Annotated in this window: 50 protein-coding genes (1 of these 50 running past the window's edge); 23 read left to right on the forward strand and 27 right to left on the reverse strand. The window is 63.9% G+C overall.

From position 1 onward, the window contains the following. Window positions 1-131 precede the first annotated feature (131 nt). From QP140_RS06340 to QP140_RS06350, 3 genes are all read left to right on the forward strand, one after another. The gene (locus tag QP140_RS06340; RefSeq protein WP_284758704.1) at window positions 132-1,649 is read left to right on the forward strand and encodes an LGFP repeat-containing protein; all 1,518 of its coding nucleotides are present in this window, start codon (window positions 132-134) and stop codon (window positions 1,647-1,649) included. A 349-nt stretch (window positions 1,650-1,998) separates the two neighbouring features. Continuing rightward, window positions 1,999-2,331, forward strand: coding sequence for a hypothetical protein (locus tag QP140_RS06345; RefSeq protein WP_148812679.1), 333 nt, complete (start codon window positions 1,999-2,001; stop codon window positions 2,329-2,331). 201 nt (window positions 2,332-2,532) lie between these two features. Beyond that, window positions 2,533-3,767 (forward strand): IS3 family transposase gene (locus QP140_RS06350; protein ID WP_141759450.1). Its coding sequence is split into 2 segments (ribosomal slippage): window positions 2,533-2,809 and window positions 2,809-3,767, totalling 1,236 coding nucleotides; the frame shifts between segments, so codons are not numbered across the junction. An 806-nt stretch (window positions 3,768-4,573) separates the two neighbouring features. Here the strand turns inward: QP140_RS06350 and QP140_RS06355 are convergent. Beyond that, the gene (locus QP140_RS06355) at window positions 4,574-4,936 is read right to left on the reverse strand and encodes a DoxX family protein (protein ID WP_083317352.1); all 363 of its coding nucleotides are present in this window, start codon (window positions 4,934-4,936) and stop codon (window positions 4,574-4,576) included. After that, window positions 4,936-5,508 carry a TetR/AcrR family transcriptional regulator gene (locus QP140_RS06360; protein ID WP_070759088.1) on the reverse strand — a complete coding sequence of 191 codons (573 nt, stop codon included), beginning with the start codon at window positions 5,506-5,508 and terminating at the stop codon, window positions 4,936-4,938. Before QP140_RS06360 ends, QP140_RS06355 begins: the two co-directional genes overlap by 1 nt. Window positions 5,509-6,187: 679 nt before the next feature. Between QP140_RS06360 and mobF (QP140_RS06365) the strand changes: the two genes are divergently transcribed. Then, window positions 6,188-8,737 (forward strand): MobF family relaxase, encoded by a 2,550-nt coding sequence (gene mobF, locus QP140_RS06365; protein ID WP_070759187.1) that lies wholly within the window; start codon window positions 6,188-6,190, stop codon window positions 8,735-8,737. Window positions 8,738-9,356: 619 nt separating this feature from the next. Here mobF (QP140_RS06365) and QP140_RS06370 read toward each other — a convergent pair. The 7 genes from QP140_RS06370 to QP140_RS06400 form a co-directional block, all read right to left on the reverse strand. Then, the gene (locus QP140_RS06370) at window positions 9,357-10,445 is read right to left on the reverse strand and encodes an ABC transporter substrate-binding protein (protein WP_083317367.1); all 1,089 of its coding nucleotides are present in this window, start codon (window positions 10,443-10,445) and stop codon (window positions 9,357-9,359) included. After that, a complete protein-coding gene (locus QP140_RS06375; RefSeq protein WP_070759186.1) occupies window positions 10,442-11,494 on the reverse strand; it encodes an ABC transporter substrate-binding protein in 1,053 nt (350 codons plus the stop codon). Before QP140_RS06375 ends, QP140_RS06370 begins: the two co-directional genes overlap by 4 nt. Window positions 11,495-11,688: 194 nt before the next feature. Further along, complete coding sequence (locus QP140_RS06380) at window positions 11,689-12,525, reverse strand: ABC transporter ATP-binding protein (RefSeq protein ID WP_070759185.1); 837 nt, start codon at window positions 12,523-12,525, stop codon at window positions 11,689-11,691. Then, window positions 12,522-13,595, reverse strand: a complete 1,074-nt coding sequence (locus QP140_RS06385) for a FecCD family ABC transporter permease (RefSeq protein WP_246818117.1) — start codon at window positions 13,593-13,595, stop codon at window positions 12,522-12,524. Before QP140_RS06385 ends, QP140_RS06380 begins: the two co-directional genes overlap by 4 nt. Next, window positions 13,592-14,641: a FecCD family ABC transporter permease gene (locus QP140_RS06390; protein WP_284758705.1), complete on the reverse strand. Its 1,050-nt coding sequence runs from the start codon at window positions 14,639-14,641 to the stop codon at window positions 13,592-13,594. The genes QP140_RS06385 and QP140_RS06390 overlap by 4 nt, the downstream gene beginning before the upstream one ends. A 58-nt stretch (window positions 14,642-14,699) precedes the next feature. Further along, window positions 14,700-15,764, reverse strand: coding sequence for an iron-siderophore ABC transporter substrate-binding protein (locus QP140_RS06395; protein WP_070759184.1), 1,065 nt, complete (start codon window positions 15,762-15,764; stop codon window positions 14,700-14,702). A 239-nt stretch (window positions 15,765-16,003) separates the two neighbouring features. Continuing rightward, window positions 16,004-16,837, reverse strand: coding sequence for a helix-turn-helix transcriptional regulator (locus QP140_RS06400; protein WP_052127050.1), 834 nt, complete (start codon window positions 16,835-16,837; stop codon window positions 16,004-16,006). A gap of 121 nt (window positions 16,838-16,958) precedes the next feature. On the opposite strand from QP140_RS06400, the gene QP140_RS06405 reads away from it, so the two are divergent. The 3 genes from QP140_RS06405 to QP140_RS06415 are packed head-to-tail and all read left to right on the forward strand — an operon-like array spanning window position 16,959 to window position 21,164. Then, window positions 16,959-18,593 carry an ABC transporter transmembrane domain-containing protein gene (locus QP140_RS06405; RefSeq protein WP_052127051.1) on the forward strand — a complete coding sequence of 545 codons (1,635 nt, stop codon included), beginning with the start codon at window positions 16,959-16,961 and terminating at the stop codon, window positions 18,591-18,593. Next, window positions 18,590-20,368 (forward strand): ABC transporter ATP-binding protein, encoded by a 1,779-nt coding sequence (locus QP140_RS06410; protein ID WP_070759183.1) that lies wholly within the window; start codon window positions 18,590-18,592, stop codon window positions 20,366-20,368. The genes QP140_RS06405 and QP140_RS06410 overlap by 4 nt, the downstream gene beginning before the upstream one ends. A gap of 4 nt (window positions 20,369-20,372) precedes the next feature. Then, window positions 20,373-21,164, forward strand: coding sequence for a siderophore-interacting protein (locus QP140_RS06415; RefSeq protein WP_070759182.1), 792 nt, complete (start codon window positions 20,373-20,375; stop codon window positions 21,162-21,164). Window positions 21,165-21,330: 166 nt separating this feature from the next. On the opposite strand, the gene mobF (QP140_RS06420) is transcribed toward QP140_RS06415, so the two are convergent. The 5 genes from mobF (QP140_RS06420) to QP140_RS06440 form a co-directional block, all read right to left on the reverse strand. Continuing rightward, window positions 21,331-24,786, reverse strand: coding sequence for a MobF family relaxase (gene mobF, locus QP140_RS06420; protein ID WP_246818115.1), 3,456 nt, complete (start codon window positions 24,784-24,786; stop codon window positions 21,331-21,333). A gap of 187 nt (window positions 24,787-24,973) precedes the next feature. Then, on the reverse strand, window positions 24,974-25,981 hold the full coding sequence (locus tag QP140_RS06425) for a FecCD family ABC transporter permease (RefSeq protein WP_034375273.1): 1,008 nt from the start codon (window positions 25,979-25,981) through the stop codon (window positions 24,974-24,976). After that, window positions 25,978-26,988 (reverse strand): FecCD family ABC transporter permease, encoded by a 1,011-nt coding sequence (locus QP140_RS06430; protein ID WP_070759181.1) that lies wholly within the window; start codon window positions 26,986-26,988, stop codon window positions 25,978-25,980. Before QP140_RS06430 ends, QP140_RS06425 begins: the two co-directional genes overlap by 4 nt. After that, window positions 26,985-28,004 carry an ABC transporter substrate-binding protein gene (locus QP140_RS06435; protein WP_284758706.1) on the reverse strand — a complete coding sequence of 340 codons (1,020 nt, stop codon included), beginning with the start codon at window positions 28,002-28,004 and terminating at the stop codon, window positions 26,985-26,987. Before QP140_RS06435 ends, QP140_RS06430 begins: the two co-directional genes overlap by 4 nt. A 33-nt stretch (window positions 28,005-28,037) precedes the next feature. Further along, window positions 28,038-28,637: a TetR/AcrR family transcriptional regulator gene (locus tag QP140_RS06440; protein ID WP_070759195.1), complete on the reverse strand. Its 600-nt coding sequence runs from the start codon at window positions 28,635-28,637 to the stop codon at window positions 28,038-28,040. Between the two features lie 54 nt (window positions 28,638-28,691). Here QP140_RS06440 and QP140_RS06445 point away from each other — a divergent pair, with 54 nt between their 5' ends. Genes QP140_RS06445 through QP140_RS06455 form a run of 3 tightly spaced genes read left to right on the forward strand, consistent with a single transcriptional unit; the run spans window position 28,692 to window position 32,766 of the window. Next, window positions 28,692-30,299 carry an ATP-binding cassette domain-containing protein gene (locus QP140_RS06445; protein ID WP_034375285.1) on the forward strand — a complete coding sequence of 536 codons (1,608 nt, stop codon included), beginning with the start codon at window positions 28,692-28,694 and terminating at the stop codon, window positions 30,297-30,299. Continuing rightward, window positions 30,296-31,891 (forward strand): ATP-binding cassette domain-containing protein, encoded by a 1,596-nt coding sequence (locus tag QP140_RS06450; protein ID WP_034375287.1) that lies wholly within the window; start codon window positions 30,296-30,298, stop codon window positions 31,889-31,891. The genes QP140_RS06445 and QP140_RS06450 overlap by 4 nt, the downstream gene beginning before the upstream one ends. After that, complete coding sequence (locus QP140_RS06455; protein WP_034375290.1) at window positions 31,888-32,766, forward strand: siderophore-interacting protein; 879 nt, start codon at window positions 31,888-31,890, stop codon at window positions 32,764-32,766. The genes QP140_RS06450 and QP140_RS06455 overlap by 4 nt, the downstream gene beginning before the upstream one ends. On the opposite strand, the gene QP140_RS06460 is transcribed toward QP140_RS06455, so the two are convergent. After that, entirely contained in the window at window positions 32,763-34,196 is a 1,434-nt protein-coding gene (locus QP140_RS06460; protein WP_218079000.1) for an MFS transporter, read from the reverse strand. The two genes, QP140_RS06455 and QP140_RS06460, sit on opposite strands and share 4 nt — an antisense overlap. A 50-nt stretch (window positions 34,197-34,246) precedes the next feature. Here QP140_RS06460 and soxR point away from each other — a divergent pair, with 50 nt between their 5' ends. After that, window positions 34,247-34,708, forward strand: a complete 462-nt coding sequence (gene soxR / locus QP140_RS06465; protein WP_034375295.1) for a redox-sensitive transcriptional activator SoxR — start codon at window positions 34,247-34,249, stop codon at window positions 34,706-34,708. A gap of 131 nt (window positions 34,709-34,839) precedes the next feature. Here soxR and QP140_RS06470 read toward each other — a convergent pair whose 3' ends face one another. Further along, window positions 34,840-36,198 (reverse strand): aminotransferase-like domain-containing protein, encoded by a 1,359-nt coding sequence (locus QP140_RS06470; RefSeq protein ID WP_034375297.1) that lies wholly within the window; start codon window positions 36,196-36,198, stop codon window positions 34,840-34,842. Window positions 36,199-36,308: 110 nt separating this feature from the next. Between QP140_RS06470 and QP140_RS06475 the strand changes: the two genes are divergently transcribed. From QP140_RS06475 to QP140_RS06485, 3 genes are all read left to right on the forward strand, one after another. Continuing rightward, window positions 36,309-36,914: a LysE family translocator gene (locus QP140_RS06475; protein ID WP_034375299.1), complete on the forward strand. Its 606-nt coding sequence runs from the start codon at window positions 36,309-36,311 to the stop codon at window positions 36,912-36,914. Between the two features lie 141 nt (window positions 36,915-37,055). Further along, window positions 37,056-37,688, forward strand: a complete 633-nt coding sequence (locus tag QP140_RS06480) for a ClpP family protease (RefSeq protein WP_034375303.1) — start codon at window positions 37,056-37,058, stop codon at window positions 37,686-37,688. Then, on the forward strand, window positions 37,685-38,272 hold the full coding sequence (locus tag QP140_RS06485) for a ClpP family protease (RefSeq protein ID WP_034375306.1): 588 nt from the start codon (window positions 37,685-37,687) through the stop codon (window positions 38,270-38,272). Before QP140_RS06480 ends, QP140_RS06485 begins: the two co-directional genes overlap by 4 nt. Before the next feature lie 30 nt (window positions 38,273-38,302). On the opposite strand, the gene QP140_RS06490 is transcribed toward QP140_RS06485, so the two are convergent. Continuing rightward, a complete protein-coding gene (locus tag QP140_RS06490) occupies window positions 38,303-38,674 on the reverse strand; it encodes a helix-turn-helix domain-containing protein (protein ID WP_081976562.1) in 372 nt (123 codons plus the stop codon). A 418-nt stretch (window positions 38,675-39,092) separates the two neighbouring features. Between QP140_RS06490 and QP140_RS06495 the strand changes: the two genes are divergently transcribed. Both QP140_RS06495 and QP140_RS06500 read left to right on the forward strand, forming a co-directional pair. Further along, window positions 39,093-39,794 carry an exopolyphosphatase gene (locus tag QP140_RS06495; protein WP_227909757.1) on the forward strand — a complete coding sequence of 234 codons (702 nt, stop codon included), beginning with the start codon at window positions 39,093-39,095 and terminating at the stop codon, window positions 39,792-39,794. Between the two features lie 30 nt (window positions 39,795-39,824). Further along, window positions 39,825-40,037 carry a hypothetical protein gene (locus QP140_RS06500; protein WP_034375397.1) on the forward strand — a complete coding sequence of 71 codons (213 nt, stop codon included), beginning with the start codon at window positions 39,825-39,827 and terminating at the stop codon, window positions 40,035-40,037. 44 nt (window positions 40,038-40,081) lie between these two features. On the opposite strand, the gene QP140_RS06505 is transcribed toward QP140_RS06500, so the two are convergent. Further along, the gene (locus QP140_RS06505; protein WP_034375400.1) at window positions 40,082-41,653 is read right to left on the reverse strand and encodes a recombinase family protein; all 1,572 of its coding nucleotides are present in this window, start codon (window positions 41,651-41,653) and stop codon (window positions 40,082-40,084) included. Between the two features lie 128 nt (window positions 41,654-41,781). Here QP140_RS06505 and QP140_RS06510 point away from each other — a divergent pair, with 128 nt between their 5' ends. The 6 genes from QP140_RS06510 to QP140_RS06535 all read left to right on the forward strand — a co-directional run bounded on the left by QP140_RS06510 (window position 41,782) and on the right by QP140_RS06535 (window position 48,609). After that, window positions 41,782-42,675, forward strand: coding sequence for a hypothetical protein (locus tag QP140_RS06510; protein ID WP_141759454.1), 894 nt, complete (start codon window positions 41,782-41,784; stop codon window positions 42,673-42,675). Window positions 42,676-42,868: 193 nt separating this feature from the next. Then, window positions 42,869-43,207: a sulfate permease gene (locus tag QP140_RS06515; protein ID WP_070759177.1), complete on the forward strand. Its 339-nt coding sequence runs from the start codon at window positions 42,869-42,871 to the stop codon at window positions 43,205-43,207. 231 nt (window positions 43,208-43,438) lie between these two features. Beyond that, window positions 43,439-44,404: a HamA C-terminal domain-containing protein gene (locus QP140_RS06520; protein ID WP_070759176.1), complete on the forward strand. Its 966-nt coding sequence runs from the start codon at window positions 43,439-43,441 to the stop codon at window positions 44,402-44,404. After that, window positions 44,401-46,965 carry a DEAD/DEAH box helicase gene (locus QP140_RS06525; RefSeq protein WP_070759175.1) on the forward strand — a complete coding sequence of 855 codons (2,565 nt, stop codon included), beginning with the start codon at window positions 44,401-44,403 and terminating at the stop codon, window positions 46,963-46,965. Before QP140_RS06520 ends, QP140_RS06525 begins: the two co-directional genes overlap by 4 nt. Window positions 46,966-47,730: 765 nt before the next feature. After that, window positions 47,731-48,174, forward strand: a complete 444-nt coding sequence (locus tag QP140_RS06530) for a hypothetical protein (protein ID WP_148812688.1) — start codon at window positions 47,731-47,733, stop codon at window positions 48,172-48,174. 54 nt (window positions 48,175-48,228) lie between these two features. Then, complete coding sequence (locus tag QP140_RS06535) at window positions 48,229-48,609, forward strand: DUF3817 domain-containing protein (protein ID WP_015381840.1); 381 nt, start codon at window positions 48,229-48,231, stop codon at window positions 48,607-48,609. Between the two features lie 30 nt (window positions 48,610-48,639). Here QP140_RS06535 and QP140_RS06540 read toward each other — a convergent pair whose 3' ends face one another. The 9 genes from QP140_RS06540 to clpS form a co-directional block, all read right to left on the reverse strand. After that, window positions 48,640-49,995 carry an amidohydrolase gene (locus QP140_RS06540; RefSeq protein WP_015381841.1) on the reverse strand — a complete coding sequence of 452 codons (1,356 nt, stop codon included), beginning with the start codon at window positions 49,993-49,995 and terminating at the stop codon, window positions 48,640-48,642. A gap of 82 nt (window positions 49,996-50,077) precedes the next feature. Next, window positions 50,078-50,716, reverse strand: a complete 639-nt coding sequence (locus QP140_RS06545; protein ID WP_148820118.1) for a non-canonical purine NTP pyrophosphatase — start codon at window positions 50,714-50,716, stop codon at window positions 50,078-50,080. A 33-nt stretch (window positions 50,717-50,749) separates the two neighbouring features. Then, a complete protein-coding gene (gene rph / locus QP140_RS06550) occupies window positions 50,750-51,523 on the reverse strand; it encodes a ribonuclease PH (protein WP_148820116.1) in 774 nt (257 codons plus the stop codon). Window positions 51,524-51,544: 21 nt separating this feature from the next. Then, complete coding sequence (locus tag QP140_RS06555) at window positions 51,545-52,351, reverse strand: MBL fold metallo-hydrolase (protein WP_232620156.1); 807 nt, start codon at window positions 52,349-52,351, stop codon at window positions 51,545-51,547. Window positions 52,352-52,402: 51 nt separating this feature from the next. Beyond that, a complete protein-coding gene (gene murI, locus QP140_RS06560; protein ID WP_284758713.1) occupies window positions 52,403-53,374 on the reverse strand; it encodes a glutamate racemase in 972 nt (323 codons plus the stop codon). 110 nt (window positions 53,375-53,484) lie between these two features. Beyond that, window positions 53,485-54,069, reverse strand: a complete 585-nt coding sequence (locus QP140_RS06565) for a rhomboid family intramembrane serine protease (protein ID WP_012360715.1) — start codon at window positions 54,067-54,069, stop codon at window positions 53,485-53,487. A gap of 69 nt (window positions 54,070-54,138) precedes the next feature. Continuing rightward, complete coding sequence (locus tag QP140_RS06570; protein ID WP_284758714.1) at window positions 54,139-55,308, reverse strand: P1 family peptidase; 1,170 nt, start codon at window positions 55,306-55,308, stop codon at window positions 54,139-54,141. Between the two features lies 1 nt (window position 55,309). Further along, entirely contained in the window at window positions 55,310-55,984 is a 675-nt protein-coding gene (locus QP140_RS06575; RefSeq protein WP_284758715.1) for a DUF2017 domain-containing protein, read from the reverse strand. A gap of 35 nt (window positions 55,985-56,019) precedes the next feature. After that, on the reverse strand, window positions 56,020-56,325 hold the full coding sequence (clpS, locus tag QP140_RS06580; RefSeq protein WP_284758717.1) for an ATP-dependent Clp protease adapter ClpS: 306 nt from the start codon (window positions 56,323-56,325) through the stop codon (window positions 56,020-56,022). 202 nt (window positions 56,326-56,527) lie between these two features. Here clpS and QP140_RS06585 point away from each other — a divergent pair, with 202 nt between their 5' ends. Further along, on the forward strand, window positions 56,528-57,671 hold the 5' portion of the coding sequence (locus tag QP140_RS06585) for a nicotinate phosphoribosyltransferase (protein ID WP_148813094.1). The gene runs 194 nt beyond the window's last position; the window shows 1,144 of its 1,338 coding nt (coding positions 1-1,144); the start codon lies at window positions 56,528-56,530; its stop codon lies beyond the right edge, outside the window.

The raw sequence follows: 57,671 nt of genomic DNA on the forward strand, positions 1-57,671 counted from the left end.
ATCAGCTTCTCGCTGATCTCGTTGACCCTCGCCGGGTCATGGCCTTTCTTCGGTGACACAGTAGTCATTATCGGTGACACTCCTTCTCGATCAGAGCCTCACACACAAACTTCCTGACACCCTCCCCCACCATGGCCAGACCATCTCGCATTATCACCACTTTCCTATTCGCCATCACCCTCGGCATGGGGTTCACCCCTGCCGTGCAGGCTCACCCCACACAACCACCAACAACTACCAGTACACCAGCAGACAACCACGCTGATCAGGTCGCACCCGGACGAGAAAACCTAGAACCAACAGAACCGGGGTTCGACGACAACAACGTTGATAACCAAACAGGTAAGAACTGGCATCCCACCACCAACCCCAAAAGCAAAATCACTCCAGGGAAGATGCGTTCCGATAAAGAACAAATTCCCGGTGGATTCACGAAAGAACAAGCTAACCAAGCCGAAATCCAAGAGGCTAAAGAACAAGCCACGCAGACACGCTCTGGAGTACAGACGTTTGCCGCCGTTGATAACTGTCGGACGTATTGGCCTAGCCCTTTTAAAGTGTGCGGAAAAATCCGGGAAAAGTACGATTCCCTCGGTGGACCAAAGAGTTTCCTCACTTGGCCGAAGTCCAATGAACTCGGCGTTCCTGATGGTGTCGGACGTCGCAATGAGTTCGTCAACGGGTTCATCTACTGGCACCCCCAAACCGGCGCTCATCCGATTACCACGCACTTTTCTGTTGTTTGGGCCCGCAATGGCTGGGAGCGAGGTGAGCTGGGATACCCCACCACCGATGAATTCGCTTTGCCAGACGGAACCGGCCGGAAACAGTCTTTCTCAAAGGGACACATCTATGGATCCCTTGCTGGTCTAGCAGCTATCAAGGGTGCAATCTACGATAAGTGGCTGGAGACAGGTGCCGAACAAGGACAAATGCTCAGCTACCCAATCGAGGATGAGACATCAACTCCAGATGGAGTTGGAAAATTCAGCAGGTTTGTCTGGGGTTTTATCTACTGGTCTCCAGCAACCGGAGCCCATCCTATCTATGGTCCAGTTCTGTATGAATGGGCAAATAGCGGTTTCGAAAAAGGAAAATACGGGTATCCGACCGCAGACATCAAACCGACTAAAGACGGAGGGGATTTGCAGTATTTTCAGCGAGGGCTTATCCGGTCTCCTAATTTTCCTCTTCCGGCATACCAAGAAATATCAGCCTTCGGAGCCAGCCGGCCAGCCAGTAGATCAACTGATTCAGAGGAAGTTATCGGAGACAATTTTGATAGAATGCATGAGTGTATTGGCGGATATGACAACGGAAAACTTACCGTTTTTCACCACTCTGGCGTGAGTCTATACTGCAGGGATCTTTGGCATATTGCCGATAACCACATGCCCCCTCAAGAGGAGATAACGAGACAGGTTTGGGAAGACTTTCAAACCTGCGTAGCACATACGCTCCTATCACAAGAGTTCACCAATAAAACAAGCAGGCCTGGGACATACCTTAAAACAAGGTATAACACTTACTCTAAAGTCAGAAGCTACGCCATTGTATGGAGTAGCTCTTCTACCCTGCACAATGCCTACACGAATGACGACCGAAGCGGAAGGGATTGGGGAGGATGCCGAAAGTACCTACCACGATAATCACACTGTTTCCTGAAGAAGGGATGGATTGGGGACTATGGTCAGAAAGGGATGACATACAGCGCGAACGTGAAGACGATTTCCTTCAGCCATCTGACCTACACCTCAGCATTGGCCTAATCGAAATCTTAAAACGGTGGAACCGCACTTGGATCGAAAACTATGGATATGGTGTTGGAACGTCGTTTGTTTCTTGGTGGAGAGAGGGCTTTGACCTCAACAGCTGGCTACAAGAAGGGCTGTGGATTGCAAGACAGATAGAAGCAGAGGCTGATGTAACTGTCGATAGAAGATTCGCACACTATCTACACCGCCCCATCCCCCTAGTCCCTGCAAATAAAACATTGTCATGAAACACACCTACGTAATCATCTACCCCGACAATGCAAGACCCTCAGCAGTCTGGGGAGTAGATGAAGCAGAAGAAAACGCATTCTGTTCTGCAGCCCACCAAGCTTTAAAAAGTTCACCCCATACCTTCGATGGATGGATCAGAGAATGGCGGAAAAATTTTCAAAGCGACGGCAGAGTTGGTGTCGCTCAGCGATGGAACAGCAGTTTTGATCCTCTCCAATGGATTGCTGACGGAGAAAGAATTTCCTCTGTAATTGAAGCCAATACGAACTACCGCATAGTGCGAGCTTTTAAGGCCTACGCCCGTAATCCTAAAACGGTTGGATAAGAATAAAACTAAGAAAACTCTCGCTTCAAGCCCTGTTTCCCTATCACCCCTATCAACTAGGCAGGGCTAATAGGCGAAAGTGTCCCAGTGTTTTTACTGCTTGCAGCAGTTGCGCTGCTTGTGTCAGTGCTGGCTAGGACGATCGGTGCTTTGAAGTGTCCCAGGTTTTGTTCCGTTTGAGTAGATGGGAAAATCTGGAACATGCCGAAGAAATTTGACCAGGATGCCAAGGATCGGGTGGTCCGCCTTGTTGAGGACCGCATCCTGGCGGAGGGGATCTCCATGCAGGAAGCGTGCAAGATCGTGGCCCCGAAACTGGGTGTCTCATGGCATACTGCCCGGCAGTGGGCTCAGGCGGCCCGTCGCGAAGGCAGGGCAATTGATCCTTTACCTGAAGATCTCGTTGCAGAGGTGGCCAAGCTGCGTCGTGAGAATCAGGAGCTTCGCGACACTAACGAGTTATTGAAGGCCGCGTCAGCTTCTTTCGTGTCGGAACTCGACCCCAAACGTCGGAAATGATCCAGTTCATCGATGAACACCGGGATCGTTTCACAGTCGAGTTCATCTGTCAGACGTTGAAGAGCAATCGGCAAGGTGGCTTCATTTCCTCACGCGGATACCGTCAGTCAAAAGCCCGGGGATTAAGTGCCCGCAGCCTTCGTGACGCCGCACTGACAAGGCATATTGCCGAGGTCCATGAAGAAAACTACGCAGTCTATGGTATCCGCAAGATGTGGCATGCTCTACGCCGTGAAGGAATCGACATCGGCCGTGAGCAAACCGCTCGCCTGATGCGCCTTGCTGGAGTCAGTGGAAAAGGTAAAGGCCGGTTGCCTGTGACAACTCGCAGGTCCAAGGGCTCGGATAATCGCCCTGACTTGGTGGGCCGTGATTTTCGTGCCGCTGGACCGAATCGGTTATGGGTGGCTGACATTACCTACGTCCGTACCGGTAATGGGTTCGTCTACACCGCTTTTGTCACCGATGTGTACTCCCGCAAAATTGTCGGATGGGCATTATCAGATACGATGCGCACGGAAGCGTTGCCACTACAAGCACTCAACCAGGCGATTGTATGCGCAAAGGAAACAACGGGACTGATTCACCATTCAGACCACGGCTCGCAGTATGTGAGCATTGTCTACAATGAGCGCCTTGCTGAGCATGGAATCACTGCCTCTACTGGGACAGTCGGTGACTCCTACGACAATGCTTTGGCCGAGAACGTCAACGGTTCTTACAAAAATGAGCTCATTCATAGGCGGTCGTGGACTGACGTGGTTGATGTTGAGATCGCGACGTTTGAGTGGGTCTCGTGGTGGAACGAATCACGGCTTCACCAAAGTCTCGGCTACCGTACGCCGACAGAGGTAGAAGCAGAGTTTTGGACTGGCAATCCAAATCACGAGAAAATAGAAATCAAGGCAAATGCCTAGGAACAAAACCCGGAGCACTTCACATCGCACGCTCTACCGACGGTGTCAATGACATAACAGGCCCAAAGACTCAGCCGCACCGAAGGTTCTCACCGAGGAAGACAAGCTGCGCCGTCAGGTAGCGCGACTGGAAGCGGACAGCGCTTATCTAAAAAAATTGCGGGACTTGAGGAGCCAGGGACGCGCCTGAAGGTCCAGGCGATTGTCATCCTCACGTCGCAACACCGCTGGTAGTACCTCCTCGAAGCAGCAGGTATGCGCCATACGACATTCTTCTACCGCCAAAACGACTCAGCAAGCCGGACACGCACGCGGCACTCAAGCAGGCGATCCAGGACGGGTTCAAGCGAAACAAACATCGCTACGACCACACGAGGGTCCTGCCTGACCTACGTAGCCAGGCTGGGTGGTCAACCACAAACTGATTGACAAACTCATGCACCAGATGGATCTACGGGCCAAGCTCCACCAGCGCAGGCCCTATGTTTCCTACACCGGCACTGTAAGTCACCTGGACCTGACCCCGATGCAATATCGGAAGCAGGCCCTTAAACCCCTCACCGCCTAGAATTAAACCAGTCCAACTGTCGGGACCAGTTCACAATCGGCTGGGGCTTTCTCATACTGTCGGCACACGAAGTGCGGTCGCCGCAGCCGCTTCCTGCTCCCCGGTAGGCTACCCATACCCGTTGAGCAGACCGGCGAGGCGGTAGGCGGCCAGCGGGTCACCAACACCCCGCGGTAGGTTGCTCTGCGCGGGCAATGACGCTCCCCAATGGGCGGACGCAATCTGTTAATTGGCGGTCTCAGGCTATCAGTAGTGTTGCAATGAGAGCGCCTAGCGAGATCGTGAGCATACCTAAGCAATTCACCCAAAACTCGCTACCTAGAAAATGGGCTCGGATATGTGCGATTGCGGCAGCGCAGAAGTAGGCGATGACTCCAACCATCGTCCCTATTCCAATGCCTGGTATCCAGAGCCCAATAATGAGCCCGCTTGCGGCTAGGAGCTTGATAACGATAAGCGTCCACCACCACTCTGCAGGGAGTCGTACTCCTCTGAGGCAGACCTCGATGAATGCTGGGGGTTTGAGTGAGAGTGCCGCGTCTCCGAACAAAATGGCTGCAAGAATGATGGAGGGCCAAGCAGGTGAAGATTCGAGAATCATTAGTTTACTTCGTACGCGATTTTAAGACGGGAGATGGAACTGTTGGCGTGAGTGGATAGTTCGTCGGTGTCGTATGCACCGGCAGCCCAGCCAAGAAGTAAGCCAAGATAGATGTTGTAAAGGATTGTCGCGAACTCTTGAGCATCATCTTTAGGGAGCATGTTGCCCAGGCGCAAAACGATTTCATCTACCAAGAGAGTTCGAAGCTCCTTGAGTGTCTCTCCGTTGCTTCCTTGGGTAATTAGTGCGGCGCCATACGCTTTTGATAGTTCTTCCTGACCAGTAAACATTTTCAGGAACGGAGCGAGAACGTCGATAAGGTTGTCTGATTGTCCGCGGAGCTCATCGTGCATCATGGTGATTCGATGTCCGATGGTTTGAATTAATAACGACTGCTTGCTCCCGACATTCATAACGGTTCCAACGCTGACGTTGGCCTTCTGTGCGATGGCGCGCACATTTGTATCTGCGTACCCAGCTGACGCAAAAAGGGCATAGGCGGCATCTAAAACCTTATTGCGTGTCGTCTGCTTCTGAGTGGCACGATCTGATTGAACCTGTTCACTGAACACGTTCAAAGCGTATCGCTGCATCAATCTATGGTCAAGTAGTGACGTGGGTATCCGAAAACATGACTGTTACGGGGGCGGATATCCTGCTTGCAACGAGGGGAGTTATGGTTACATGCTTCTGCTAGATGGGCCTCCCTAGTCAATGGATTCAGGAATTGACGAGGCTTGGCCGATAGTCCTGCGAGCTCATCCTGCGAGCTCATTCGCGGCAGGAACGCCGATCACGTGGGTACTGCCTATGTGTGATGACCCAACCCGGCACATGATCCGTTCCGGCAAAACGGTCACCGCGACCCTGCCGTGGGTGCACCTACAATACAGCCCCGGCGATGGCGTGGCACATGCGGGCAGAGAATCTCTCCCGCCGGCTATCTCGTACCATGACCTTCGCCATACTGCCGCGTCACTGCTTGTCGCCTTGGTGGCCAATGTCATGCGGGTGCGGCGGCAGCGGGGGTACGCGGACCAGTCCATCATTCTCTACAACGAGTCGCATCTTTTCGACACGGGGTTAGGTGAAACTGGGCGGAAAATGGGCGAAATTTTGACCACGTGGGGGTTAAGTAAAGAAAAGTGGGGTCTGTCCGATTCTTTGTGTGCGGGGCTTCGGCTTAGTTGATGCCTAGGCGGTCGCCGTAGGTCTGGTGAGGTGGAGGGGCGCTCGGCGCACCTTTCAACTATGACGGTCTCGATCCGGGTGATGACTGCCGGTGACGGGTACCGGTACCTGCTGAACTCTGTCGTTACTGGGGGCGGTGACCGAGACACCACGTCTGCGCTGACGAGGTATTACCTGGAGTCTGGAACCCCGCCAGGCTCGTGGATCGGGTCGGGCCTTTCAGGGCTCTCCGGCGATCTCACTAACGGGGACTCTTTGTCTGAGGAGCAGTTGCGGCGACTCATGGGGTACGGGCAGGACCCGAACACGGGTGAGCAGCTTGGTCGCCCCTACCGAAAGTTCGCCACTGCGACGGAGCGGGTGCAGCGTCGCCTTGAGAAACTCCCCGAGACACTCACTGCTGACGAGCGCGCTTCCCAGGTCGAGTTGATCGAGGCTGAGGAAGCAGCGAAGCCGACTGGAGCGCCTGTCGCTGGTTTCGATCTCACCTTCTCCGTCCCGAAGTCCGTCTCAACCCTCTGGGCCGTCGCCGACGGAGGAACCCAAGCACTGATCGCGCAAGCACACCACACCGCAATCCAGGACGTGATCGAACTACTGGAACGAGACGTGGCCGCGACGAGGGTGGGCGCCAAGGGTCCGCGGGGTGCGGTCGCGCAAGTGCCGGTGCGGGGTGTGATCGCGACGGTATATGACCATTACGATTCACGGGCGTCCGATCCTCAGCTGCATACCCATGTGGTCGTCGCGAACCGGGTGCAAGCAGCACGGGATGGGAAATGGCGCACCCTTGATTCCCGTGCCCTGCATGCCGCAGTGACCGGGCTATCGGAGCACTACAACGCCGTTCTCGCTGACAGGATCACCCAGGTGCTCGGTGTCGGGTGGGAAGCGCGTGAACGTGGTGTGGGTCGGTCGACGGCGTGGGAGATCACCGGGGTATCACAGGGGTTGATGGACGAGTTCTCTTCCCGTACCCGCGATATCGAGCAGGTCAAAGACCGTCTCGTTGCTGACTATGTGGAAAAGCATGGCAGGCAGCCGTCACCGAAGCTGCTGTGGCAGTTCCGGCAACAGGCAACCCTCGAGACCCGGCCACCGAAGCAACAGCACTCCCTGAGCTACCTCACCGCCCAGTGGCGTGAACGAGCCACCGAGGTACTCGGAGAGGACGCACCGACCTGGGCCGCAGCACTCCTCACAAGTAGCGCAGCCGATCCCTTGCTGCGAGCTGACGACATCGCGCTCGATGACCTCGATGCGGTAGCTGCGGTCGTGGTGGAGCGGGTAGGTGATCGGCGTGCGACGTGGAAGCGATGGAACCTCCACGCCGAAGCCGTCCGCCAAACGATGGGGCTCCGGTTCGCCACCGCGCAGGACCGTGACGTCATCACGCAGCAGATTGTCGACGCGGCCGAACAAGCTTCCCTCCGGTTGACGCCGCCGGAGCTTGCGTCGAGCCCGCCCGTGTTCCAACAGCCTGACGGTGCGAGTGTGTTCCGCCCGAGAGCTTCCACGGTCTTCTCCTCGGAACGCGTGCTCGCGGCAGAAGATCGACTCCTCGCCGCTGCCGAGAACCGCACAGCACCCACGGTGCCGCTCGCTTGGATCGAACAGGCCGCAAGGACGAAGAACAAGGACGGGTACGCGTTGTCGCCTGATCAGGAGCAGGCGATCGCGAAGATCGGGATCTCCGCCCGCACTCTCGATGTGCTCGTTGGCCCCGCAGGGACCGGGAAGACCACCACCATGCGAGCCCTCCACCAGGCATGGGAGAGACGCCACGGCCAAGGCTCAGTCATCGGGCTCGCACCATCAGCCGCAGCAGCCGAAGTACTAGCCGAGGATCTGAGTGTGGCTACGGAGAACACAGCGAAGTGGCTCCACGAACACCGCCACGGCAACTGGAACCTTACCGCCGGTCAACTCGTCATCATTGATGAGGCATCGCTCGCAGGAACCCTCGCCCTCGACACCATCACCGTCCACGCAAAAGCGGTCGGCGCGAAAGTGCTCCTTGTCGGTGACTGGGCACAACTCGCTGCCGTCGACGCAGGTGGGGCGTTCGGGATGCTGGTGCGTGAACGCGACGATACTCCGGATCTCACTGATGTGCGCCGGTTCCGAAACGAGTGGGAGAAACACGCCTCTCTGGGTTTGCGGATCGGTGACACGGACGTCATCGACACCTACCTCGATCACGACCGCATCACCCCTGGCGGATACGAAGAGATCATCGAGCAGGCCTATCAAGCCTGGCAAACAGATCAGGCAGCAGGAAAAGCCTCCGTGCTGATCGCCGAGACCCTCGACACCGTCTCCCAACTCAATACCCGAGCTCGCACCGACCGGATTCTCGCAGGCGAAGTCGCCCTCGACGGCGTCGGCCTGCACGACGGGAACGAAGCCTCACGGGGTGATCTCATCATCACGCGTAAGAACGATCGTCGACTCTCGCTCGGGCGTGGATGGGTGAAAAATGGCGACCGGTGGACCGTGACCAGGGCCCATGATGATGGATCACTCACAGTCCGTCGATCTCATTCGAAATGGCGAACCACGATCACCTTGCCCGCCGCATATGTCGCTGAGAACGTGGAGCTCGGGTAGCCGAGGTGCCCCAAACACACTCACCTGTGATTGTGTGCGTTTGCGCGGCTCCAGTCTACGGGCGGCGAGATATAGCGCCGAAGCCCTGGCGGCGAGCTTGTCGGCTCGACCGGCTTTGTATCCGATGGTGTATACGCGTGCGTGAAGCGTGAGCGCACATCGACTTCTCGTGGCGGCTTCGCCTCCGGGAGATAGACGCTGACGGGAGCCGATAGATCGCGTGTGCCTGCGCGGTGAGGTTGTTCGACGATCCGGGCGGTCACGGTCTTTATGACCGATCCCCATTCGAGCATCGAGGCACCTTGGTCCAGCGCTCCCGACTGTTCGGCCGTGATTTGTCGCCGTCACGGATGTCACATGGAATCTCTGACGTCAGTAGTTGCCGGCAGCTGTCAGTCGTGGCGGCGCTTTCGGGTTCGCACCGATCCGTCCGCCACAGAATCTGGTCTGCGGGTCTGTATCGGCCGCCCCGGGGCCCGACAGCTGGAGCGGGGCCTGCGGCGGCTGCGAAACATCATCGTGAGCCAAACCACACCGCCCGCTTCCACCCATTCGCGATGACGTCATCTCTGCCATCTACGTGCCGGCAGACGGCGCCGTTCACTGCTCAGGGCGACGGCTATTCGTCGCCGGTGCGTATAACCGCATCGGCCCCGAGCGCGGACGTGATGTCATCCAGGAATCCGTGCTGGACGGCCCAGGGGACGCTCAACACGGAGGGAGTGGTGACTGCCATCAGAAGCTCTGGGTCTTCCAAGTAGTAGTAGCGGCCTTCGGCAATCGGAGCCCACCGCGACATCAGTGGATGGGCGAGAGTCTGCGCGATCTTGTCTGGGGAGTTCGACCATCCGATGAACACGTCGGTGGTGAGCGCATCCAGTCTCTCGAGGCTGACGGAGCCGTAGTAGTCGTCCCCAAATGAGCCGACTTCCTGAACGACGGACGGGTCGTCAGTCATCCCGAACTCACGAAGCAGTGTAGGTCGGGGGTCATCCGGCGAGTAGACGGCAAGGTCCGTGAAACCGTCTTCCAGCCACTCGCCGAAGATGAAGGTCTTCCCTTCGAGCTGAGGGTGCGCATCGCGCGCTGAATCGATCGCTGCCTGCGTTCGTGAGATCAGTTCCGCAGCCTGCTCAGGGCGTCCCAGCGCGGTGCCTGCGAGCTCGACGATGTCTGACCACGAACCGTAAGTCCACGGTGTGCGCGCATAGGCGATCGTCGGGGCGATTTCACTGAGCCGCTGATAGTCGGATTCGGTGATCCCGGAGTATGGCGCGAAAATCAGATCCGGGGCGTAACTGAGGATCTCCTCTGGGTCGTAGGCACCGTCCTTTCCTGGCGAGAGAATCGGCGGCAGTTCGGCACCGAGTTCGACAGTCACATGCTCGCGGAACCAATCGCTATAGCCGTCCGGTGTGCCGTATTCTTTGGGGACCGCGACGGGAACGACGCCCAGCGCGGCGACCGCGTCTTCGGCGCTGGCCCCGAGGACAACCACTCGTTCTGGGGTTGACTGGATAATCGTCTCGCCGTGCGCATGTGTTACGGATATCGGGAAGGCGCCCGACTGCTGCTCTGAGGTCGGGCGGTCGCCTGGCGATGATCCGCACGCCGTCAAAGACAGCGCGAGAGCCAGAACGACGAACGGAGCCAGAACGCGGCGACGCCCGGCCCGACGCGGCGCTTCCCGAGTCATCTCGGAGGTCACGATGCGCCTCCTTCCCCGCGGGTCTCGGTGACGACGCGGCTAATCCTGTCGGCGATGGCGTCGATGCCCCAGTCGATGCCGAGCGGGGTGGCGGTAGCGAGGGCAAGCCCGGTGGCGGGGTCGTCGATCAGTGCGACCCGGTTCTCCGACACAGGCGTCCAACTCTGGAATGCGGCGTTCGCGGCAACGGCTTCGCGCCAGGTGTCCTCATCGGAGATGACGACGTGGACATCGGGGTTCAGCTGGAGGAACTGCTCCATGCTGACGGTGAAGCTGGCGGGGTCGCCTGCCTTGCGCTGCAGTTCGAGCGTTCCGGCGAGGGGCTCAAGCCCGAGAGCTTCGAGAATCTGGGCTCGGGGGTCGACGGAGCCGAAGACGACGACCTGTCCGTCGTCGGAAGGCAGGAAGCTGTGCAGGTAAGTGACTCCCGACAATTCGGGGTGCGCTGCCGCGACATCGGCGATGCGCTGCGTGGTGTCTTTCTCGATCTGGGTGGCATATGCCGGGCGCCCGAGCGCGGCACCCATCATCTGAATATGCTCATCGACCGTGGTCGCCCAGGGCTCCGAGGGGAAGGCGATCGTCGGTGCGATTTCTGACAGCGCCTTATACTCGGCCTCGGTGATTCCGGAGTTGATGGCGACGATGAGATCGGGCTGCTGCATCAGGACGTACTCCAGGTCGACCTCACCGCGCTCCAATGAAGGGTCCACGGAGGGGAAGGGAGCACCGAGTTTCTCGATTGCTTCGGAGACCCACGGGTAGTAGTCGGCTTCGATGCCGGTTGCGTGGCCTTGCGCGACCGGAACCGTGCCGAACTGGATCGCGATATCGGCGCCGCTCCAGCCGATTGCGACGACGCGCTTCGGCTGGGTTGTGACCTCGGTCGACCCGTACGCGTGCTCGATCGTCACCGGATACGCACCATCCTCCGGCTCGGCGAAGACGCGTTGCTCGGCCTCCGCGGGCGGAGGTGGGGAAACGCATCCGGAGAGGAGAAAAGTGCAAGCCAGCACGGCGAGCGCCGCGCGACGGGAGATAGAGAGCATGGACAGTCCTCACGAGTAGAGATGATTCAGCGGGATAAGGTAACCCTTAGCTCCGACGCTATCCGTCGCTGTTTTCGTATGGCGGACATCTGCCGTTGCCCTTGCGACAGATCCCCGCAGGGCGCTCGCGAGCGATACCCGCGAGGGTGAACGAGCGCCGTGAGACGTCGCTGTGCGCCTTGGCGATTGCCGGCTCAGGAGGCAAGCGGTCGTCGGACGACGCGACGAGGGATGACCAGCGGTGTGCCGGTTTCGGGGTCGGGTTGGATGAGGCAGGGAAGGTCGTAGACGTCCTCGACGAGCTCGGCGGTGAGGACCTGGTCTGGTGCACCGGACGCGACGACCGCGCCGTCCTTCATGACGATGAGGTGGTCGGCGTACCGGGCGGCCTGGTTGAGGTCGTGGAGGACGACCACGATGGTGCGGCGCAGCTCGCTGCGGAGTGTCTCGAACAGTTCGAGGAGCCCGTACTGGTGGGAGATGTCGAGAAACGTGGTCGGTTCGTCGAGGAGTAGGACTGGGGTCTGCTGGGCGAGGGCCATCGCGACCCAGACGCGCTGGCGCTGCCCGCCGGAGAGTTCTTCGACGAGTCTTCCAGACAGGTCAGCGGTGCCGGTGGCTTCGAGGGCGGCGGTGACGGCGGCCTCGTCCTCGGCGGACCACCGGTCGAACATACCCTGGTGCGGGTAGCGCCCGCGGGCGACGAGATCGGCGACGCGTATCCCGTCCGGGGCGAGAGAGGTCTGCGGAAGCAGGCCGAGCCGGGTGGCGAGCTGTTTCGGTGGCAGACGGTGGATGTCGTCTCCGTCGAGCAGGATCGCGCCATCGAGGGCCGGGAGGACGCGGGCAATCGTGCGCAGCAGGGTTGATTTTCCACATGCGTTGGGGCCAATGATGGCGGTGTACGAGCCGCGAGCGATGGTGATGTCGACCCCATCGACGATGATCCGCTTGTCGTACCCGGCGCGCACGGCGACTGTGCGTACTGCGTCGACGGCGACGGTGCCGGTGGCGGGATTGGTCGTGGTCATGTTCTCCTCCGAAACTCCGAGATTAGCAGCCAGGCGAGGTATGCGCCGCCGAGTGAGACGGTGACGACACCGACAGGCACCCCGATGCGCTGGGCGAGGACGTCGGACGTGAGCAGGCTAAATGCGCCCACGAGCGCCGAGGGGACGAGCAGTAGTCCCGATCCGCGCACCAGGCGACGCGCGATCTGCGGGGCGGCCAGGGCTATGAACGAGATGGGGCCGGCGGCGGCGGTGACAAGCGCGGTGAGGGCGACGCCGACGACGACGGCGAGGGCGCGGGTGCGGTTGGCGCGTACGCCGAGCGATTGGGCGGTGGCGTCGCCCAGTTCGAGCTGGCGCAGGCCCGGGGCGAGCATCGTCACGGCGGCGAGCAGGATGAGCAGGAGCGCTGACATGGGCCAGAGCTGGTCGTGGCCGAGTGCGTTGAAGGATCCGGCTGCCCAGACGGCGGCGAGCATAGCGGTGTCGACGCTGGTGGACAACATGAGTGCGGAGTTGAGCGAGGAGAGCAGGGCGGCGACGCCGATGCCCATGATGATCAGCCGGAACGATTGCACGGATCCGCCCACCGTGGCGAGGAGATAGACGATAGCGGCGGTGATGATGCCGCCGACGATGGCACCCGTGGCGATGTCGAGGTAGCGGGTGGATCCGAGAAGGAGCATGACGAGGATCGCGCCGGTGTAGGAGCCGGAGGAGAAGCCGATGATGTCCGGGGAACCGAGCGGGTTGCGGGTGAGGGTTTGGAAGATGGCGCCGGCGATGGCGAGAGCGATGCCGCAGGCGATTGCGAACAGTGCCCGCGGCAGTCTCCATCCCAAGACGAGCATGTTCGTCTGCTTGCTGGCGGTGCCGGTGAGCGCGGCGACGACGTCGCCGAGGGGCACGGGGTAGGTGCCGAGGGTGAGGGAGATGATCGCGAGGATCAGGGTGAGCAGTGCGAGGGTGGCGCAGACCGCGAGGACACGTACGCTGACCACGCCCGAGACCCGTGGCACGCGAATGACGATCGCGCGGTATCCGTGGTCGAAGGTGTCGCGCCCGGGACTGCGGCGGGAGTAGGTGCTCACAGGCCGCTCACCCCCCGTCGTCGTGCGAGGACGATGAGCACCGGGGCACCGATGACGGCGGTGACAAGGCCTACGCGCAGTTCTCCACTGGGGAGGATGACTCGGCCGAGGATGTCGGACAGCAGCAGAATCGGTGAGACGACGATCGTGTAGGCGAAGATCCATCGCTGATCGGGGCCCACGAACCAGCGCACGACGTGCGGCACCATGAGCCCGACGAACCCGATCGGTCCCGCCAGCGCGGTCGCCGTGCCGGCGAGCAGGGTGACGGCGACGATCACGACGATCCGCACCCGCCCGGCACGAACCCCGAGCGAGGCGGCGAGCTCGTCTCCGAGCGCGAGGGCGTTGAGCGCTCGGGCGGTGCCAAGGCCGAGCAGGAGCCCGAGAAGAATCAGCGGCGCGAAGGAGAGGACGATATCGAGCTGTCGACCGCCGATGGATCCGACGCCCCAGAATCGGAGGTCGTCGAAGGTGTCACGGTTGCCGAGAACGATCGCGGTGGTGAGGCCGCCCAGCACTGCGCTGATCGCCACACCCGCGAGGGTGAGCTTCGCCGGGGTGGCTTTGCCGCCGCCGACGGCGCCAAGCGCGTACACGAGTATCGTGACAGCGCCGACGCCGAGCAACGCGAACCATACGTAGCCCAGCGGGGCGGCGATGCCGAGGAACCCGACCGCCATCGTCACCGCGAACGTCGCCCCGGCATTCACGCCGAGGATGCCGGGATCAGCGAGGGGGTTCCGGGTGTACGCCTGGATCAGTGCCCCGCACATCCCGAGCGCCGGGCCCACGACCAAGCCGACGACCGTGCGCGGCACGCGCAGCTCGAGAATTATCACGTGCTCATCGATCGTGTGATCATACGCCCACAGCGCGTCCCAGATCGTCGGCAGTGCGATAGCTCGAGCTCCGACGCCAACGCTGAGCATGACAACGACAGCAAGAACGGCGGTCGCGACACCGAGACCAGCCAGTCGAAACGCCCCGGAGCGGGCCACACCGGACGGTGCCGCCCGCTCCTCGAGCGCACGGGCGGCTGTCACTGTCGGGACGCTCACCTGCTCGAATCCGGATCGATGGGATGAACCCTGGAGCACCGTGTCACTGGGCCCTGCGCACGACGGCGCCACCGTCGATCGCCGCGGAGATGTCCTTGATGTAGCCCTGCTCGATCGCCCACTGGATGCTGAGCACGCTGGGACCGCTGGTGGCCATGCCGAGCGTGTTGTCCTCGGCGATGAAGTAGCGGCCGTTCGCGATCGGGTCCCACCGGTTGAAGACCGGGTGCTCGAGCGTGTGCTTGGTGTCGGCGTCGGCATACGACCACGCCAGGACGACATCCGCCTCCACCGAATCGAGCTCCTCGAGACTGATGCCGCCGTACCAGGTGTCCGCCGGCACGTCTGCGGTCTTCGCAGCGAGCTGCGGAGTGTCGACCATGCCGAACTCGTGCAGCAGCCGCACGCGCGGGTCCTCGCTGATATAGGCGGTGATCTCCGTTGCCCCCGAGGAGAAGGTCGTGCTGTAGAGGAACGAGGCCCCTTTGAGGTTGGGGTACTTCGCGGCTTCCTCGGCGATGGCTGCCTCGGTCTGTTCGATCAGCTCGGCGGCTTTGTCTTCCTCGCCGAGGATCTTACCGATGATCTCGGTGTGCTCCTGCCACGTGCCGGCAGTGAACGGCCGATCCATGTACCCAACGGTCGGGGCGATCTCGCTGAGCCGCTTGTACTCTGTCTCGGTGAAGCCGGAGTACACGCCGATGATGACGTCCGGCTGGAGGGCCAGGATCTGCTCGTAGTCAGGGCCGTCCTCGGTCACGTTGATGACCTCCGGCATCTGCGCGCCCAGCTCGTTCTCGATCTGGTGACGGAACCACGGGGTGAAGCCCTCCTCGTCGCCGCCCCACGTCTCGGGAACGCCGACCGGAACGACGCCGAGCGCGGCGACGATGTCGTGGTTCATCCAACTCAGCGTCACCACGCGCTCCGGTTTCTCCGGAATCGTCGTGTCGCCCAACGCGTGTTCGATCGTGCGAGGGTAACTCGATTCCGTCGCGGCCGCCCCGTCGGGGGCTGCGCTCGAGTCGGGCGTGGACGAGCAGCCGGTGGCCAAAAGGATCGATGCGACGAGTGCGACGAGCGCGCCGGTGCGACGTAAAACGGACATGAGTCCTCTCAGTGATGTGATCAGGTGTCTCCGGTGGAAGACCTCCAGCAGCCAGGTTAGGCCAGCCGTAGCTCACTCTAGAGAATGATGCTTGCCGAAAACGGACACCTTCTTGCGTTGAACGGACACGAGCTCACCGCCGCTCCTGTCACATCGACATGAGGAGGCTCCCGCACGAGCAGCACCCAGGAAAAGGCACCGCCGAGCGTCATCGACCATGACCCCGAGGAGCACCTTCGTCAGTCGTCATTATTGGCGGGCAGGAATCGGTGCGGCGGACGCCCCATGACACGGTGGAATGCGGCGCTGAAGGCGCTGAAGGTGGCATAGCCGACTCTGCGTGCCACCATCCCGACGGGGGTCCCGTCGCTGAGGAGACGGACCGCGGCGGACATGCGTGCGGCCATGCGCCACTGACTGAACGTCATCCCGGTCTCGGCACGAAACGCACGTGCGAGTGTGCGAGCGCTGGTAGAGGTGATCCATGCCCAGTCCTCGATCGAGCGGTCATCGGCAGGGTCACGCATGATCGCCCGGGCGATTGGAGCGATGCGCGGATCCCGCGGGAGCGGCAGTTCGATCACAGGGAACACTTCATCTGCAACGAGCTCGAGACAGACCCGCTGGGCGCGCAAGCGCTGCTGGCGAGGCATACCGGTGATCGCCAGATGTGTGAGAAGCTCACGCAGAGCGGCGTTCACGGTGACCGGGCGCACCTCCGCTGCGGGGCCGTCCCACGCCTCGGGTAGGAGGTGCAGAGCAGCGAGCGTGGTGGAGGGGGCGCGGCTTGCCGCGTGCCGCGTTCCGGCGGGCACCCACAGCCCCTGCCCGACGGTGAGTCTGCGTCGGATGCCCTCCACCTCGATCTCGGCTGAGGCGCGTTCCGGCCAGAACACGACATGTTCGGGGTGCGCGTGCTCGACCGGCGAGCACCCATCGGCGTCATCGACGTACGCATATCGCAGGAACCGGGTGGTCAGCAGGTACCCTTCGGGCACGATCCGCTCCCGTACCGGCAAGCCCACAGCATCATCGATGCACTCGCCGGTCGACGACGAATCGAGCAGAGTCACTAGCACCCCTCACTGTCCACGGCCATAGGTCTACTTAGGCAAGCCTAATCTATTTTGCAGTGTCTGATCGGCGACAACATTCGTCATCCCCGCGGTCACCCGCACGCCTAGCGTCTCAAGAGTGACCACCGACACTCCCCTCTTGACGCCACAGACGCCTGGCCGGGTCATACGCGTCGCGCTGTCGCGTGGCGGACGCGGGTGGCGACTGTCGGCGGCGACCGCGGGGCTCATGCTTCACCAGGCGAGCGAGGCAGCGGTACCGATCCTCATCGGCGTGGTCATCGACCGGGCGGTGCTCCCTCGTGATCCGGGCGCGCTGGCGCTTTGGCTGGGTGTGCTGGGAGCGGTGTTCCTCATCCTGTCGTTCAGCTACCAATGGGCGAGCCTGGCGATGGTTCGCATCTACGGGCACGGTGAGCATGACCTGCGGCAGCTCGCGGTCGCCCGGGTGCTGCATCCGCGAGGAATACGAACGCGCCGCACGGGCGAGGTGTTGTCCGTCGTCACGAGCGACACGTATCGGGTTGCCGGCGTCGCGTGGAGCATCGCCGAACAGGCCGCCACCATCGCGGCGCTGCTCACCGCGGTGACTGCGCTGCTACTCATCTCGATCCCGCTCGGCCTCGGAGCGCTGGCTGGGGCGCTGCTGGTGCTGTGGGGCATGGCCGCACTGGCTCGGCCGCTGGAACGTCTGGGCATGGCCGAGCAGAGCGCGGTCTCGCGGGCGAGCGACGTGGCGACGGACGCCATGGAGGGGCTGCGGATCATCCACGGCCTCGCAGCCCATCCGCAGATCGTCGCCCGCTACCGCGAAGCGAGCACAGCCTCCCGCGACGGCGCGATCCGCGCGTCTGGGTCACTGTTGACCTACCAGGCGGTGAGCACGGCAGTATCGGTCCTCTACCTCGGCGCGCTGGCTGCCGTGGCCGGTTGGATGGCGATGCACGGGACGATCACACCGGGGCAGTTGATCACCGTGGTGGGGTTGGCCCAGTTCCTGCAAGCCTCCCTCGACCACATCGGCACATTCGGGGCGAACTGGGCGCACAAGCACGCATCAGCCCGACGCCTGCACGACCTGCTCACCGAGCCGCACACTCTCCCCGACGGACAGGACACGGACCCGGATCACAGCATGCTGCGGTGGGCCACGATGGACGGTCGTGTGATCGAGTCGCAGCCGGGACGGATGATCGGCATCCGGGTGGCCGGCGCCAGGCACGCTCACGACGTGGCCACCCGGCTGGGGTTCCGCAGCGTGCCCGCACCGGGCGAACTCATGCTCGGCGGGGTCGACGCCCTGACCATCGGCCCGGATGCCTACCGGAAGCATGTGCTGGCTCCGCCTCATGATGCGTTCGTGTTCACCGGCAGCATCCGACACAACGTCACCCTCGCGACCTCCCCTTCCTGCGCGTTGAACGACGATCTGGTGAAAGCGACCGCGCTGGACGACGTGATCGAGCATGTCGGATCACCAGACGCGCCCATCGGTGAACAGGGGCGCCGCCTGTCCGGAGGACAGCGACAGCGACTGCTGCTGGCACGAGCGCTGCACACCCCGGCCGATGTTCTCGTGCTCGAGGAACCGACGACCGCGCTCGACCCCATCACGACGCATCGTGTGGGAGCCGGCCTCGCACGATGCGGCCGCACCATCCTGCTGATCACAAGCGACCCGATCCTGCTCGACAGCTGCGCGACGGTCATCGACCTCACCGCGCCCCCGGTTGCACAGGCGGTGCACACGTGACCGAGACGCTGCCCGTCGCATCGATCCGCGACACCCTGCGCACCGTCCGTGGTCTCCTGGCGCGACGACGAGGCCTGATCACCGCGACAGTGGCGTTGCTGCTGACCGGATCTGCCAGTGCATTGGCGATCCCTCCCGTGCTGGGCTGGATCGTCGACATCGTCCTCTCCGGCGTCGACGCGTGGCGCATCCCGTTCGCAGCCGGCATCCTCGTCGCAGCCGGGACCGTCTCGGCCACGACCGCCTGGTGGGGCGGACGGCTGCTGGTGGTCTGTGTGCAGGGGATGCTTGCGCAGCTGCGCGAGGAGGTATTCACCGCCGCGATGCGGATCGATGCCACGACCGTTGAACGGGCGGGAAGCTCGGACGTGGTGTCGCGACTGACGGGTGATGTCGAGGCGGTCACCGAGGCCGGGTCAGGAGTGCTGCCGCGCTTTGTCGGCGCCCTGTTCACGATCGTGCTCACGGCAGTTGGAATCGCCGCGCTTGATCCGCTCCTCGCGCTGGCCGCGCTGATCGCCGTCCCGCTGCAGCTGGTCGCGGTGACGCGGTTCCTGCGCCGCTCGCGCCCTCTGTACGTGCGACTGCGCCGCGAGGAGTCTGACCGCGGACAAGCGATAATCGAGAGCGTCGCCGGAGCCCGCACCATTCGCGCCCATCGTCTCGCCCCTGCTCGTCTCGGACTGATCGCCGAGCGAAGCCTAACCGCGGTAGACACCGCTCGCACGGCCGGCAGGGCGCGAAACGTGTTCAACGGCACGCTCAACCTGGCCGAGTTCGCAGGTCTCGCCGCCGTGCTCACCGTCGGATTCTGGCTCGTGGAGACGGCCGGAATGACCGTCGGGACGGTGACCGCCGCCGCGCTGTTCTTCCACCGCCTGTTCGGCCCCATCGAAGCCTTGCTGTCGAGCATCGATGATCTGCAACGCGCCCAGGCGGGACTCGAGCGTCTCGTCGGCGTGCTGCACAGCACCGCTCCGGCAGCCCCGCGACAACCGATTCGCGATGCCTCCGTCGAGCTCCATCACGTGACGTTCACCTATCCCGGGGCGGGATCGGAACGACCCGCCATCGCCGATGTCAGTATCAAGATCGCCCCGGGGATGCGCGTCGTGCTCGTCGGGGCAAGCGGATCGGGGAAATCGACCACCGCGAGACTCATCGCAGGACTGGCCGAGCCTGACCGGGGCGCCGTGCTCGTCGGGGAACGACCCGCAACCCGAGCCGTGCAGGACTCGAGCAAGCCCGCGGTCATGCTCGTCACGCAAGAGACGCACCTGTTCTCCGGCACACTCGGCGACAACCTGCGACTCGCTCGCGCGGACGCCTCCGACGACGAACTGCGAACCGCCCTCCACGCGGTCGGCGCCCACTGGGTCGACGACCTTGCGCACGGGCTCGACACGCCCGCCCCACAGGATCTCGACGAGCAACGCCTCCAGCAGATCGCGCTTGCCCGCGTCCTGCTCGCCGACCCGCCCATCGTGGTGCTCGACGAAGCATCCGCTCATGCGGGCGCAGACACGACACTCGACCGCGCCGTCGACGCGGCCGTTCACGGACGCACCGCGATCATCATCGCCCATCGTCTCTCCCACGCCGAGCACGCCGACTCGATCGCTGTATTCGAGGCCGGCCGCATCATCGAGCAAGGCGACCTCGACGACCTCCTCGCCCGTGGCGGCGTCTTCCGCTCACTCTGGGAGGCCTGGACACGTGAACGCGACCAGACTTCCCGACCTCAGCCATCGCCCGCATCTCTCGAGGAGGAATAGCCCCATGACCGTCCCTTGCTCCCCCGCCCGCGTCGAACGCGTCGCACGACTCACCCCGCACATGATCCAGATCTCGTTCCAGACCATCGGCGACTGGCGCTGGCCCACCGACGGCACCGGCGACGAACGCATGGATATCGCGATACCCCGCCCCGGCGAGACCGAAGCCGATCTGACGACGTTCAACTCGCCCGAGTACGGGCCCGGGTGGACCGGCGAAGAACCCCCGTGGCGCCATTACACTGTCCGCCGCGTCTACGACGACGGCCGCCGTTTCGATATCGACTTCGCGATCCATGGCGAAGGAATCGCCTCGAACTGGGCCGAACGCGCAGAGCCCGGCCACATCATCGGCGCCTTCCATGGCGGCGGCTCCTACTACCGCCCGCCATCAGACGCGACGTTCCAACTCCTCATCGCCGACGCCACTGGGCTTCCCGGCCTGGGACGCATTATCGAAGAACTCCCCGAGACCACCCGAGCCCTCGCCATCATCGAAGTACCCGAGGCCGCCGACATCCAAACGATCGACTCCGCCGCCACCGTCGAATACCGCTGGCTGACCGGGACCGGAAATGGCCATGGCCCCAGCGCGCTGCCCGCCACCGTTGCTGCGCTTACCCCGCCCGCTGAGCCCTGGTACGCGTGGGCGGCGTGCGAAGCATCCGCCAGCCGCGCTATCCGCAGCGAGCTCCGCAAGCGACTCGGCTCACCCCGCGACCGTCACCACGTGATCGGCTACTGGACCGAAACCAGAGCCGGAAACCAGCCCGCCGATTTAGGGGGCTCTGACTAACAGACTCCTGAAGTGCCACACCGCGATTCTGACGCCACACCGGTTGCAGAGTTTCCGAGCAGAACGCTACACCGAGGACCGGGACCCAGTCGTCACGGCCAGAGGAAGACCACTCGGAGAATCCATGGGGTGTGACACCAAGATGAACGCGCTGCCGTAGTGCGGGTCATAGTCCCAGCCCGTGTCCTGATCGCCCATCTGGATTACGACGCATCGACCCAGCGGGAGAGGAGAGTTGGCGTTGACGCCGTTCGGCTTCATGTTGCGCAAGTTCCCGCTCTACGCGTTTGGCCTCGATAAGCTCAGCTGCGTCATTCGCGGGAATGCCGCGGATTTCCTCGCTCTCGGCACGAAGCAGCGCTGCACGAGCGCGGGCGGCGCGGGCATTACGAGCAGGGTTGAGGGCGCGCATCCCGTGCTGGCGAGCACGCGCGTTCTCCGGCCCGTACTCGCTCGCCAGGAGCACCAGGCGCTCGTTCCGATGACGCTCACTTGTTGCGGCTCGTTCGGTGCGAGCGAATTCGACAGCATGGTCAGCGTCTCGCACTCGGGGATCGGCCTCTGCTCGCCGCCCCGTGACCTGCACAACCCACTCGGGTAGCGCGCTGGGTGTTCGTGGCGGCTCAGCCTCCCACGCATCCCGGACGCGGGCTCGCGTGATCTGCGTTTGTTCGCTCGCGGCGCGGTACTCATCGCGGACCTTGCGCCGCCCGAACCGCCCGACAGTTGCCAGACGTACGCTCGCTGTCCGCTCTGCTTCGACGGTGGCGAGGTACGCCGCGCCGTCGTGCTCGGCTTGCTCGACGAGAGGCGCGGCTACCTCGGCACGCACACGTCCGGCTTCTTTCTCGGCCCGACGAAGCACGGCGATGCTCTCTTCGTATTCGTCACGGTGCCTGGCACGTTGGGCGTCGAGCTGCTTGGCGGTCTGCTCCCACCGCTGCGCCGCCTGTTCTGCGCGCTTGGCTTCCCTATCGAGCCTGGCGAGTTCTGCGTTGACGCGCTGAATCGGGCCGTTCTTGACGATGCCGCGCACTGCTTCCGCAGCTTGCGCGGTGGCGTGCTCGAGGCCTCGGTCGGCGGGGTCGCGCTGCATCGCTGTGACGAACTGCCCCCGAGCATCGGCCAGGTTCTCGGCGATGACGTGCAGCCGGTTGTTCTTTCGGCCTCGGGTCATGCCGACATAGATGCCTGCCGCGCTCGTCGCCTCCGACAGAAACGTGTGGGAGGTGTTGACCGTTGTGCCTTGGACGCCGTAAGCGGTGGCGGCGTAGGACAGGTGCGCGTGTTCGCTCACATACTCGGCAGGTATAGCGACGGTGCGCGGGTTCCGCCGCCCGCTCGCGACTTCCCTCGCATAGAGAGTGCCGTCCTCAGCGACGTGCTGCACAATCCACTGTTGCCGGTTCGCCACGCCCAAACCGGTGTCGTTCTTCCGCGTCTGGATCAGATCACCCCGACCGATGGGCAGATCGTCGCTCCCGGTCACCGTGATCGTGTCGTCGACCTCACCGCGTTCGATGCGTCCCATGCGGATGCGCTCGTTCAAGGCGGCGGCTTCGTCGTTCAAGGCGACGGTGATCGCCTCATCTTGGCTAGCGTTCTCGGCGATGTGGTCGCGGGCCGACTCCTCACCAGTATGGAGCGTCACGAAGCCCATTGCGGCGAGTCGGTCGAACACCTCGCCGGGGTTCTGTCGGTCGCGCATCGTCAACGTGAGTGCTGCGTACTCCGCGTCAGCAAACCTGTGCAGTTCGGTCATGTCGTAGGTGCGGCCGCGTATCTGGGCGGCCATATCGAGCACCCCGCCCCGGCCCACGGCAGGGAGTTGTGCGCGGTCGCCCACGAGCGCGACAATCGCGCCTGCCTCTTGGGTGATGGTGAGGAGGGCGTGGGCAGTGTCTTGGTCGAGCATCCCGGCCTCGTCCACGATCACCCGCTCACCCCGCAACAGCACCGCATCCCGCGCGGGGCCGGTGTAGATCCGTCTGGTGTCGGGGTCGGTGTCACCGGGATTCAGGCGTGTCCATACGCCGTCGCGGTTCCACCGCCATCCGTGGGCGTGCACGAGCGCCGCGACCGATGTTGCAGGTACGCGGAGTTCTTCGTGTGCGACCTGCGCTGCGCGCAACGTCGGTGCAACCACCCGCGACGCCCGCCTGTGTTCGGCGGCAACTTCGATGGCGGTGCGGAGCATCGTCGTTTTCCCGCTCCCCGCAGCGCCTTCCACGATCACGAGCGGGTCGGCCGAAGCGACCGCAGCAGCAGCGGCACTCTGTCCAGCGTCGAGCCCTGCCGCCCGCGCGGCCTCGGTCACGTCCGGGTGCGCATGCTCCTGCCCTGGTGACGCAGCCGCCAGTTGGTCGCGTAGCGCGGTCTCGGCGGCGACCACGGCGAGGCTAGTCAGGTGGGCGACATGCTCCGGCGTTGCCGCCTCTGGCGGGAGGACGGAGAAGCAATCGGAGAGCGCAAGGTTAGTTGCGAGTGCGATGAAGTCGCGCAGCTCGGCAGGTGTGGTTTGCACGCCGTGTTCGGTGGTGATGCGGGTGACGTGCTCCTGAACTGTGTGCGTTGTCCATGCTGATGATGCGGCGGCGCAGCGATCCAATGCCCGTGATGCAACCTCCTGCACCGCAAGCTCATCCAGCGTCACCGCGCGCTGCACTGCACGCTGTTCGACACGTGCGGGATCGTATCCGGCGTCGCGAAGTTCCTGCACCCACCACTGCTCATTCTTCAAATCCGTGGGCTTCTTCCCTGGCCGCTGGTGCGTCCACGCGATGCCCTGCAACTTCGCGCTCATGACCGGGCCGAGCACTTCGCCCGGACGGTCAGCTTCCCATTCGGCTTCGAGCCGGTCAAGGTTGCGTCTGATCTGCGCCGACCGCTTCGACATGACACCGTTGAACGGCTGCAACTCCGTCACCTCCCCGGACACGGGATCGAGGGTCAGGCCGTGCTCTGCGAGGGTCTGCGCGAGGTGCGGGTGCGCGGCGATGACCGCCGTGCCGAGGGCACGAATCACGCCCTGCTGCTTGAACAACGCGGCGGTATCCAGTGCCCGCCACTTTCCAGCCGCCCACACCCGGGTACCGATCTGCATGTGGATATGCCGGTGCGGGTCACCCGCCCGAGAGGTTTTGTGAGTGATGCCGACGACCTGCATCCGCTCGATAGGCAGCACCTCCCGTTGGTCGCGCGGGCCGACCCTCGTCACGGATTGCTGGCCGAGCCAGCGTCGAATCTCTCCCAGTGCGTCCTGCTGCGCCTGATCGAGCGCGGCGGAGACTTCGGGGTGGAGGGCGGCTGCGACCGACAGGCTCTTGGGGGCGTTGATCGCCATCTCCGCGAACAACGGCGACCCCTTCGACCTCTCGCCGGGTTTACGCGGGGTGCCCATCGACTCGCCCGTGAGCGGGTTTATCCAGTCCACCCACCCCTCATACTCCGCGGCGCTCAGGGAACGGGTGGCGGTGACCTCGCCACGAGCATCGAGCACGGTGTATTCGGCGACGGCGTTGTCCGCGCCGAGGTAATACTCGTCAGCGCGCGAACGGTCGGCCTCGACATAACGGCGCGCGGCAGCACCGTTGCCGCGGAACAGGATCACGCCGCCCTTCACCCTGGCCTCCCTCATGAGTCGTCTCATGAAGGAGGTGCGCACACCCCACCCACGGTGGCATACGTGCATAACTGTGTAGATGGTGAAGGCTAAGCGATCTTTCGAGAGGATCTGTTGTGCTCAGGCCTATGCGGGATGGAAGGTGCCGTCTGGCCGTGTGACGCTTCTTCGGCAGGTTCGGGACTGATCATTGACGTCGCAGCAGGATCGAGAGTGTGAGGTAGAGTCCGCCGAGGGTGACGGTGATCGCGCCGACGGGGAGCTGGGTTGGTGCGAAGGCGTGGGCGGCGATCCAGTCGGCGGCGGCGAGCAAGATCGCGCCGGAGACAGTGGCGGCGAGGATCGGTCGGCTGCGTGGGAGCAGGGTCTTTGCGATGTGGGGCGCGGCGAGGGCGATGAACATGATCGGTCCGGCGACCGCGGTGGTGGTGGCGGTGAGGAGTACCGCGGAGATGGCGAGTGTCGTTCTCGTGCGGGGCACTCGTAGGCCGAGTGCTGTGGCGAGGTCGTCGCCGAGGGCGAGGATGCGGAGCGTCGGGAGAACAGTGGCGGTGGCGATTCCAATGATGGCCAGGGTCGTGAGGGCGGGCCAGGCCTGTGCCCAGCGTATGTTGTCCAGGGTGCCGGCGGCCCAGATGGAGCCGGTTGTCGCGGTGGCGGTGTCGGTGCGGTACAGCAACCAGGTGTTGACCGCGGCGAGGAGGGCGCTGATGGCGATCCCGGTGAGGATGAGGCCGCGGCGGACCCCGCTTCGCGTGTGACGGGCGAGGGCGAGCACGAGGACAGCCGTCACGAGGCCGCCGACGATGGAGGCCATTGCGAGAGTGAGGAACCCGCTTGCTGGGAGGAGGAGCAGCGTGAGGAGAACCCCGGTGTATGCGCCGGTGTTGAAGCCGATGACGTCGGGGCTGCCGAGCGGGTTGCGGGTGAGGGATTGGAAGATCGCGCCGGCTGCGCCGAGTGCTGCGCCGAATGCGAGGGCGGTGAGTGCGCGTGGCAGCCGCCAGGTCAGGACGACGGTCGTCGTGAAGTCGTCGGCGCGTCCGAGGAGCGCGTCGAGTACCTCCTGCGGGGTCAGCGGCAGGTCGCCGGAAGTGAGTGAGGCGAGGATCAGACCGGTGAGTGCGAGGGATGCGATCGTCCACCGCCATGCGGTGCGATCACCGGGTCTGTGGTTGGTCGGGCGTCGGGTCATTGGTGTCTCCGGAGGAGGACGAGCATCGCGAGCGCCCCGAGGGCTGCGCAGACGACGCCGACGGGGATCTCTCCTGGCCAGAGGATGATGCGGGACAGGATGTCGGCGGTGAGGACCAGGCCGGCGCCCGTGAACGCGGATATCAGGAGGAGGGGTGCGGTGCGGGGGCCGGTGAAGGGCCGGACGATGTGCGGCACCATGAGGCCGATGAACCCGATGGGTCCGGCGATCGCGGTGGCGGCGCCGACGAGGCACACGGCTGCGAGCCCGGTGCCGGCACGGGTGGCCAGGGGGTGGGAGCCGAGGCCGCGGGCGAGGTCGTCGCCGAGGGCGAGCGCGTCCATCGGGCGGACCAGCAGAAGGGCGATCAGAGCGCCGGCGGCCAGTACCGGGAGGGAGAGGGCGATGACCTCGCGATCGGGGCTTGCGAGCGATCCGGCGGACCAGGCTCGCATCGCGTCGAGAGCGCGGGGGTTCAGCAGGGTGATGGCCGACTGGATACCGGAGATGGTCATGCTGAATGCGACTCCGGCGAGGATCAGCCGAGAACCGTCCGCACGCCCTCGGAGGCCGAGGATGAGCACGACCGTGGTGACCGCTGCGGCACCGATGATCGCGGAGGCGGCGATCCCGAGGGCGGAGCGGAGTCCGAGCCAGCTCATGCCGATCGTCACCGCGAATGCGGCCCCTGATCCGACGCCGAGAAGTCCCGGGTCTGCGAGGGGGTTCCGGGTCATCGCCTGCATGAGCGCCCCGGCCCAGGCCAGTGCAGCACCGACGAGCAGCCCGGCGAGGGTGCGCGGCAGACGTACCTCGCCGACAAGGGTCCGCACGTCCTCCGATCCTTGCCCGCTGACGAGCGCCATGATCTCGGCGGGGCCGACGGGTCGGGAGCCGATCAGTATGCTGGCGGAGGCGAGCAGGCCTACCAGGATGGCTGCGAGGAGCACCGTTGCGAGGAGGCGTGGCCAGCGGGCGGGCCGCGCCTCCTCGAGCGGGCGGGTCACGTCGCGGGGATGAGTTCGAGGCCGGGGCGCAGCTCTTCGAGCAGCCACGGCACGGCCGCGACGTTGGGGTCCTGCAAGGCGGTCGCGGCCTCGAGGCCGACGGGGAAGTACCGCTGCTGCATGATCGGCTGCTGGGACACGATCGGGTCGGACTCGAACTTCTCCTGCAGGGCGTCGGACTGGTACGTCATGAACAGCACGCCGACGTCGTTGAACAGCGGGGCCTGTTCGAAGCTCACGTCGATCGAGCCGGGCACGGAGCCCTGTCCGCCGAGGTCCGTGATCGCGGGGAGGGAGATGAGTCCGAGCTGCTGCATGAACCGGGCGGTGACGTTCTCCTGATCGACCAGGAACACGACCACGCCGTCGCGGGCCTGCCCGTACAGGAAGGTGCCGCCGTCGAGGTTCGGCAGTTCTTCCTTCATCTTCGCGATGGCGTCGTCGGCCTGCTGGATCAGCTGAGCTGCGGCCTCGGGGTCGCCGAGGGCTTGCCCGACGCGCGCGGCGGATTCCTCACTGGTGGCTTGGTAGAGGCCTTCCTCGTAGGTGACGACGGGTGCGATGTCGCTGAGCTGCTGGTACATGGCCTCGTCCAGTGTGAACGCGGCGGTGGCGAGGATGAGGTCAGGCTTAGCGGAGGCGACCTGCTCGACGTTGATGCTCATCGGGTTCACCCAGGTCGTGTCCTCGGGGAGCGGGTCGATGTACGGCAGGTTCTTGTCATCGCCTGCTCCGGCGACCGACGTGAATGATTCGGGCGCGAGCACCACCTCCGCACCCATCGCCGATGCCAGCGCCACGTCGGCGTAGCCGAGGGCGGCGATCCGTTCGGGCTTGTCCGTGATCGTGACGTCGCCGTAGGCGTTGTGCAGGGTCAGCGGGAATGCGCCGTCGCCGGGTGTGGATCCGTCCGTGGAAGGCGCCGTAGGCCCGGAGGCACAGCCGGCGAGTAGCAGCGCGCCGGCCAACACTGCAGCCATCGCGGAGGCGGTACGGGTATATGCGGATCTGAGCATGGATCTTTCTCGTTTCTTTGCTGGGGTATGGCCTTAGGCGGCGGACAGGATGCCCGCCACGGCTTCGAACACTCGCGCCGGGGTCTGCGCCGCGTCGAGTTCCTGCCAGCGCGGCGCCAGTTCCGTGACGACGGGGAGCAGCACGCGGGCTCCGTCGTGTTCGGGGAGAACGCTCGGGCGGTCCCGCTTGTCGCAGGTGATGGTGGCCTGCCCGAGGATGGTTGCGAACATGGTTCGGTAGAACACGAACGCTGCCTCGTCATCGAGCCCGGCGTGGCGTGCGCAGGAGAGGAACCCTTCCGGGAACCGGAGGCCGGCCGGGCTTGCGAGCCTGCCGGTGGAGATCAGGCGGATCATCCATGGGTGCTCGACGAGGAAGCCGTGCAGGCACAGGGCGAGATCGACCGAGTCCCGTACGGGGTCGTGTGAGGGTACCGGGAAGGCGATCGTCTCGGAGACGCGCTCCACCAGTGCGAGTAGCAGCGCGTCGCGATCTGCGAAGTGGTGGTACAGCGCCATCGGGGTCACACCCAGCTTCGTGGCAAGGGAACGCATCGAGAGCGCAACCTCGCCATCGGAACGTATGACGGCGAGGGCCTCGTCCACGATCTGCGCGGGAACCAGTTTGTTCACAATGTCATCCAATTCGTTTAGGGTCACCCTAACTATACACGTATAGTTTTGGGGGTGACAACCACGACACCTCTCTTCGACCCCGCCGTCCTGCGACTGCTGCGTCCCTCCCTCCCGGCGCTGGCCGTTGCAGCGGCTGGCGCGACGCTCTCGGGTCTGTGCGGTCTGGCCGCGATGTGGCAGATCGTGCGCATGATCGACACCCCGGCCCCCGAAGGGGTGGGTTGGGCCTGCGGCGCCTGGCTGTGCGCGGCGCTCCTGGCTGCGGGTGCTTCGTGGCTCGCGCACGCTGTCGAGGGGCGGTTCGAGGCGCGTGTGCGACGCGAGGTGGCCGGTAGTCTGCTCCGGCTGCCGGCCGATCGTTTGGCCGCCTACCCGACGGATCGGTCGCGTCGGCTCGTCTCCGAGGACGTCGCCGCGCTGCACCACATGATCGCCCACCTTCCCGCGGAGGCAGCCACCCTCGTCGCGGTCCCCATGTGCGCCGTTCTACTGATGCTGGCACTCGCCGGGCCCGTATCCCTGCTCGCCCTCGTCCCGGGGGTGCTCGCCGGGGCGGCCTACCTCACGGTGATCCCACGACTCTCGGCGAGACATGGTGCCGAGCGGGGTCGGGTGATGGGCGAGATCACGACCGCGATCGACGACTACGCCCGTGGCATCCATGTCTTCCGCAGCTACGGCGCAGCGGAAGGCGCCCTCGCGGACTATACGGACGCCGCCCGGCGCTTCACCACCGGCATGCTCGCCTGGGTGCGACGCGTCGCCACTCCCGCCGCGGTCGCCGTCGGCCTGCTGCAAGCGGCCGCGAGTTACGCCATCGCCTACGCGGTCGGCTCCGCCCGGGAGCCCGCCGTGCTCGCGGCAATCCTCCTGCTCAGCCTCGCCCTCGTCACGCCCGCACTCCGGCTCGGACACGGCCTCGACTACATCAGCGCGGGGCGGGCCGCTGCCTCACGCATCGGGGCGCTCCTCGCCGAACCTGTGCTGCCGCACGGCAGCGCGAACCCGATTGATGGGCCGGCGGGCGTTCTGGCGGACGGGATCGTGGTCTCGGTGGGCGAGCGGAGGATCCTTGACGGGCTCGCCCTGACCGCGCCGGCGTCCGCGGTGACGGCGGTCACGGGCCCGAGTGGTGCGGGAAAGAGCACCCTCCTTCGCGTGCTCGCGGGCCTGCAGCCGCCTGTGAGCGGCATCGTCAGGATCGGCGGAACCGACGTGTCGGCGTTCTCCGAAGAGGCACGGCCGGAGGCGGTTCTGCTGATCCCGCAGGGCGGCGACGTGCTTCCCGCAAGCATCCGCGAGAACCTTCGCCTGACCGCCCCCGATGCCGACGACGCGACGCTGACGGCCGCCCTCGCTCGCGCCCAGCTCGACCTCCCGCTCGATACCGACGCCGCCCTGCTGTCAGGTGGAGAGCGCCAGCGCGTTTCGCTTGCCCGCGCGTTCCTCGCGCCCGCGGGCGCGATCCTGCTCGACGAGCCCACGAGCGCCCTCGACGACGCGACAGCCACCCGCTTCTGGGACGAACTCGAAGAACTCGCCCGCGCTGACGGGAAGACCGTCGTGGCGGTCACCCACGATCCGCGCCTCGCCGACCGAGCCGACCATGTCCTCAGGCTCCTCCCGGCGGCCGCGCCTACGGAAGGAGACGACCGATGAATCGCAGCACCTCTGCAACCGAGCAGGCGCGGCCGGGCTTCCCGACCCCGGCGAGACGGCGGATCGCATGGATCGGCACCGGCTGGGTGCTCGTAGCCCTCGCCGAAGCTACCGCCTACACGGTCCTTGCCGTCGCGATCCGTGACCGGGGCGGCGTCCTGCCCGTGCTCGCCGCAGCGGCGGTGTCGCTGGTCGCCACCGTGCTGGTCTCCCGCACCGGGTATCTGGGCGGCGCGCGATTGGCCGGCGACCTCTACGCCCAGCTCGGCCAATCCCTTTCGGCCGCGAAGCTGTCCTGGTTCACGGCAGATAACCGCGCACTCGTGACCACCGTTGCCGGACGCAGCATCCCGGCGCTGATGGGTGTGCCCGCCCATCAGCTGCAGACAGTGATCTGCGCGCCGCTCGTCCCTCTGCTCATGATTGTTGCGGTCGGACTCGTGTCCGGTGCTCGCGAGGCAGGCGTGCTCGCCCTCTTACTTCTGGCCGCCCTCGCCGCGCAGATGCTCGCGCAACGCCATCTGCAACGCGCTGACGCCGAACGTCATCGCATCGAGCAGGAGGCGACGCGCGCGACGATGGAACTCGTCGACCACCTCGAACTGATCCGCACCGCAGCCGGTCCCCGAGGTCTCGTCCGCGCAGATGAAGCATGGGCACGACAGGAACAGGCCATGGCGCGAACCAACCGTGCCGCAGCGCCCGCAACCCTCGTGTCCTCTCTCGCATCGGCCACGCCCGTTGCCGGGATGCTGATCCTTCTTGCCGTGTCCGGACAGTTCGCGGCCCCGGCGGCAGCCCTCGCGTTGCTGGTGCTCACCATCCGAGCGTCCGCTCCGATCGACGAACTCGCCCTCGCCGGCGTCAGCCTGAACGACGTACGCTCACACAGCTCGGCCTACCATTCCGCCGCGACGGCGCCAAGCCTTCCCGCCGCCGCTCACCCCGTACCTCCGGCAGGTTCAGAGATCGAACTCCGCAACGTCGGACATCCTCCCGCCCTGCGAACGATCACCGCGACCATTCCCCCAGGGGCACGTGTCCACGTCGCCGGACCCAGCGGTGCGGGCAAGAGCACCATCCTCGGACTGTTGCAGCGCTTCGACGACCCTGCCGAGGGCACCGTCACACTTGGCGGCGTCTCGCTCTCCGCACTCGAGGAGGCGGAGATCACCGCAAGAATCGCCTACGTCCCCCAGGATCCCGTCGTGCTCACCGGCACGCTCGCCGAGAACATCAGACTCGGCCGCCCCGGAGCCTCCGACGACGAGATCATCCACGCGGCCGAGCGCGCCCAACTGGGCGAGGTGATCGCTCGCGACCCGCTCGGCATCCACCAGCACCTCGGCGTCCACGGGCAAGCGCTCTCCGGAGGTGAACGTCAACGCGTCGCGCTCGCACGCGCTCTCCTCAAGAACGCACCGGTGCTCGTGCTCGACGAGGCCACCTCCGCTCTCGACGCGGCCACAGAACAGCGGATCGCCGACGCCCTCGCTGACATCGATGCGACTCTCGTCTTCGTCACACACCGCGACCCCGCCATCTGGCACCCCGACCACACCATCCCCTTGGAAGGACCACAGCCGGCATGACTACCATCCGCCGTCGCATCCGCGAACTCACGCAGCAGACCATGCGTCCCGTCTCCGCCAACGCCGAGATCACCAGCATTCACAGCATCGCCCCGAGCTACACGCGCGTCACCCTCGCCTCGGCAGGCCTGGCCGACTACAAGCCCACACTGCCCGCAGACGGCATCAAAATCGCCGTACCTGGGAAGAACGGCGCGCCCGAGATGCGAGCGATGACCGTCTCACGCCGACTCGCACCCGAAACGATCGAGATCGACGTCCTCACCCATACGAGCGGTATCCTCCTGCCCTGGCTGGCCCAGGCCCGCCCGGGCGACCACGTCGATGTGTATGCTGTCCGCCGCGAGTGGGCGCTCGGTGATGAGGTCATCGAGCACATTCTCATCGCTGACGCCAGTGCACTCCCCGCAGCTGCCACGATCCTCCACGCCATCCCGGAAGCAAACCGGGTACATGCCTGGCTTCACATCCCAGAATCCGACGATAGCGTGCTCATCCCGACGCACCCCGGCCTCCAACTGCATCTCCGCACAGGTAACGGGTGGACACCGACAGAACTCTGCGACGAACTCGATAAAACGCTCCCCACGATCCCCCTCAAGACTGGAGTACAGACCTGGCTCGCTGCCGAAGCCTCGACCGTCGCAGAGGCACGCCGATGCCTCATCCGGCACGGACAGGATCGAGACCACCTGTTCGCCGCCGCCTACTGGAAGCACGGCCAAGACAGCACAACACGCGACGAACACATCCGACACGCCTTCTCGGAGACGATGACGCGAGACCTCGACCTCACTGATCCCGACACGCGCGCCGAGACTGAAATGCTCGCGGACGATATCGACGCTAAGCCAAAGGCTGCGCCTGCCTCTTAACGTGCTGTTCGAGGCTTCCTGGTGACAGAAAGCGCGGTAAAAATGCCGACGAGGGTGATAACGGCGATTCCCAGGATGAGCCAGCGGGCTGCTGTGAGGTCGCTCGCGCCGCCGAGGACGAGCAGGTTTCCTGCGATCGCCGAGGTGAGGGTGAACGCAATCAACTGCGTCGTGCTGACAGCGGCTGCGGCCTTTGCACCTTCGACCTCGTCGTCGCTGCTACTCATCGCTGCGACCGACAGGTGCGGGAAAGCAAGTCCGATACCGACACCCGCGATCAATAGCACGACCACCCACAATACGACCGTGAGCGCCGAAGCGTCCGTGACTTGCAATAGCCCGTAGGCGACCAGGCCAAAGGTGAGGAGCACTGGACCGGTACGAGTAAACGCGCGAGCTACGTTCCCGGTGGCGTTCGCACTGAAAAGTTGAGCAACCACCCACCCAAGCGAGAGAACCGCCCCCAGGAGGCCTGCCAGCAACGGGGAGAGGTTCGCGAGCTGCTGTCCAAACAGCGGGATGAAATTCTCGGTCATGACGCCCGCACATAGCGCTGCGACCGTGAGGTACACCCATTTGAGTTGGTTGCCGCGGGTATAGGTGAGTCGAGGAAGCACCCCGTTAACGTCACGAGCATCGACCGCGAGAAACACGATGAGAAGAAGCAGCCCTGCGCCGATCATCACCGGCACCCAGTTACTTGAAAGGGTGGAGCTGAGGCTGAGTGTTGCTGACGTGAGGGCGAGGGCGATGATTGAAGGGATCGGCACTCGAGCCTGTGGAGACTTCGCAGGTTTATGTCGGGGCAAGGCACGCAGCGTCACGAACGTTAGGGCGATCGCAAGCGCGGCGAGCACACCGAACGCGGGGCGCCATGCGTCGAGTTCGGCGAACACGCCGCCGAGTGCAGGACCTACGAGAGTGCCGATGCCGAACATCGCGGACACCACTCCGGTGCCACGAGTCCAGAGGGTCTGGGGTAGAACGCTGCGGATCACCGCGTAGCCGAGGCCCGTGAGTAGGCCCGCGCCAAAGCCTTGTACTGCTCGCCCGGTCACGAACAGTTCCATCGTTGGGCTTGCTGCGCTGATGAGGGTCCCGGCAGCGAAGAGCAGGTACGCGGTGACGTAGGCTCGGGCAGCTCCCTGCGTGGTGAGCATGCGGCTGACGAACATCGTCGCTATCACCGCTGTGATCAAATACCCGGTTGACGCCCAGGCGTAGTATTGCTCACCACCGATCTCTGAAACCACGGTTGGCATGAGCGCTGCGGTGAAGTACAGGTTCATGGCGTACAGGCCGACCCCGCTCGCCATGACGATGACTGCCGATAGGTGCGGCTTCGAGAAGAGCGCCCTCCACCCGGATTGGGTTTCAGGAATAGCGGAGGGCGTGGGCTGCTGCGGGTGTTCCGGTGTCGATGAAGTCACATCAGCTACGCTAGAACTTCAAGTTCACTTGAAGTCAAGGAGAAGGCGCTGTGAGCTACGCACCCACGGATCTCCTCACGGTTGGGGAAGTCGCTCGACGCGCTGGAATCGCTACCAGCGCGGTCAGGTTCTATGAGGATCAGGGTTTGATCTCTTCCGTTCGTACGGCTGGGAACCAGCGCCGGTATCCCAGGTATGTGCTGCGTCGGATCGGGATCATCAGCGCTGCCCGTCGTTTTGGTATTCCTTTGGCCGAGGTTGCGCAGGTGTTCGAGTCACTGCCTGAGAACCGGATGCCGGGAAAGGCCGACTGGCGAAAGATCTCTAAACGCTGGCACGAGCGACTTGAAGCGAGACGACGAGAACTGGAACGTCTTGAAGAAGAACTCGTTGGCTGCATCGGCTGCGGTTGCCTCTCGCTCAATACCTGTCGCATTCTCAACCCCGATGACCAGCTTTCCGCTGAAGGCCCTGGTGCCAGACGATTGCGATACTCCGCCGAAGGGGACTGAGGTTGAGCCAGAGGTCCGGCACGGTTGCCGTCGACGGCTCGTGAACTGCGACGCGGGAGACGAGGACCCAACCCGCTGGGCTCTCGATCGTTCGGATGCTTCCACCTTGCGTGCCTCTGTGGCCTTCCTCTTTAGGGCATCGTCTCAATGAGGCGTTTGAGCCGCGCGAGCCCGCGTTCGAGTTGCCGAGGATCGGGGCGGCCGATGCACACACGGAGACCCGATTCTTCACTCGACGGATCAGTGAGCGTTGCTGTCGGAGGCGTGACGAGTATGCCTTCGCGCGCTGCCAGGTGCGCGGTTTCCTCTGCTTGGGCCCTGGGCATCGGGAGCCAGAGGTGGAAGCCGCCAGAGGGAAGAAACGGGATACGGTCGGCGAGCATCGACCCGGCGAGGTCGAGCCGTTCTTCGGATTCGGCGCGCAACGCGATAGCGATATCGGCGGCGGTGCCGTCAGAGATCCATCGCGCGACAAGTTCAGCCATTAACGGGCTGACCCCCAGGGTCGTTGCTTGGAGGACGGCACGTCCCTGGAGCTGGTTGTTTTCGGGAGAGACGAGGGTACCGACTCGGAGGCCTGGACTTAGGCTCTTGGAGAAGCCGTTGACGTACCAGGTTCTTTCGGGGGCGAGCGTTGCCAACGGTGTTGTCTGGGCGGCTCGGAACACCGAGTAGACATCGTCTTCAATGATGGTGGCATCATACTTGCGGCACACGTCGACGATGCTGGTCCGTCGTCGTTGATCCATGACGTAGCCGAACGGGTTGTGCAGAGTTGGTGTCAGATACACGATCCGAGAAGGTGCGTCCTGAGTTGATCTCAGCACGTCTGCGAGCACGTCAGGGATCACTCCGTGGTCATCAGTGCGTACGGAGATGAGTTGTTTCCCGGTTTGCCGGACCGACTCAAGGGCTCCTGGATAGGTATGTGCTTCAGTGATCACGACCCCTCTGGGCTCACCTGCAGCAGCGAAGGCGACAGCGAGAGCATGTTGTGCGCCATGTGTAATCAGCACTCGTTCAGCCGTAACCGGCATGCCCTGGGTGCTCAACCAAGTGGCGATCGCCTGTCGATGACGCAGCATGCCGAGTGGGTCGGAGTAGGTCGAGAGGTCGGTCGTTGATACAAGCTGAGGCAGGGCTGTCAACGTGCTTGCCAGCTTTCGGGCGGCAAGCATCGGCGGCGGAACGTTGACAGACAGGTCTATGAGCTCAGTCCCGTCGCGTGGACAGTCCGGCGCAGCAACGAATGTGCCCCGTCCATGTTCGCCAGTAACCAACCCTCGGCGTTCAAGGTTCATGTAGGCACGCGTTACCGTGCCCACCGATATACCCAACCGCCGGGCTAGATCACGATGTGCAGGCAGGCGCGCCCCGGGGGCAATCTCGCCACGGAGAATGTCGCTCTCAAGTGCTCCCGCGAGTCTCTCGTGGAGGGCTGCTGTGCCACCGTCCTCGATCCACGGGTGCCAGGTCGATCGTGTACTCATCGGAAGTCAAGTGTACTAGGACACCTGCCGCATTGAGCCGATGAGTGTCACACTCGCAGTGTGTGTGAAAGATCCAATCCTGCGCCCTCCCTGCCGGGGGCTGTCCCCGGATGAATACTGACACGCTCCTCGCTCTGGGGTTCTATGCTCTGGTCACTTCGATCACTCCTGGACCGAACAACCTGATGCTCCTCGCCTCCGGGGTCAATTTCGGCTTCGCCAAGACGCTCCCGCACCTCGCCGGGATCAGCATCGGATTCGGAGTGATGGTATTCGGAGTCGGGCTCGGTTTTGCCGAACTGTTCACCGCGTACCCGCCCCTCTACACCGGGGTACGGATCGTTGGGGCGCTGTATCTCGTTTGGCTCGCCTGGCAGATCGCCACAGCCCCCGCACCGTCCGACAGCGGAACGCGCCGGAGACCCCTCGGATTCCTTGGCGCCGCCGCGTTTCAGTGGGTGAACCCGAAAGCATGGGTGATGGCAGTAGGAGCGTCCGCGAACTACCTCCCAGCCGGGGCAACCGTGGTGCAGGTAGCGGTCGTCGCCATCATTTACGCGCTGGTCAACGCGCCGAGCGTTGCGTTGTGGGCGCTGTTCGGATCAAGTGTTCGAGGTTGGCTCCAGCGCGCTCAGAACAGGCGCATGTTCAACATCCTCATGGCGATTCTTCTCCTGGCAACCCTGTACCCCATGCTGACGGCACGCCTCGGCTAACAACGAAGCCTGCCGTCAGGTAGATCGACAGAAAGCTGCAGCCGTGTAGTCCGATCTGGCACCGGTGCCTCTCTGCTGTGGGCAGCTCTGCCAACAGCAGATACCTCAACGCGCTGCTGCGCTGAGAGCGACGATTGAAGCATGAGCGATTCCCCGAAACAGCCACTGTTCACCGAATCCGTAAGACGCGAACTGTACGAGCGAAGGGTGCTCGTCCTCGATGGGCCGCTCGATGACGACAACGGCACCTTGCTCGCAACACAACTCATCAGCCTTGCCTCGATTGACTCGTCAGCCGATATCGCACTGTGGATTCATTCTCCTGGCGGATCGGTACCGGCGATGCTCGCGATACGTGACGTCATGAACACGATCCCCAACGACGTTTCAACGCTCGTTTTCGGTATCGCATACAGCGCCGGACAGTTCCTGCTCTCCGCGGGCACCAAAGGCAAACGGAAGGCGTTCCCACACGCCCGCGTACTCATGCACCAGGGCTCGGCCGGAATCGGCGGTGCCGCTGTGGACATCGCGTTACAAGCGGACGACCTCCGCCACACGCGCGATACCGTTCTCGGGTTGATCGCGGAGGACACCGGACAACCGGTCGAACGCATCTTTGAAGACTCCTTGCACGACCACTGGTACTCAGCTTTGCAGGCCCGCGAGTACGGCTTCATCGACACCATCGTGGGTTCCTTCGACGACTACCGGCCCCAGCAACGCCAGACGGTGACCGGGTTCACTTCCGAGCCGAAGGGGTCAAGCCGATGAGCAGCTACACCATTCCCAATGTCATCGCGCAACATCCTCGTGGTGAACGCATCATGGACGTGTATTCCCACCTGCTCACCGAGCGTGTCGTCTACTTAGGAACCGGGATCGACGCGGGAGTCGCCAACGCCCTCATCGCACAACTGCTGTACCTCGAAGCAGACAGTCCTGATAGTGACATCCAGCTCTACATCAACTGCGAGGGCGGCGACCCGAGCGCTATGCTCGCCATTTACGACACGATGAAGTTCATCAAGCCTAATGTCGCCACAACATGTGTCGGGCAAGCGGTATCCGTCGGAGCAGTGCTTCTCGCCGCTGGCGCACCAGGGAAACGTGCGGCGCTGCCGCACGCACGGATCGTGCTCCACCAGCCAGCCGCGCAAGGCCGAGGGACGATCCCCGATCTCATCTTGCAAGCCGATGAAGTCATCAGACTACGCTCCGACATCGAGGGCGTACTCGCGCACCACACGGGCCAGAGCATCGAAACGCTCCGCGCGGACACCGACCATGATCGGGTGTTCACCGCGAGCACCGCCCGCGATTACGGACTTCTTGACCATGTGATCGCGCAACGGTGATAGCAGGATGGCTGGCTCACAGACACGGGATCAGGCAGCAAGCGCAAAGAACGACTGCGATACCGAAATCTCGACCTGTGTGTCACTCGTCATCGCGAGGGACCGAGCAACATCCAAGGTGAGATCAAGCAGCGTGATCCCTAATGCGCCTCCAACCGCAGCGATAATCTCGCTCGAAGGTTCCTTCAGCCCCCGCTCGATCTCGGAAAGATACTGCGGCGATACCCCCGCGCGCGCGGCCACCTCGTTTAAGGTCTCACCGCTATCTGTCCGCCGCTCTCTCAGCGATTCACCGAGCATGTGCCGCCACAGGGGTTCGCGGGATTCGGGAACCCTGGATTCACCATCGGCATCAGTGCTTTTGGGGCTGATCGGGCTCGCAGCCGTGGGCGTTTCAACCATGCTTCATGATAAAGCCCCCGCCCCCGAGCCCGCAGCCGAATCTGCTCACAGCGGAGACGGTGTCCAGATCAGCGCCTTCTAGCGCAATCCATTCCCAAGGGGTCGGAGGCGATCCTCTGCGTCGCAGAGCGAACAAGTCCGCAGATCACGCTCACATACTTGTCGCCCACCCAGGGCACTACCCGCCTGATAACGCTGGGATTGAAAAACCGGTCGCGGGTTCCGCTGTCGCACCTCCCTTGTGGGAGGCGTCACCGTGGACGAGCACAGCACACCAGCCGCGAGCATCGATGCCGCGGCCCCAGCAGATTCATTCTGCCACGAATTCGAGAGCCCGCATGGACTGCGGGCCCTCCTTGTCCGGTTACATGAGTCCGGGCCGGGCGCCTGGCGGGGTGACCGTGAAGCATCAGAACTTATGCGGTACACCGCTACGAAGTACCGGCCACTCGCGCGTAAGCACGGACTGGACGCCTGGGAGGTCGCCTCTGCCGCGTTCGAGGTTATGCTCGCTCCCTCGACGCGGAACGCGGACAACCCGTGGGCCGTGGTCACCCGTGCCGTGCAGATCACTTGTCACGCGGAGACTCGTGCCGCAGGAATGCTGACCTCTGCCAACAAGGTGCGTCACACCGCTCGGATCGTCGGGTTTCATGATGCTGTGCGGTTCGCCGAGCGAGAGCGCTTGGCCGACTATCACCCCGCATTCACACACAACGACGACGACGCGGACGAGAACGAGCATGAGGCACGAGTGGCCGCGCTGCTGTCTGCGACGGTCGCGCTATTCGTCTCGGCGGGCTGGGATACTGCGCTCGTTGCCGAGTGCGTTGAGCATGTGGTCTACCGGCTCGCTGATCTGTCCTCGCGTCAGCGCGGGGTCGAGGTACTGCGCCGCGACCGCACGATCCCGGTGCTGCTCGGTCTGCCGCCCCGCTCGTGGTCGACCTTGTTGCGGATCGTGCTCGGGCATCCCGACCGGAAACATGCTGGTACCCCGGTCGGTGACGGTGTGCTGCTGCGATTACTGCGCGGCGAAACGGTGGACGCTCTGCGCGACGACGAGGCGCTGATGGATGCGATCCGCGCCGCCCATCCCGACAAGCACAACCCACGATGAATCTGGGGGCGGGGCTCCGCACCTAACGGTATGAACACCCACACCGCCATCCCCGCCGCCGCCCCTGTTCCGTCGTCTGCTGCCACGCTCGGCGCGCGGCTCGCCGCCGCCTCCCGTAGTGCGCAGGGCTTCACCACCGTGGTGGCCGATCCTGCGGTGCTGGCCGAACTGCGCGAGCTCTGCACCACGCCACGCCCCATGAGCCCGGCTGTCGCTGAGAAAGGCAACGGCCCCGCCCCCTAATCTGCTTTGCTGCCAGGGGCGGGGCCAATCACGCACGATCCGGCTTATGCGCGCCAGATGAACTCGACCCGGTGCGAGAGGACTTCGGCACGGTACGCAGCACGACGCACATGGAACGCTTCGACGCTCTCGTTACGGCGACGGGCCGGGGTCGCACCGTTCATGCCCTGCGGGAGCGCGTGCACGAGTACGGCTTGGAGAATGAGGCTCGCCGCTTGGTACTGCCACATCGGGGTGCGGCCCTCCCATTCGGTCGCAACCGTAGTGACGTCGATGCTCGACCCAGCGTGCTCAGGCATGGCGGCGGTGTACTCGCGGCGGGTCGCCTCGATCCGCTCCGCGATCCTCGCGCGCTGCCGCACCCACATCGCTTTATCGATCAGCCCGTCGTAGTAGTCGTCATCAAGCCTGGCCAGGCGCTCCCGGTCCGCGTCGAGCATCGCTGTGAGCCCGACTCGCGCCACAAGGTCGCCGCTGGATCGTTGGCGTTCTTTGGGGTGGAGAGTGATCTGCTCGAACGTCGCCAGCACAGCCTCTTCCACGAGCCTCTCGATTTCGGCAGAACGGATCGAACGGTGACACCCGCCCCGCGTGGGCTGGATGCACTGGTACACGCCGCCCCGGTGAATCATCGCCGTCCCACACTTCGAACAGCGGATCAGCCCCGAGAAGGGATACATGCGCTTCGCCGCCCCGGTGCCGGGTTGGTGGAAGCTCCGCGCTTGCTTCCTGGCGTCGAGCACATCGGAGACTTGCTGCCAGGTGTCCTCATCCACGAGCGCGGGCCACGCCGCTTTCACTTGCATTTTCGAGGTCTTCGCGCGACTCCCGTCCGGCATGACGGGCCGATACTCGCGCACACCCTTGTTGGAGGGGTTGTAGAGCACCATCTTGAGTGTCCGATCTGACCAGGCGCACCCGTGGGTGGTGAGGATGCCGCGCGCATTCCAGTCCTTGCGAATGCGATAGAGCGAGTCACCGGCCAGCACCCGCTGATACATCTCGACTACCAGCGGCCCCGTCACCGGATCGGTCACAAGCGCGCCTGCCTCGGCGCGGTATCCGAATGGCACCCTGCCGCCGTGCCAGGCACCCTCGATTGCCTGCTGTTTCGCCGCCCGTGCGACACGGCGGGCAGTGTCAGCGGACGACTTGTTCGCCATCGCCACCAGCACCCTGGCCATCGCCACGTCAGAGTCCGTATCCAACCGAAGTGAGCCGGTGACTGAGCGGACGGTGAACCCGCCGAGCACCTTCGCATCGATGAGGTCTTCCAAGTCGCGCGGGTCGCGCACCGCACGATCCAAGTCGTAGGCGACCATCACCTGCGCGTGACCGTCGGTGAGGTGTGTGAGCATGGCGCGGAACTGAGGACGGATCACCCGCCGCACCCGCTCACCAGACGGGAGCGTGATCGTGCGCTGCTTGAACGCCGACGTGTCATTCTCACGAAACACCGCTGCGACTTCCCACCCGTGGGCGGCGGCGTAGGCTCGGCAGTCCGACTCCTGCCGATCCACGCCGCGTTCGGTGCCCTCGGGGTCGTCACTGATGCGGACGTACACCACCGCCCGCAATGGCTCCGTGGTCTGCTCTTGCTGCTCGTTTTGGCCCATGCTCCGGCCCGCCTTCCTTCTCGTGTGAGAGGTAGGTGCGTTTACAGAACCTCGGCTACGCGATCACTGCGCATCGTGCGCAGGGCTCGACCGTGACGACGGCGCATGCGATTGTGTCGTCGCCTGAGATGACTCGTGAATCGTTCTACGTCGCGATGAGTCGCGGCCGGGAATCAAACCGCGCCTATATCGCCACCGATCAGCACCACCTCGAAGAGCACCAGCACCGCGACGACCTTCAGGTGACCGCCAGGAGCATCCTTTATGGCATCCTGCAACACGTCGGGGCGGAACAATCCGCTCACGACACCATCACTGCCGAGCAAGAAGCGTGGGGATCGCTCGCGCAGCTTGCCGCTGAATACGACGCCATCGCACAAGAAGCTCAGCAACATCGCTGGACCGTCCTGCTCGAGCGCGGAGGCCTGAGCGTCGATGTCATCGATGAGCTTGTGGAGACTGAGTCGTTTGGAATCCTCACCACTGAACTGCGTCGCCTCGAGGCCGCGGGCCACGACATCGCGCAACTTCTGCCACAGATCGTGCAGGCTGGGAACCTCGACGGCGTGGAGGACCTCGGGTCACTGCTTCGGTACCGGATCCAAAAGATCGCCAGTACCTACCCACCCTCGTCGAGGAGCGAGGCGGGGCTCATCGCGGGGCTCGTACCGCGAGCTACGGGCATTAGCGACCCTGCGATGCTGCGGGCATTGAACGAGCGTGAGCGCCTCGTGGAGCAACGCATCGATACTCTCACCCAGGCCGCAATCGAGCAGCCCGCACCGTGGCTGAGCACACTCGCCAAGCGGGACCAGCAAGTGCAGCGCGACGTGGTCCGTGCGGTCGTCGCATACCGTGACCGTTGGGGCATCACCTCAACAAGCGCCCTCGGGCCGATACCTGCCGATGATGCGCAACGCATCGACTACGAACGCACCCAAACCGCACTCGCCAGACACCGAAACGACACCGTTGAGAGAACTCAAGAAGCCGCGCAGCGACCGGGCGGGCGGACGCTCTAGGCACAGCCCGCCAGGACCTTGGGGGTATTCCTTCTTGCCGGGGCTCGCCGTATCCTGATGTTGGCAGGAGCAACCACGCGCCGATCCCCGCAAGCTGGGGTGAGGCAGACCGTCCGGGAATGATCTCGGGTACTGAACCACTCAGGACCAGCCACACCGCGATAGTCCTGCGTGCGAAAGTGAGGCCCACATCATGCTCCTGAACCGGCTTTGGAACGCCAGCATCCACACCCGCATCTTCCTCCGCAGGTGGATGCCGACGAACATCCTTCTCGACAAGCTGCGCACCCGGCGCGGTCTCAAATGGGGGATCCCCTCCATGCTCCTCGGCGTCGTCTACCTGCTGATCGCAGTCACCTGCATTGGGCTCATTGAGCAGGGCTGGAGCAAATGGCTCTACCTCATGTTCGTCCTCATGCTGTGGAATGCGTTGAAGTTCCTTCTCTTCGGCCCCTGGAGCGTCGTGCTCCTCATCCACCATCGGAGCGGCCGCCCGCACCACACGTCAGGGTCTGCAAGGTCGCTTCGGTAACGCAATGGTTCTCGGCAGCACACGAATTGCGGCGCCTTCCAACATGACGGTCTGCGTGTCGAAGGGTATCTGCCATAGCAGTACGGTAAAATTCGTGCCATGACAGTTTGAACCGGGTCGTCGGTCCACTCGACCCTCAGCTGAAGAGGTCGATTATGAACAGACACGAATCGTGGGACGTTAGAGCGCTGGTCGTCGCGTCGTCCGCCCGGAGCAAGATCGGCTTACCGCATGACTAGCGAGGCGGGTCAGACTACCATTGACGAACAAGTCCCGTTGATCGAGGCTGTTCAACGGCTCGTGCGGGGTGGCTGGGACGAAGTAGAGAGTTCGTTAGTCACTTACGGCGAACCAATCGCTGTTGAAGGCACGCGTTCGATTGTCCGCTGTCATTTTCTCCGAAGTGACCCTTTGGGAACCCCTCGCCTCAAGACGCTGGCGCAGCAGCTTGCGAATCAGATCGTTAACTACTGCATTCCTCGGACGGAAATTGAAAAGGCCAGACAACTATCTCCGGATAGGCAGATTCCAGAGATTACTCGCCTAGCTAACGAAGCGTCACGCCTGTTCACTCAGACCCAGGTCAAGACCGGGGAGGGTGCAGAACTCCTTTTATATGCGTTGCTTGAAAAAGGACTCCAGATACCGCAGGTTCTTAGCAAGATGTCTCTAAAGACGAGTACCGAGATGCAGTACCACGGGGCTGACGGAGTCCATGCGAAGCTCCTTGATAACGGGGATCTAGCTGTTTATTGGGGTGAAGCAAAGCTCTATGAGTCGGTTGCTAAAGCGATGACGGATTGCATGGATAGCATCGCGCCTTATCTGGCTGGCACCGCTCACGAGCAAGACGTCTTCCTGATCAGACACTACGCCGACACTGGAAACGCGGAGGTAACGGCTCGTCTGCTCGAGTACTTCAACGACCGATCGCTCCTCTCTGCGAATGTCGAGATGCGTGGCGCCTGCCTTATTGGGTTCGTTCATGAAAACTATCCAAGTCTTCCTCGTGAGGAAGCATCTCTTAAGGCTGAACTGGACGAAGTCCTCAGTAGTTGGGCGCAATCCACAAAGACGCGCCTTGAGAATCGTTCCCTGACTAAGCATGCTATCGAGGTGTTCTTCTTTCCAATGCCGTCCGTCGAGGAATTTCGAAAGGCAATCAAGACTGAGCTTCGGATTGAGGTCAAGCCATGAGTCAGTTGTCGGACCGGGTGCTCGCCCTCAGCCGGTTCCGAGCTGGACTGGAGGAAATCGCGGTCAGTTCGGTACAGGCGGATGTGCCTTTTCTGGACGAATCCGCGTCTCCCACGCGCGAGCCGGACTGGGCTTTTCTTTTGGTGTGTGCGAGTGCGCTAACGCCAGAGGCGAATGAGGTTGCTCAGGATGCCGTGCTGCGTGTTGCGCAAGGATGCCTGAGGTCGCGCCACAGCAGCGATGAGCAGCGAGCCGCCGCCATTCTTCTCCTAGATCGTGTGGGGAATCAGCCAGCAATCGATTTGGCACGAGACCGTGACGAGAGCATCATCGCGTCGATCGAAGCAAACTCATCGACACTTGTCCTTGACGCGCTAGGCCGTCGCGCCGAGCTAACGGTAACGCTGCCGAGAGGCGACGTTATCGACGTCAACCCTTTTCAAAAAGCGTTCTGGGAGCTCGCTTCTGCCAATGACTGGGTGAGTGTATCTGCGCCGACATCCGCAGGTAAGTCGTACATCATCCGCGAGTGGATGTTCTCCGAACTGCGAGGATCGACGCCTGCACGACTTGTGTACATAGCGCCTACCAGAGCCCTCGTGGAGGAGGTTAGCGAGGTCTTTCGATCCAAACTGGATGACAGCGTCGGGGTTCACACCCTCCCGTGGGACCCTGAAATTACTGGCTTCGAACGACAGGTGTTCGTTCTCACGCAAGAGCGTCTTCACCTGCTGCATCAGCGGTTGCCGCAGTTTTCACCATCGGTGATCTTTGTAGACGAAGCGCAAAAGATCGCTGATGGCACTCGCGGGATACTGCTAACGCAGGTGCTAGACGAAGCCCTTCGCCGGGACCCAACTGTTCGGTTAGTGTTTGCGAGTCCTTTGTCAGCCAACCCCGACATACTCCTGGATCCAGCATCTTCGCAGGATCGCAAAGCCGCACTCGTCGGCGAGACCGTGACGGTGAATCAGAACCTCGTCTTCATCAACCAGGTCCGTCGGAAGCCGCGCCGCTATGCGCTCTCACTCGTGTACGAAGGTAAGGAACGGGAGGTTGGTCAGATAGAACTACCCCTCGCTCCAGATGGTGTTGGGCAGAAAGTTCCTCTCATCGCTGCCGCGATTGGGGGCGACTCCACAGGGAACCTTGTCTTTGCGAACGGACCGGCTGAAGCGGAGAAGTTTGCGAGAACCATATTCGATGCTCTAGGCGAAGACCTCGCGATAGAGTCGGATGCTGTCCAGGAGTTGGTCGACTTTTCCAAAGGCGTCGTGCACGAGAGGTTTCAACTCGCCGAGTTCGCCAGGCGGGGTGTCGCCTTCCACTACGGTGACATGCCTCTCGTGCTCAAGGCGAAGGTTGAGGAGTTATTCAAGCGAGGAGAAATCAGATACCTCGTATGCACTTCCACCCTTCTTGAGGGAGTGAACCTGCCGTGCCGAAACCTCTTCCTACGCGCTCCGCGCAAGGGGCCCAGGATGCATATGCCCATGCCAGACTTTTGGAACCTGGCCGGAAGAGCTGGTAGATGGGGCACTGAGTTCCAGGGGAACATATTCTGCGTTGATACATCAGATGCGAAGGCCTGGCCTGAGAAGCCCGGGAGGCGAGAGCGGTCATCGATCGTGCCCGCGGCGACTACGACGCTGTCCAACGTAGCTAGCGTAATCGAGTACATCGACCGTGGCGCGCACAAGGCTGATCGCGAGACGCCTCCGGAACTCGAATCAGCCTTCAACTGGCTTGTTGGGCGCTTCATATCTGACGGAAATCTGGTTGGGCTTCATGGTGTCTCCTTGAGGGCGGAGGAGACCGACCGGATCGCTGAGGCACTTGAGCGCGTGACGCCAACGCTGCGGCTTCGCCCAGACCTCGTGAAGAAACATGCAGGCATCAGTCCGATGTCGATGCAGCGCCTCTTGGACGCCGTATTGGCAAACGGTCACCCCGAGGAACTTGCTCTCGTTCCTCCAACTAGCGATGATGCTTTCGATGAGTACAAGACCGCGCTGGACTATGTAGCTGAGCACCTGGGTGGGTCGTTCGAGCCTGAGTCTCGTCGCTTGTCGCTTGCGCGCCTCATCGTTCACTGGATGAGAGGTGTGCCTCTTAGTGTCATTATCGACAACCGCGCGAGGTGGCGACGCGATCAAGGCCTAGAAGTCTCCTATCCGGGCCTGATTCGTAAGGTGATGGCGGACGTAGAGGACATCGCGCGTTTTGAGGCGCCAAGGTACCTTTCCTGCTACGCCGACGTCGTGGCGCAAGCGGCGGGAGAACTTGGTCGACAGATCGATGCGGATGCCGTCGATATCGAGATGATGCTTGAACTGGGAGTGCCACGGCCAACCGACATGTCCTTCATTTCGGTTGGGTTGTCAAGGGCTACTACTCGCGCGATTGCGGAGTTTGTACTGGATCCCTCACTCTCTCCTGCGCAATGCACAGCTTGGATCGAGAATGTTGACGTGGAGCAGCTAGAGCTGCCTGCGTTTGCTGCACGTGAGATCGTCGCTCAACGACAACTCTTCTCCGAGCGTCGCTGGCGAGCAGGTTAATGCGTAGGCACCATCTCGGGCCCGAGGGCGACCAGAATGGGGACCAGAATCACGCGGTTTCGGTGAGATTTCAAGCATTTGGACGCCTGCGCTCAAGTGCGGCGACGTCCGATACTTCTCAGGCGTAGAAGTGCAGTATTTTGTGCAGTTGTGCGATGCGTCAGGCCAGAGGTTTTGCTTACACTCGCTCGCTTTAGGTCACTTCGATCTTGGGCGTTGAAATTGAGAACGCAGTTTTACTCCAGCCTCCTTGAGTCCCCGCCATACCATTGAGTGCCCCACGCCTAACTCGCGGGCAATCTCACGAGTGGTGAAACCCTCCCTATACCTTCGAACAGCATTAGCCACCTGCTCATCGTCTAGACCCTGTCGACGGATCCGAACACCAGCATCCTTCAAGAGATCCCTTACCTTCTCCTTACCTAGCCGGTGCTCGCGAGCAATCGAAATCAACGGGGCTCCCGATTCATATGCCGAAACCATACTCTCGATCATCTCCGGGGTGACAGGGGTTACAGCCGTCCCAATCGGCGTCACGACTGGGCCCCGAACATCGGTCCGCGGCGTGGATGGACCCAAATCTTCAACATCGTACCCTTCGCTACATCCCTGAGAAATCAACGATTTCAGCGCCGTGAACGCGGTTACAGTTTCCTCCACGTTGGGGCACCATAATTTCCCCTTCGTATTTCCCCTCGTGACCGCCGGATTTCCCCATCCGGCGGTCATTTGGATTCACCCCCGTGGTGGGTAGACTCGGGAGCTGTGAAGGAATCGCGCGAACACCAGGCCCCGAAAGAGCCCTTTCCCCTGCGCGTGCGCATTGTGCAGATCATCTTTCTCGCACTCGGCGTCATCGCCACGCTGCTGCTCGCGTGGTGGCAATATGAACGCTGGCAATCCACCAGCGGCTCCTTCCAGAACCTGGGCTATGCGCTCCAGTGGCCGATCTTCGGCATCTTCCTTATCGTCACTTACCGCAAGTACATCGAATACGAGCGGGAGCGCCTGCTCGGTGACGACGAGGCCGCCGTCGAAAAATACGCGGAAGACCAGCTCACCGAGGTCCCGGAGGACTTCCTAGCCCCCACCACAACGCAACGACCCGAGGCCGCGGAGGTCTTCGAGGATCACCGCAGGCGGGATGCCCGCTCGGCACCGCTACCAGCCCAGGAAGAACGAAGGAAGCTCCAGGCCAACGAGGGCTAGCGCCCGCACGCCCGATTCCCGATAATCCACCCAACCGTAGAGGGAGAACAAGAGATGACGCAGCCAGCCTCGCCCCAGCCAGCGGGCGCCAAGATCCACCCGGCACGCCAGCAACGGGTCGCTAAGGCCCTGAAGTGGTACTCGGTCATGGCGATCGCCACCGGTATCTGGCTGCTCGTGCTGGTCGTTGAGATGATCTTCAAGTACCTGATCCTGGGCAGCGATAACACCCCGGCCTGGTTCTCCTATATCGGCCCAGCTCACGGCATTTTCTTCATGCTCTACTGCATCACCTGCCTGGACCTGGGCACAAAGGCGCGCTGGGAGCCCAGCAAGTGGCTGACCACCATCCTCGCCGGCGTGGTCCCGCTGCTGAGCTTCTTCGTCGAGCACAAGCGTCGCGTCGAGGTGAAGGAAGCCTTCGCGCTGAGCTAAGCCCGGGGGGCAATCCCCCCCCCGCCTGGATTAATCGCCCGGTGCAGTTTCGATCTGCGCCGCGGCGATTTCTTTTTCCGTCGGCTGCTGCCTCAGCTCCTCCGGGCTGGAGGTATCCGGCCAACTGCGCTGCAGGCAGGCCAGAATCGCGACCGCCGCGGCCTCCGTGGCCACCGGCAGCGTCCCCAGATCAGGCAGGAAGCCCGGGTTGTGGTTCGTCGGAATATCGATATCTAGCCGGCCCGCTTCCTCGGCCCGCTGCCACTGGCGCCGCGGCGTAATGCCCACGGTCCACAGCAGATAAGGCACCCCGAAGTGCTTCGGGATCACCGAGAAATCCTCGGAGGCCGTCCACGGCTCCATGTCCAGGCTGTTCTTGCTGAAGCGCTCGTCGAAGGCGGGCCGCACGGTCTCGAAGGCCTCGGCCGCATTGTCGGTCGCCCCCAGCATGCCGACGAACTTAAAACTCGGCTCCCGATCCGCGCCCGCTGCCTGAGCCTCGGCGCGCACGATCCGCTTGATCGCGGCCACCACGCGCTTGCGCAGATCCTCGTCGTAGAAGCGGCAGCTCAGAGAGATCTTCGCCGAGTCCGGGATCACGTTATTGGCCTTACCCGCCTCCACGGACGCGACCGTGACCACGGCGAACTGGCCTGGCGGAACCTCCCGGGACACGATCGTCTGCAGGCGCATCACGGTGGATGCGGCCAGCACCACCGGGTCGACCGAACGGTGCGGCATAGAGGCGTGCGCGCCGCGCCCGTACAGGGTGATCTCGATGGTGGTCGAGGAGGTCATCACCGGGCCCGGCGCGGTGTAGATCTCGCCCGCAGGCCCCGCGACGACGTGCTGAGCCAGGCACACATCCGGGCGCGGAATGATCTGGTCCAGCCCATCGGAGACCATGCGGTGCGCACCCACCGCGGCCTCCTCCGCGGGCTGAAAGAGCGCGATGACGGTGCCGGACCAGTCCTGCCGCGTCGCATCCAGGATCGCCATGGCACCCAGCAGCGAGCTGGTGTGGTGGTCGTGGCCGCAGGCGTGCATCGTCGGCACTCGCTGGCCCTCCGCGTTGAGCTGGGAATGCTTCGAGGCGTAGTCCACCTCGGTGGCTTCGGCGACGGGCAGGCCATCGAAGTCCGCGCGCATCAGCACCGTCGGGCCGTCGCCGTTGCGCAGCACTGCGGTGATGCCGTAGCCGCCGATGCCGGTCGTGACCGCCCAGTCGGGGAAGCGCCGCAGCTCCTCCTCGATGCGCTGGGCTGTCTGCTCCTCCGCCCCAGAGAGCTCTGGGTGGGCGTGGAGGTACTTATAGAGGTCCTCCTGCCAGCTCAGATCCGCCGCAGCGTTGGCGACGATCGTGCTCGGGGTGGATGGAGGGGTCACGGTGCACTTCCTTTCTTGCGTTCGAACTTATTGCGCGCTGGGTGCCCCGGTGGCGTTTTCGCTCGGGCGGGACCTGGCTGGTCTACTGCGCGGACTGAGCCAGCACACGCAGCGCCGGGACCAGCTGCTGCAGCGCCTTGCCGCGGTGGGAGAGCTCGTCCTTACGCTCCGGGGTGAGCTCAGCCGAGGACTGGCCCGGCGCTTCCGCAGGTTCGAAGAGCGGGTCGTAGCCGAAGCCGTTGGTGCCCTGCTCAGCACGCAGAATCCGGCCCTCCCACTCGCCGGTGACTGCCACCTCGCCCGCCAGGCCGGCGGCGTCGGCAATTTCGGCGGGAACAGCGAGCACGCAGGAGGAAACGAATCGGGCGCCACGTCGGTCGTCGGGAACATCGGAGAGCTGGGCTAGCAGCAGCCGGTTGTTCTCGGCGTCCTCCCCGTGGGCACCGCACCAGCGGGCAGACAGCACCCCGGGCATGCCGTTGAGTGCGTCGACAGCGAGGCCGGAATCATCCGCAACGGTGGGCAGGCCAGCATTCCGCACCCCGTCGAGGGCCTTCATCCGGGCGTTGGCCTCAAACGTCGCGCCAGTCTCCGGGGTCTCCGGATACTCCGGCACGTCCGCGAGGCTGAGCAGCTCGATGCCCTCGACGTTCGCCGCCGCGAGCACCCGCTGCAGCTCCGCGAGCTTCTTCTTATTTCTGGACGCCACCAGCACCTGCATTGCGTCCTCCTTCCGCGTGGTCCGTGGGGTTTTCTAAAGCGTGACCGGGCCCGAAGCCGGGTCGGTGTTCAGCGCGCGCTCTTGCAGCTCGATCAGCTGGTGCAGACCACCTTCTGCCAGGTCCAGCATCGTGTTGAGCTCCGCGCGGTCGAACTCCGCAGCCTCGCCGGTGCCCTGGATCTCCACGAAGCGGCCGGCCTTGGTCATCACGACGTTCATGTCCACGTCCGCCCGCGAGTCCTCCTCATAGGGCAGGTCGAGGCAGGCCACGCCATCGATGATGCCCACGGAGACGGCGGCGACGGGGGCGCGCAGCGGCTTGCCCGGCACGACACCCTGCTCCTGCAGGTAGGCCAGGGCATCAGCGAGGGCGACGTAGGCACCGGTGATCGCGGCGGTGCGGGTGCCACCGTCGGCCTGCAGGACATCGCAGTCGATGGCGATGGTGTTCTCCCCCAGCTCGGTCAGATCCACGGCGGCGCGCAAGGCGCGGCCAACCAGGCGGGAAATCTCGTGGGTGCGGCCCTTGACCTTGCCCCGCATGGACTCGCGCGGCATGCGCTCGTGGGTAGCAGAGGGCAGCATCGCGTATTCCGCGGTCAGCCAGCCCTCGCCGGAGTCCCGCTTGAAGCGTGGCACGCCGAACTCCACGCTGGCGGTGCACATCACCCGGGTGTTCCCGAATTCGACGAGCACGCTGCCTGCCGGGTTGGTGGTGAACCGGCGGGTGATTCGGATGTCGCGCAGCTGGTCGACGCTGCGTCCATCGGCGCGGGTATGGGTGCTTTGTTCTGGCGTATTAGACATGCCAGCCAGTGTAGCGGGCGCTTAGTGCTGCTCGCTGATGCGCAGACCCGGCCGGGCAACCTCGATGGGGCCCGTGTAGTGGCGGGCGGCTGCTGCGACGGTGGCGGCCTTATCCCCCCATGGCGGAATGTGGGTCAAAACGAGCCGACCCACGCCCGCTGCCTGGGCGGCCTCGCCAGCCTCCGCGCCGGAGAGGTGCATGCCCTCCGGCATGGTCGCTCCCCCATCGCACCAGGTCGCCTCGCAGACGAGGACGTCCGCCCCCGCGGCGATGCGCGCCAGGGCCGGGGTTGGCGCGGTGTCCCCGCTGTAGACCACGGAGAAGCCGGAGGAGTCCTCGAAGCGGATAATGTAGGCCTCGGTGGGGTGAATGGCGTCCACCGCATAGATCCGCAGGTCACCGATTGTGTGATGCGGCCAGGTCTCGGCATCGAAATCGCTCTCCGGCCCGACAACGTGGTCAAGGACCTCGAAGGTGTCGGTGAGGTCGTCCGGCGCCTCCGGGGAGTCGGCGCTTGCTTGCCCGATGTGCTTGGCGGCAATACTCGGCCCGATCAGCTTGTGGCGGGTACTCGCCGGCGCAAAGGGGTGGTAGCGGCGCCACACCAGCAGGCTCGGGACGTCCGAGCAGTGGTCGGCGTGCATGTGGGAGAGGACGACGTGGCAGTCGGAGGGATCGATCCCCTCATAGCGCTGCATCTGCTTGAGCACCCCCGAGCCCAGGTCCACGACCACGCCCTCACCCGCTGCACTGCGCAGGAAATACCCCGAGGCCGCGGCCGAGGGGCCGGGCACGCTTCCGGAACAACCCAACACAAGCATCTCCATAAGTGGATATTGTTTCACGATGCCCGGCGTTTTTCGATATTTGGGCAAGCTTTAGATCAGGTTTCCTTCAGCGGGGCGGTTTCCGGGCTGTCCAGGACCAACTCCGGAGCGATTCCGTCGCGCCCCAAGGGTTAGCGCAGGGGTTAGCGCAGGGACTAGCGCAGCAGCTCCGGGGATCTGCGACACACTCGTGATCTTCGGCCCCAAGAAGCGCTGTGCGAGTTGCGCGAAGCGGTGCGGGTCCCCGGTGGATTCGAAGGACAAGGTGGCCTGGCGCTCCGGGTCGTTATCCGCCAGCTGTCCGCTTTCCGCCAGCGTGCGGTAGACCATCTTCGCGGTCTCCTCCGCGGAGTTCACCAGCGTGACGTCCTCCCCCATGACGAACTGGACCACCCCGGTGAGCAGCGGGTAGTGCGTGCACCCCAGCACCACGGTGTCCACCCCGGCCTCCTTCAGCGGCTCGAGGTACCCCTCCGCCAACGCGTGGATCTGGCGGCCCGAGGTGATCCCCCGCTCCACGAAGGGCACGAACTGCGGACATGCCTGGGCAACGGCGGTGACGTCCGGACTAGCAGCGAAGAGGTCCTGATAGGCCCCGGAGGTGACCGTCGCCTGCGTCCCGATCAGGCCGATGCGGTTGTTCCGGGTTGCGGATACGGCGCGACGAACCGCGGGGAGGATGACCTCGACGACCGGGATCGGGTAGCGCTCGCGGGCGTCGCGCATGAAGGCGGCGGAGGCGGTGTTGCAGGCGATGACGATCATCTTCACCCCGCGGGCAACCAGCTCGTCGGCGACCATGCGGGCGTACTCGCGGACCTGCGCGATCGTCTTATCCCCATAAGGCGAGTTCGCGGTGTCCCCGATGTAGATGATGGATTCATGCGGCAGAAGGTCCACGATCGTGCGCGCCACGGTGAGCCCGCCGACCCCGGAGTCGAAGATCCCGATGGGCGCGTTGTTGTGGGATTCCTGTTCCGGGGTACTGCCTGCCGCGCTGCCGCCGTCCGCCTGCTCCGCCATGTGCTTACTCGGTCCTTCCTTCGTCGTTCTCGCTGTTTTAGTTTAATGACGTCGCTCACGGCCCCCAAGCAACCGTGCGCCGGCCGCGTCCTGGGGTTGGTCGGCCGTGGCTACATGCCGAGGGAGGCACGGCCTGCGGTGCGCACTGCACGTGTGGCGGTGGGCATCTTCGGCATCAGCCAGGCGGCGAGGATGCCGGCCAGCGCCCCGCAGAGGTGGCCCTGCCAGCTAATAGCCTGGTCGGTGGGTAGAATCCCGGTCCACAGGGAGCCGTAGAGCAACAGCACCACGACCCCACCGGCCAGCTGGCTGAGCTTCTTGGTGAAGAGCCCCCGGGTGATGAGAAAAGCGACCCAACCGTAGATCATGCCGGAGGCGCCCACGTGAACGGTGCCCGCACCACCAATGAGCCAGGTCCCCACCCCGCTGGCGAGCAGGATGATCAGGGAGCTGCGCCAAAAGACGCGTCTGCCTGACCAGCAGATCATCGTGATCAGCACAACCGCAGTCATGGAGTTGGCGATGAGGTGATCCCAGCCCCCGTGCAGAAAAGGCGCGGCGAACACGCCCAGGAGGCCGTAAGGGTCGCCGGGCCGGATGCCGAAGGCGTTAAGCCCGTAGCCCAGCATCATGTTGATGACCTGGACAATCCAGGCCACTCCCACGAGCCGCAGGGCGAAAGCGAGGTTCTGCATGTTCAGGCTCCTGAACTTTAGCGGTGGGTACGATCCCGGCGCGGTGACGGGGTAACGCCGTGGGGCTCTTTAACAGCCCACGATACTGCGCCAGGAGGGATGCTCGTAGGCGGGCTCTGCCGCCAGCACGGCGTGCACGATGGCCCGTTCCACGCAGTTGGCGGCCGTGGCGGCGAGCACCGACATGCCGACGGCGTCCACGCTGCCACTCCGGGTGCCGGTGGCCAGCCCGAAGAGGGTATCCCCGTCCATGGGCATGTGGGCCGGGCGGATCGCGCGCGCCAGGCCGTCGTGGGCGGAGAGTGCCAGGCGCTTGGCCTGCGCCTTGGTGAGCGGGGCGTCCGTTGCGACCACGCCAATGGTGGTGTTCAGCTGTGGGCTGTCGCTACCGGGCTGCCCGTCGCCCGGTGCGGGGAACTTGGTGCCCGCGAGGTTCATTCCGCGCAAGTGCGCCGCGGCCTCGTCGGAGACCGGCGTGGTCGACGCCGCGCCGAACTCACCGGCCAGCTCCGAGTCGAAACCCCACAGCCGCCCGGAGGCGGGGTTAAAGACCGCGCCCTGCGGGTTGACGACGATACCCGCGGCCACCGTCGCCCCGCTGAGTGCCGCCAGCTCGCCCGGCAGCTCCGGGAGCACCGCGCTGGCCTGCCCGAATCCGCCCTTCAGGGCGCCGGCGGAGGCGCCCAACCCCGCACCGAGGTTGCCCGATGCGGTAGCGGGGGCGAGAGCTGCATCATTCTCGCCCTGCCCGCGTGGTGGTTCCCCGTCGCGGGCGATTGGTGCACTGCGCAACGCGGCCTCGGCGGCCGCCGCGCCGGTCTCCGGGCTGGGGCGGGACTCCCAGCGGCCCAGCAGCAGGTCGAAGATCACCGCACCCGGCACGATCGGCACGATCTTCTCGGGTGCGTCCTCCCCCAGCACGGGGAAGCCGATGCCCGCCGCCTCCAGGGCGGCCATCGCGCCGTCGGCGGCTGCGAGGCCATAGGCAGAGCCACCGCACAATGCGATGGCGTGAACCTGCTCGACCGTATTGTGTGGCTCCAACAGATCCGTCTCGCGGGTGCCGGGCCCGCCACCACGCACATCGACCGAGGCGACTGCCCCGGCGGGCGCGGCGATGATCGTGGCCCCGGAGTCTCCAGCCCCACCCTCACTGATCGCGTGCCCCACGCCGAGGCCACGGACGTCGATAAGCGAGTTGCTGGGCCCCGGCTGGGCGCCGAACAATTCGGCGGACATCCTAAAACTCGCCCGTCGGTCGGTTGCCCGGGCCGTGTTGCCCCTCCGGCCCTTCACCGCGACCCTCGTCCGGGTTCTGCGGATCGTCGCCGTCCGGGTTGTCCATCATCTCTGCGGGCGGCTCCCCCATCATCGCGCGCAGCAGGCTGTCCTGGTGGAATGCCAGCCACGAGGTCAACTCCTTGGCCGCGTCAACCCGATCCGGCCCCTCCAGTCCGTGCAGCGCGGGCTGGCAGAGCTCGTGATAGTAGTTCCGCACGTCGTTGATGGCTGAGAGCCACGGCTGGACTTCCTCCTGGCTCAGGGTGATGTTCACCGAGCCATCCGGGCCAATGTGTTCGGCAATGAGCGCGAGGTTCATCAACTTACTCTTGATGATGTCGGTCTCGTTGAGCTGCCGGGTCAGCGCGGCATCCCCCTCGACCTCCTCGGCACCGTCTGCGAAGAAGTCCGGCAGAATTCGTGCAAGCGCCGGGCTGCTCGGTGGCTCCGAATGACCGCTGGCCATGCCGGTCAGCTCCGCTAGCTCATCCTTTGGCGCGGTGCGCACCCGCTCCATCAGGGCGTCGGCGACGGTGGCGGCGCAATTACCCAAGGTCTCCCGTTCCAGGGGGTTGAGCTGGGTGACAAAGCGCGTGCCACGCAGCGTGCCGGTCTTCTTCTTCCACGGTTCCATCTGTGGGGAGTCCTCCTCGCCTCGCGGGATGCTTACTAGCCTGCCACCTGCTCCATCGTGGCCCACAGGCCCGCTGTGTGGAGCTTCTTGACATCTCCCTCGACCTTATCGCGCTCGCCGGACGAGACCACGGCCTTACCCTCGGTGTGGACCCGCATCATCAACTCGGTGGCCTTCTTGCGGGAGTAACCGAGCACGGTTTCGAAGACGTAGGTCACGTAGCTCATGAGGTTGACGGGATCGTCCCAGCAGATGCACTGCCACGGCAGATCGGCATCCGCGAGGGTCTCGGGTCGTTTCTCCGCAACTGGGGTTGCGCTTGGTGCAGCTGGGGAAGTCATGCCCCCAAGGATACCGTCGCCACGCCGGGGCGGCGAAGGCATCGTGACGGAATATTTCTTTGCCTGTCCGCACCGCTCGCTAGAGTGTGAGTATTCGCCGGGGCCACTCGACGGCTACGGCACCACCTGAAGAAGAAAACGCGTAGGGATCCACTTGTCTTCCACAGCCCAGAACCCACAACAGGACGCCGCCTACGGCTCGATCGGCCACCTCGACCCGTACCTCTCCGCACCGCGCTCCTCCGCTCTGCTCACCGATAAGTACGAGCTGACCATGCTGGAAGCCGCGCTACAGGACGGCACCGCCGAGAAGCAGTGCGCCTTCGAGGTCTTCACCCGCCGCCTGCCCAACGAACGCCGCTATGGGGTCGTCGCCGGCACCGAGCGCGTCCTCCGCGCGATCCGGGACTTCGTCTTCACAGAGGCCCAGCTGGAAAACCTGGACTTCCTGCAGCCCGAGACGCTGGAGTACCTGCGCAACTACCGCTTCCGCGGGCAGGTGGACGGTTACTTGGAGGGCGAGGTCTACTTTCCGCACTCCCCGATCCTCACCGTGCGAGGCACCTTCGCCGAGTGCGTCATCCTGGAGACGGTGATCCTCTCCATCCTCAACGCGGACTCCGCCGTGGCCTCCGCGGCCGCCCGCATGGTCACCGCCGCCAACGGTCGCCCCATCATCGAGATGGGCAGCCGTCGCACGCACGAGTACGCCGCGGTGTCCAGCGCCCGCGCCGCCTACCTCGCTGGCTTCGACGCCACCTCCAACCTCGAGGCAGCCTTCCGCTACAACATCCCGGCCTCCGGCACCGCCGCACATGCCTGGACGCTACTGCACACCCACCCGGACGGCACGACCGATGAGGAAGCCGCTTTCCGGGCGCAGATCGCCGCCCACGGCGTGGGGACCACCCTGCTGGTGGACACCTATGACATCGCCGAAGGCGTGGAAACCGCCATCCGCGTGGCCGGCCCTGAGCTCGGCGGGGTGCGCATCGACTCCGGCGACCTTGGTGTGCTCGCCCAGCAAGTCCGCGACCAGCTGGATTCCCTGGGCGCGCACAACACGAAGATCATCGTCTCCAGCGATATGGATGAATTCTCCATCGCCGCGCTGCGCAGCGAGCCGGTGGACGGCTTCGGCGTGGGAACTTCGGTGGTCACCGGCTCCGGCGCGCCGACCGCAGGGCTGGTCTACAAGCTCGTCGAGGTCGAGGGCGCCCCGGTGGCGAAGCGCTCCCGCGGCAAGAACTCGCAGGGCGGAGCGAAGGCTGCAATCCGAACCTGCCGGGACACCGGCACCGCCGTCGAGGAAATCACCTTCCCCTTCGGCGAGGCCCGCCCGGATA

Source organism: Corynebacterium sp. UMB9976 (assembly GCF_030212265.1).
Taxonomy (GTDB): Bacteria; Actinomycetota; Actinomycetes; order Mycobacteriales; family Mycobacteriaceae; genus Corynebacterium.

Bases quoted from the DNA above. Each gene is read 5' to 3' on its own strand.
- QP140_RS06340 (WP_284758704.1), top strand. From the start codon at position 132: ATGGCCAGACCATCTCGCATTATCACCACTTTCCTATTCGCCATCACC.
- QP140_RS06345 (WP_148812679.1), top strand. From the start codon at position 1,999: ATGAAACACACCTACGTAATCATCTACCCCGACAATGCAAGACCCTCA.
- QP140_RS06355 (WP_083317352.1), bottom strand. From the start codon at position 4,936: ATGATTCTCGAATCTTCACCTGCTTGGCCCTCCATCATTCTTGCAGCC.
- mobF (WP_070759187.1), top strand. From the start codon at position 6,188: ATGACGGTCTCGATCCGGGTGATGACTGCCGGTGACGGGTACCGGTAC.
- QP140_RS06375 (WP_070759186.1), bottom strand. From the start codon at position 11,494: ATGCTCTCTATCTCCCGTCGCGCGGCGCTCGCCGTGCTGGCTTGCACT.
- QP140_RS06380 (WP_070759185.1), bottom strand. From the start codon at position 12,525: ATGACCACGACCAATCCCGCCACCGGCACCGTCGCCGTCGACGCAGTA.
- QP140_RS06395 (WP_070759184.1), bottom strand. From the start codon at position 15,764: ATGTCCGTTTTACGTCGCACCGGCGCGCTCGTCGCACTCGTCGCATCG.
- QP140_RS06415 (WP_070759182.1), top strand. From the start codon at position 20,373: ATGACCGTCCCTTGCTCCCCCGCCCGCGTCGAACGCGTCGCACGACTC.
- QP140_RS06425 (WP_034375273.1), bottom strand. From the start codon at position 25,981: ATGACCCGACGCCCGACCAACCACAGACCCGGTGATCGCACCGCATGG.
- QP140_RS06435 (WP_284758706.1), bottom strand. From the start codon at position 28,004: ATGCTCAGATCCGCATATACCCGTACCGCCTCCGCGATGGCTGCAGTG.
- QP140_RS06450 (WP_034375287.1), top strand. From the start codon at position 30,296: ATGAATCGCAGCACCTCTGCAACCGAGCAGGCGCGGCCGGGCTTCCCG.
- QP140_RS06455 (WP_034375290.1), top strand. From the start codon at position 31,888: ATGACTACCATCCGCCGTCGCATCCGCGAACTCACGCAGCAGACCATG.
- QP140_RS06470 (WP_034375297.1), bottom strand. From the start codon at position 36,198: ATGAGTACACGATCGACCTGGCACCCGTGGATCGAGGACGGTGGCACA.
- QP140_RS06475 (WP_034375299.1), top strand. From the start codon at position 36,309: ATGAATACTGACACGCTCCTCGCTCTGGGGTTCTATGCTCTGGTCACT.
- QP140_RS06480 (WP_034375303.1), top strand. From the start codon at position 37,056: ATGAGCGATTCCCCGAAACAGCCACTGTTCACCGAATCCGTAAGACGC.
- QP140_RS06485 (WP_034375306.1), top strand. From the start codon at position 37,685: ATGAGCAGCTACACCATTCCCAATGTCATCGCGCAACATCCTCGTGGT.
- QP140_RS06490 (WP_081976562.1), bottom strand. From the start codon at position 38,674: ATGGTTGAAACGCCCACGGCTGCGAGCCCGATCAGCCCCAAAAGCACT.
- QP140_RS06495 (WP_227909757.1), top strand. From the start codon at position 39,093: ATGCGGTACACCGCTACGAAGTACCGGCCACTCGCGCGTAAGCACGGA.
- QP140_RS06500 (WP_034375397.1), top strand. From the start codon at position 39,825: ATGAACACCCACACCGCCATCCCCGCCGCCGCCCCTGTTCCGTCGTCT.
- QP140_RS06505 (WP_034375400.1), bottom strand. From the start codon at position 41,653: ATGGGCCAAAACGAGCAGCAAGAGCAGACCACGGAGCCATTGCGGGCG.
- QP140_RS06510 (WP_141759454.1), top strand. From the start codon at position 41,782: ATGACTCGTGAATCGTTCTACGTCGCGATGAGTCGCGGCCGGGAATCA.
- QP140_RS06515 (WP_070759177.1), top strand. From the start codon at position 42,869: ATGCTCCTGAACCGGCTTTGGAACGCCAGCATCCACACCCGCATCTTC.
- QP140_RS06520 (WP_070759176.1), top strand. From the start codon at position 43,439: ATGACTAGCGAGGCGGGTCAGACTACCATTGACGAACAAGTCCCGTTG.
- QP140_RS06525 (WP_070759175.1), top strand. From the start codon at position 44,401: ATGAGTCAGTTGTCGGACCGGGTGCTCGCCCTCAGCCGGTTCCGAGCT.
- QP140_RS06535 (WP_015381840.1), top strand. From the start codon at position 48,229: ATGACGCAGCCAGCCTCGCCCCAGCCAGCGGGCGCCAAGATCCACCCG.
- QP140_RS06545 (WP_148820118.1), bottom strand. From the start codon at position 50,716: ATGCAGGTGCTGGTGGCGTCCAGAAATAAGAAGAAGCTCGCGGAGCTG.
- rph (WP_148820116.1), bottom strand. From the start codon at position 51,523: ATGTCTAATACGCCAGAACAAAGCACCCATACCCGCGCCGATGGACGC.
- QP140_RS06555 (WP_232620156.1), bottom strand. From the start codon at position 52,351: ATGGAGATGCTTGTGTTGGGTTGTTCCGGAAGCGTGCCCGGCCCCTCG.
- murI (WP_284758713.1), bottom strand. From the start codon at position 53,374: ATGGCGGAGCAGGCGGACGGCGGCAGCGCGGCAGGCAGTACCCCGGAA.
- QP140_RS06565 (WP_012360715.1), bottom strand. From the start codon at position 54,069: ATGCAGAACCTCGCTTTCGCCCTGCGGCTCGTGGGAGTGGCCTGGATT.
- QP140_RS06570 (WP_284758714.1), bottom strand. From the start codon at position 55,308: ATGTCCGCCGAATTGTTCGGCGCCCAGCCGGGGCCCAGCAACTCGCTT.
- QP140_RS06575 (WP_284758715.1), bottom strand. From the start codon at position 55,984: ATGGAACCGTGGAAGAAGAAGACCGGCACGCTGCGTGGCACGCGCTTT.
- clpS (WP_284758717.1), bottom strand. From the start codon at position 56,325: ATGACTTCCCCAGCTGCACCAAGCGCAACCCCAGTTGCGGAGAAACGA.